Here is a 57,671-nt window from a genome sequence, read left to right on the forward strand (position 1 = left end):
TGGTAAAGTTAACCAGACTTGGATATCATCTTGGTGTAATAGTTTGGGATATCGTCTCCCAAAGGTCAAGGATTTAACTAATGCGAGGAATTCTTATTGTCCGGAGGGAAGAGATTGTCAAGGTGCAGAGCCTCGGTTCTCTGGTCGTCACTATCGTCTCATTGGTGCCGGATTTTTCTCGGAATGGGGGAATATGAACTATTACAGGGATGCTAAATTCGGCAGCGGCGTTAAAATCGACTTCGACAGATTCGCACTATATTGGACGTCGGATAACGATGGTAGGAGATTCTTTGTGGTTAGCTGGTACACTGGTTTTGTGCTTTATGATACCACTGACAATAACAGGATACTCCCCCAATACGGAGTCTGTGTCTATCCTTAGCTATTATTTTTTAGTTCTTAGGTATTGAAGCTGAGGATAAGAAAAATAACGTTAGTGCATTAAATAATCATTGCCCTGCCAAGGCAATGACGTTGATGTTTACGAAGTGGGCGATAAAAAAACGATTTTGTAGCGCGACATTCGCAATGTGCTGACAACTGAGTGAGGTTAGCATGGCAAACAGGGATGTTTGGCAAGGCTGTGTTTTGTCAGGAACAAATCACAGCCGGTGCGTTAAGAGCGAACGAAGGCGGAAGGCAGTCACATCGTGACCACTTGCGTGGTCGCCGCGGGAGATTGTAAAGAGGGTTCGCGCCAACCCTCTTAACTCGGACGTAATCGCCGTATAGAAATAACCACAAAACAACAAACGTCCGAAACTAAAACAACCAAAAAATTTTGAGGAACGGGGTTTTTGAAAGCCCAAAATCACTTTAATCACTTATATTCGATTGTTTATTTCTGATTTTCTGCTGGATTACCAGAATAAGGAAAGATACTATCTTTTAAACTGAATGAAAAATCCTTCGTACTGATCTCGCCAATGATTTTGTTGCTATCATAAAGGGCTAATAAAAATTCAGCCATTTGATCGGCAGAATGATATTTAGCAAAACTTTTATCATAATCATATTCATCAACATTATTGGCTTTTTTGCCAAATTCCGTTTGGGTTGCCGCCGGAGCAAGTACTTTTGCTCTTAATTGGGCTTTAGCTTGTATTAGTTCTTGAGCAAGCCCTTCAGTGAATGCATTAACATAAAATTTTGTTGCGCAATAGGTAACAGCATTTGGCACAATGGTATAGCCGCCGCGAGATGATATATTAATCAACTGAGTATTTGCTTGATCTTTATATTTACGTACATAAAGTGTTGATAGAATGGTTAATGCTTCAATATTTAAATGCAACATTGATTCAATTTTTGTTAAATCTTGATCGTTTACACTGCCATAATGACCAAAACCAGCATTATTAATCCAAGTTTCGATAAAATAATTCTCTAATTGATTGAATAAATGATAATTAGACTGTGTATTGGTTAAATCACAAACTTTTATAATAACTTCAACTTTGGAATTTATTTTTGCTATTTGTTGTTTTAATGATTCTAAATTTTCTTTTCTTCGAGCAATTACTATTAGATTTTTGTTTCTTTTGGCAAATGCGATTGCCGTTGCATAACCTATTCCCGAGCTAGCACCAGTGATAACGGTATATCTTTTGTTTTCCATTTTTAATCCCTTTGTTACTTAGATTGCTACCAAACTTTTAATAAGTTGATATCACTAAAATATTTAACTGACATAAAAATCGTTAGGCAAACTTAATCAACAAAATTTTGTTTAATGATGATTATATACTGATTAAATTTCCTTATTTAATTAAAGATCTATATTATATTGATTGATAAAATGACAATAAATAATATCAAAATTGATTTATTAACAACTGAGGATTGCTAATGTGGATTTAGTTAAATGTATGGAAGCATTTGTTATAACCGTAAAAACAGGCTCTTTTGCTGCGACGTCTATTTCGTTAAATACCTCCCCACAGATGATTGCTAAATATATTCTTTTTTTAGAAAATTATTTGGGTCTAAAATTACTTAATCGAACGACAAGATCACAACATTTAACAGAGTTTGGCAAACAGTATTATGAACGATGTTTGTTTATTCTCAGTGAAATTAAAAGTACAAAAACATTAGCGCAGCAATTTAGTCAAGAGCCCAAGGGAAGATTAAGGATTAGTGCCCCAATTAGTTATGGTCAATTTAATTTGATTCCTGTGATAAGTCGCTTTATGAAATGTTATCCGAAAGTGAATATTGATATGCAATTAAGTGATCGTTATGTCGATTTAGTTAAAGATGATTTTGATGTGGTATTTCGAATTGGCTCGTTAAATGATTCAAGTTTAATTGCTCGTAAACTAAGTGACTTACAGCTGATTTTTGCTGCATCACCAAGCTATTTAGCTCAAAATGGCGTACCAGCAATACCTGACGATTTGAAGAAGCATCAATGCTTAATTTATCAATATGTCAATCCGACCAAAAAGGATAATTTGTGGCCATTTACTATCAATGGCAAGTTAACTAATATCGCTATTTCAGGTGCATTTCAAAGTAATAATACCACTGCATTGGCTGCAGCCGCTATTGAGGGATTAGGCGTCACAATGTTACCTGAGTCAGTACTGAATGAGTCGATTAAACAGAGTAAATTAATTCCTATTTTGCAAGATTTTTTGCCCCCGCCCAGAGAAGCTCATCTTTTGTATACAGCAGATAAGCAAAGATTACCTAAACTTAATACTTTTATTGAGTTTATGGTTAATGCTATGTCTTGATAAATTTATAATACACTTGGTAATAGAGTTAAATTAAATAAATTAATCACCCAAAATAGAAAAAGCGATCTGATGATCGCTTTTTTATGTTTAATCAAACTATATAGTCGATTATTTTATCGTTGCAATGGTACTAACTTCTTTACCTAACATGTTGTTTAAGTAAACTAAATCACTTGCAGTTAAAGTACCAACAGCATATTTCAACTGTAATAAGCTAGTTAAATAGTTGTATTTAGCATCGGATAGATTGCGTTTTGAGCTATAAAGTTGTGTGGTGGCATTAAGTACATCAACAATAGTTCGCGTACCTACTTGATAACCAGAAGATGTGGCTTCTAATGAACTTTGTGCAGAAACCACCGCTTGTTGATAAGCTTTAATCGCACTAATTGATGATGAAATATTGTTATAAGATGAGCGAACTTGGTTAATCACACTACGATTAGTACTTTCAAGTTTTTCACTAAAACTGACAAAATTATGTTGTGCTTGTTGCACTTGTGATACGGTCGCCCCACCAGAGAAAAGTGGTAAACTTACACTCACACCAACCCTATTATCCCCTGAATATTTTTTGCCAGCGGTGTGACGTTGATAATTGGTGTTACCATAGCTATCAGATTTATTTAAGTTAGTGGAGGCATCAAGACTTGCCGTAGGCATAAAACCTGATTGTGCCATTTTTATTTGATCACGAGCAATCTCTTGATTTAACTTCATAGTTAATAAGTTAAGATTGGCGGTTTCAGATTGTTTTAACAGTGTGTTAATTTGTGTTGGTGCTTGAGTTTTAAAAGTTTTGGTATCAACACTGGCTAGCTTAGAATAAAAGCGACCACTTACTTGACGCAATGATTCAATAGCGTTATTTAAATCATTTAATGCGTTAACTTGTTGCGCTACTGTTAAATCGTAATTTGCTTGTGCGTTTTGTACATCGGTAATAGCCACTAAACCGACTTGATGTTGTTGACGAGTTTGCTCTAATTGACGACCAATTGCTTTTTTCTGAGCATCGATAAAGCTTAATGCATCAAGGCATTTAAGTACATTGAAGTAAGCAACAGAAGTGTTTAGAATTAATGTTTGGCCTTGGTATTGGTAAGAAATATCTGCAATAGTTGCTTGTTTTTTCGTGATATCTAAAGCTTTCCAATTAGAAAAATTGAAGATACTTTGCGAGACTGCGACTTGATACAAGCTACCGCTTTTAGTCTTAATTCCGCTATTGTCTCGACGTCCATGGGCTACTCCATAAGAAGCACTTAAGCCTACTTGTGGCAATAAGCTTGCACGAGAACCTGAAATTGCTGAATAAGCTTTATCTTTTTCAGCCAATGAACTGCGTAAATCTGGATTGGTTTCTTTTGCTTGTTCATAAACTTGAACTAAGTTTTCAGCAAATACAGATTGACTTAATGCTAAGCCAATTAAAAAGGTTAAAGTTTTTTTCATCAATCTTTCTCTTTAAAAGCAATAAAATAGAATAATATTTTTCAATTGCATAATTTTAACAGATAATTAGCATATAGAAAGTGTCCATATTAGTTATTCGCACTTTTTATTAAAATTTAGCTTAAAATCGAGAACTTAATATGAAATATAAACCTACTCCAGTAATTTTTAACAAAAAAGATGTGTTTAATTTAACTAAACGAATTTTATACAAAGGTTTTTTTTCGTTGTTTGAATATCGTTTTCAATATCGTAAATTTGATGGTTCAGTGAGTGAAATGGTTTCGCGTGAAATTTTAGAACGTGGTCATGCGGTGGTACTTTTAGTTTATGATGATAAACGAGATGAAGTCGTCCTTATTGAACAAATTCGTATTGCAGCGATTGATACCCAAGCTAGTCCATGGATATTAGAGTTGATTGCTGGCATGATGGATCATGAGAATGAGTCGACAGAAGAAGTTGCAAGACGAGAAGCTATGGAAGAAGCGGGTATAGTCATTGGACAATGTAAGCCGATCATAAGTTATTTAGCCTCACCAGGTGGCTTAACTGAGCAGTTGCATATTTTAGTTGGTCAAGTTGATTCTTCGACCGCAAAAGGTGTACATGGCTTGGCTGAAGAGAACGAAGATATTAAGGTTCATGTGGTGAGTCGTGAACAAGCGTATAAATGGGTTGAAGAAGGGGTAATAAATAATGCCGCCTCAATTATTGCGCTACAGTGGTTACAACTTAATCATCTGACATTAAAGAATGAATGGAAATAAGCAGTTTTTTGTTAAACTAAGCAATTATTACTTTCCTAAAAATAGAATTTATTTTACAATTTAAGTTAACATCATGATTTAAAAATAAAAATTGTGATGTTGATCACAATATCAATTCTATTGCTGACATGATTTCATATAATAAATGATAGAGGTAGATTTTGGAGTCACTTTTAAAGCTTCAAATACGTAATAAGCATTGTGCAAAAATACTGCATATTACCGATACGCATCTGTTTGCTGATGATAATGGCGCATTGCTAGGCGTTAAGTCAAACGCCAGTTTTTTATCAGTTATTGCTGAAATTGAGCGCAGCAATAAGAAGTTTGATTTGATTGTGGCAACGGGTGATTTTGTCCAAGATGGTGCTAAAAAATCATATGCACGCTTTGCTGAGCAAATTCAAAAATTTGCTACACCATGTGTTTGGTTAGCCGGTAATCATGATAACTATAGTTATATGCAAGAGGTATTTTCGAATTATCAACTTGCTGAAAATAAAAGTATATTACTCGGTGATAACTGGCTAATTGTATTACTAAATAGTCAAGTGGTGGGTAAGGCTTATGGAATGTTGCCTGAATCTGAATTGCAGTTTTTACAAAATACTTTAACTGCTCATGCCGATAAAAATGCCCTTGTATTTTTACATCATCATCCGATTCCTTCGGGTTGTGATTGGCTGGATGAACATATTTTAAAAAATAGTTATAAACTTGAAGAAATTATCAAACGTTTCCCTAATATAAAAGGAGTAGGTTGGGGACATATTCACCAACAACAAGATCATATTTGGCATAATTGCCATGCATTTTCGACGCCTTCTACATGTTTTCAATTTAAACCTAATTGTTATGATTTTCAGTTATCTAATGCAGATGCACCTGGGTGGCGAGAAATTATTCTTAATCAAGATGGAGTGATTGAATCTGACGTTTTTCGTATTGTGGATAATCAATTTTTACCTGATATATCACAAAAAGGTTATTAGGGTATTTTTTGTACATTAATTTTTTAAAATTAATTAGAGTAAAGGGGCAAAAAAGTAAAATAATCGTTCAATAACTCGTTGCCAGATCGGTCGCTTTTTCCATTTTTGGATATTAATTTCTTCTGACTGTGATAAATATTGTTTTAGTAGCTGTGATAGTGATTTGGCAAATTGAGCATCATCAATTACAGTAGTAATTTCAAAATTCAACCATAAACTGCGCATATCTAAATTAACCGTTCCAACTAGACTAAGTTGATTATCAATTAGAACACTTTTTGTATGTAATAAATTATCATTAAATTGATAAAGTTTAACGCCACTACTTAATAATTCCGAAAAGAAAGCTCGACTAGCCCATTTTACCATTAATGAGTCGTTCTTTTTCGGCGTAATGATGATGACTTCAACACCACGTTGGGCGGCAGTACATATTGCATGTAAAATATCATCACTAGGTACTAAATAAGGTGTAGTAAAAATAATTTGTTCTTGAGCAGAATAAATTGCTGTCAATAACACTTGATGGATCATGTTTTCGGTATAACCAGGGCCAGAAGGAATAAGCTGCATAATATGTTTCTTTTCTTCTGGTGGTTCGGCAAAATCAGTGATTTGTGGAAGGGCTAAATATTTACCTGTTTCAAGTTCCCAATCACTAGCGTATATAGCACCCATTAATGTGGTAACCGGTCCATTCATTCTGATCATGATATCAACCCATTCTCCAACATGCTTATTTTGTTTAAAGAATCTAGGGTCAACAATATTCATACTTCCGGTATAGGATATATAGTTATCTATAATGGCTACCTTACGGTGTTGACGCAAATCAAGTCGTCTAAACATAAATCTTAATAGATTAACTTGTAACGCCTCTATAATGATAATACCTGCATCACGCATTCTTTGGCAGGCTTTCGATCTAATAAAATGTCTACTTCCTGCTGAATCAATCATTAATCGACAGGTAACGCCTCTTTGTGTGGCTTGTATTAGTGCTTGTTCAACATCATCCGCTTTACCGCCTTCATTCCAGATATAAAATACCATTTCTATGTTGGAGTTGGCATTATTGATATCGTCAATAAGACGATTAAAAATCGTGTCGGTATCACTTAATAATTCAATATGATTACCTTTTATACCATCAAGTCCTGTTTGATGTTTACAAAGTTGAAAAATAGGCTTGCTGACTTGGCTAACTTTAGCGGTAAAAATATCTGGGAAAGCGCTTAATTGATTAATAAATTTGGTGATAGTTGGGCGCATTTTTTGCGCGCGCTTAGCTCGCTGTTGCCCTAAGTGGGTCTCGCCTAAGGCGAAGTAAAGAATAATGCCAATAATAGGTAATATATAAATGACCAACATCCATGCAATCACGTAAGTAGTTGGTCTTCTTTTGAAGACAATACGTAGCGTGGTCGATACAATAAGCAACCAGTAAACGAGAAAAATTAATGTACTTATTAATGCATGGAATGATGTAAATTGCATATTTATCAGCTATAAGTTAAGTTTAATTTGCTAATGGGATCTTTAGTACAATCATAATGTTGAAATATTTCTGGCAAAGGTTTTGGATTATTGTGTTTATCTACAGAAACATAGGTAAAAGTAGCATCAGTGATACGAAAACGCTGCGTAGCAATTTCTGAATCGGTTACTTTTTTAATCCAAACTTCAATCTCGATGGTAATCGAGGTAGTGCCAGTTTTTATACAATGAGCATAACAACATACTACGTCGCCAACCATTGCCGGTTTGTAAAAAGTAATACTACTTGCATTAACTGTCACGACTCTTCTTTTGGCAATTTCTTTAGCTAAAATACCACCAGCTAAGTCCATTTGCGACATGATCCATCCACCAAAAATATGGCCATGTGGATTAGTGTCTGCCGGCATAGCTAAGGTTCGTAATACTAATTGTCCTTTAGGGTTGTTATCATTTTGTGTCATGTTGTTAATACTCCTACCAGTATAATCTTATCTATTCTCAGTAGTCTTACTCATATTTCGGTAAATATAAATTCCCGATATTAAAGACATTATTAATGATGCTGCCGGTAAAATAAATATTTTAATAATCCAGAAGAAGTCATCTGCTACATAATATGTTGCAATTAAACTGAAAGTTCCACAGGCAATAAAAAATACAATCCACATCAGATTTAACTTATTCCAGACTGTTATATCAAGCTGTATCTCTTTAGCTAACATTTTTTGTATTAGATTTTTCTTGAAAATAAACTGACTAACAGATAAAGCAGTAGCAAATAAAAAGTTAATAATGGTCACTTTCCATTTCATAATATTTGAATCTTTTGTATAAAGTGTTATTCCACCAAAAATCATCACCATCAGATAAGATATCAGCTCAACTTTATTAACTTTTTTATAGATAATAAGGATAGTTAAAAAAGATATTGTTGCAGCAATCATTAATGCTTGGACACCGACAAAAATATTATAAATCGTTAAAAAAATAAAAAATATAAGAAGAGGGATATAATTTAAAAGCTGCTTCATGTGATTATTAACCTGACAGATAAAAGTATGTATTATTCTTAATAAGTAAAAAAAGCCTATAAAATAGGCTTATTTTTTAGTATGAAGTTCCGGATGAGCTTTACAGTTACCAGCCTTACAATGTCCGTAAAGGTATAAGCTATGAAAAGTGAGGGTAACGCCATATTGTTCTGCGATTTCTTTTTGACGTTGATTAATTATTTCGTCTCGAAATTCAAACACTTCGCCACAATCTAAACAAATTAAATGATCGTGGTGTTTTTGTGAGGCAAGTTCAAAAACAGCTCTGCCACCTTCAAAATTATGACGAGTTACAATTCCGGCATCGTCAAATTGATTCAATACTCGATAAACCGTTGCAAGGCCAATTTCTTCCCCCATATCAAGTAGTTTTTTATAAAGATCTTCTACAGTAATGTGTTGGCATGAAGGGTCTCGTAATAATTCTAAAATTTTTAATCGTGGTAAGGTAACCTTTAAGCCGGCACTTTTCAGTGCTGCATTATTATCTTTATCATGATTCGTCATATTACATTCCAGTTGAGTTGTTTAATAAAACATATTACAAAAATATGTACGGAAAATAAAATAAATCACTTTGATAGATCAAATATTCATTTCGGTTTTTACTTGTTTTACCCAATTATTAATGCGTTCTTCGGTTAATTCTGGTTGACGATCTTCATCAATGGCTAAACCAACAAAATGATTATCATCAACTAAACTTTTCGATGCTTCAAAGCTGTATCCTTCTGTTGACCAATGACCAACAATTTTAGCCCCTTTAGGTTCGATAATATCGCGAATTGTTCCCATTGCATCACAGAAATATTCAGCGTAATCTTCTTGGTCACCACAGCCAAAAATTGCTACAGTTTTACCATTAAAATTAATTTGTTCTAAATTAGGGAAAAAATCGTCCCAATCAGCTTGAGATTCACCGTAATACCAAGTTGGGATACCAAAAAACAAGCAATCATATTTTTCGATATGTTCTTTAGTAGTTTTTGCAATATCGAAAAGATCTGCTTTGTCTGTACCTAAAATTTGTTGGATTTGTTTAGCTACGTTCTCTGTATTACCGGTGTCACTACCAAAAAAGATTCCAACTTGTGTCATATTTTTACCTTTACTGTTTTTACAATATCAATATATTTTTTGAGTATATCATTGTCGGTAGTTATCAGCAATAATTCTCAATTACTATAAACATAAGTAATTATTTACTACACAATTTTTACATCTTGCATTAAAATTAGCCACTATTTTTGGCAATCAGAGCTTTGGGATTTATTTATGAACCTGCATGAGTATCAATCAAAAAACCTATTTAAACAGTATAATTTGCCAGTGCCAGAAGGTTATGTATGTAACTCTATCGATGAAATACAAGATACATTGGCTGAAATTTCCTTGCAAACACCGACTAGCGCTTGGGTGGCAAAATGCCAAGTACATGCAGGGGGACGAGGCAAATCTGGCGGGGTCATTTGTACTAAGGATTTTAATGAAATAAAGCTTTTTGCTGAAAAATGGTTAGGTCAGTATTTAGTAACTTATCAAACAACAACCAAAGGCCAACCTGTTAATCAGATTTTAATTGAGAAGGCTTCAAATATAGCTAAAGAGCTTTATTTAGGTGCAGTAATTGATCGTAGTAGCAAACGTATTGTGGTGATGGCGTCAATTGAAGGTGGCGTTGAAATTGAAAAAGTTGCTGAAACTTCACCACATTTAATTCATAAAATATCGCTAGATCCATTAACTGGGCCATGTGGCTATCAAGGTCGTGAGCTTGCTTTCAAACTCGGTCTTACTGGTAAACTCGTCAATCAATTTGCCAAATTATTTGTCAATTTTGCTAATCTTTTTATCAATAATGATGTTTCATTAGCGGAAGTAAATCCTTTAGTTATTACTGATTCCCAGGAATTAATTTGTTTAGATGCTAAAGTTGTGTTAGATGATAATGCCATGTTTAGACATCCTGATTTAGCAATATTAAGAGATACAACCCAAGAAGACGAACGTGAATCAATTGCAGCTAAACAAGGTATTAGCTATGTTTCACTGGAAGGTAATATTGGTTGTATGGTTAATGGTGCCGGCCTTGCGATGGCAACAATGGATATGATCAAACTTTATGGTGGTGAGCCAGCGAACTTTTTAGATGTAGGTGGTGGTACAACCAAAGAGCGCGTAGCGGAAGCATTCAAATTAATTTTATCAGACAAAAATGTCAAAGCTATTTTAGTCAATATTTTTGGTGGTATTGTTCGTTGTGATCTTATTGCTAATGGTATTATTGATGCTATTAAAGAGATTGGTTTGACAGTGCCTGTTGTTGTTCGTCTTGAGGGTAATAATGCTGAGCTAGCAAGAGAGATTTTGGCTAAAAGCGAATTGAATGTTATTACAGCAAAAGGTTTAGTCGATGCAGCCCAACAAATTGTTGCTGTTGCACAATAATAGTATGGGTGGAGAATAATTACTATGTCAATTTTGATTAATAAAGAAACAAAAGTGATTTGTCAGGGATTCACTGGTAGTCAGGGGACTTTCCATTGTGAGCAAGCAATTGCTTATGGAACAAAAGTCGTCGGAGGTGTAACACCGGGTAAAGGCGGTACCACGCATTTAGGTTTACCTGTATTTAACACGGTTAAAGAAGCCGTAGCAGCAACAGGTGCAACAGCAACAGTAATTTATGTCCCTGCTGCATTTGGTAAAGACTCGATTTTAGAGGCAATTGATGCAGGTATCAAACTGATAGTATGTATTACAGAAGGTATTCCAACTCTGGATATGCTTATCGTTAAACAAAAATTAGTCGAACATGATGTTGTTATGATAGGACCTAATTGTCCTGGAATTATTGTTCCTGATGAGTGTAAAATAGGTATTATGCCTGGACATATTCATTTGGCAGGAAAAGTAGGTATTGTTTCTCGTTCTGGTACTTTGACTTATGAAGCAGTCAAACAGACTACCGATATCGGATTAGGCCAATCAGTGTGTGTTGGAATTGGCGGTGATGCTATTCCGGGTAGTGATTTTATCTCCATTCTAAAATTACTTCAGCAAGATCCTAAGACTGAAGCTATTGTTATGATAGGTGAAATTGGTGGTAGTGCTGAAGAAGAAGCCGCTAATTACATCAAACAAAATGTCACCAAACCTGTTATTGCTTATATTGCTGGTGTTTCGGCACCTGCAGGTAAACGTATGGGCCATGCAGGGGCAATTATTTCTGGAAACAAAGGAACTGCTGCCGATAAAACCAAAGCACTACAGGCAGCTGGAATCATTGTTGTGAATAGTTTAGCGGAAATCGGTGAAACGGTAAAAATGCACCTTTAATTTTATTTAATTTCATTTTTTTGACATTCATCAATTTTTATTCTTAAAATAATATTGTAAAATACAATAAATAACGACAAAAAATTTGTGGGTATTTAAGGATAAAGGGAGCACGTTATGTTTGATATTGTAGAATTATCAAGACTTCAGTTTGCACTCACCGCAATGTATCATTTTATTTTTGTTCCATTAACGCTAGGTATGGCGTTTATGCTTGCAATTATGGAAACAGTATATGTGGTTAGTGGCAAGCAAGTTTGGAAAGATATGACTAAATTCTGGGGTAAACTATTCGGTATTAATTTCGCCGTTGGTGTTGCTACCGGTTTAACCATGGAGTTCCAATTTGGTACTAACTGGTCTTATTACTCGCATTATGTAGGTGATATATTTGGTGCACCTCTTGCGATTGAAGGACTAATGGCATTTTTCTTGGAATCAACTATGGTTGGTTTATTCTTTTTTGGCTGGGATAGACTAAGTCGTGGTAAACATCTAATGGTTACTTGGTGTGTAGCCTTTGGTTCCAATTTCTCTGCACTTTGGATTTTAGTTGCCAATGGTTGGATGCAATTTCCTATCGGTTCTGACTTTAACCCGATTACCTCTCGTATGGAAATGGCCAGTTTCTTTGAATTAATTACTAATACTGTAGCTCAATACAAGTTTGTTCACACTGTTGCTGCAGGGTATTTAACTGGTTCAATCTTTGTTTTAAGTATTAGTTCCTATTATCTATTAAAAAAACGAGATTTGCCTTTTGCTAAACGTTCTTTTGCTGTAGCAGCTGTGTTTGGTTTTATTATGTCAATTGTTGTTGCAATTATGGGCGATGAAGCCGGTCATGAGTTGACAACTGTACAACCAGTAAAACTAGCGGCAATTGAAGGTGAATGGGAAACTCAACCAGCGCCAGCATCATTTAATGTTATAGCGTTCCCGTCACAAGATAAGAAAGAAAATGTATTCGCTTTGGAAATCCCTTACATAATGGGAATCATGACAACTCGTTCATTCGATACTCAAGTTACTGGTTTACGAGATATTTTAACTAACAATGAATCTCGAATTCGTAATGGTATTTTAGCTTATACTAATTTGGAAAAAATTCAGAAAGGTGATCAGGACCCAGCTGTTTTAAAAGCCTTTGAAGACAATAAAGTGGACTTAGGTTACGGTTATTTAGTTAAACGCTATACCGATCGTGATAACTTAACAATTCCTGAAGCGACTGAACAACATATTAAAGCGGCAACTGAAGATTCAATCCCTACTGTATGGCCACTGTTCTGGGCATTTAGAGGTATGGTTGGTTTGGGCTTATTAATGATTTTAGGCACTGGGCTTGCTTTATGGACAACCTATAAAGGTCGAATTGGTGAAAAACGATGGTTATATCGTTTACTACTGTTATCTTTACCATTCCCATGGCTTGCATGTGAATGCGGTTGGTTTGTTGCCGAATATGGTCGTCAACCTTGGGCAATTCAAGATATTTTACCAACAGGTGTAGCTAATTCATCATTAACTCCAGGTGAAGTATTATTTACCATGGTTCTTATTTGTGGACTTTATACTTTGTTCTTGGTTGCTGAATTGTTCTTAATGTTTAAATTTGCACGATTAGGGCCAAGTTCATTAGGTACTGGCAGCTACCATTATGAAAAAACACAATCAATATCGGAATAAGGCATAGGGAGTAAATACAATGATTGATTACGAAATTGTACGCGTCATCTGGTGGGTGTTGATTAGTGTTGTTTTAATCGCTTTTGTTATCACAGATGGCTTCGATATGGGTGTCGGAATTTTATTACCTTTTATTGGTAAAACCGATACTGAACGCCGAATCATGATAAATGCAATCGCACCACACTGGGATGGTAACCAAGTTTGGTTAATTACTGGTGGTGCAGGTATTTTTGCTGCATGGCCTACGGCTTATGCGGTATCTTTTTCCGGTTTTTATATTGCGATGGTTTTAGTGCTCTGTGCGCTATTTTTTAGACCAATTGGTTTTGATTACCGTAGTAAACTGGAAAATACTAAATGGCGTAATATGTGGGATCTCGCGATCTTTTTTGGTAGTTTTGTGCCTGCTCTTGTTTTCGGTGTTGCTTTTGGAAACTTATTAGAAGGTGTGCCATTTAGATTTGATATTAGTAAACGTGCTTTTTATGATGGTTCATTCTTTGAATTACTAAACCCATTTGCAATATTAGCCGGTATTGTGAGTTTGATGTTAATCGTTGCTCATGGTGGCGCTTGGTTGCAAATGAAAACTTCTGGTGAACTTTATTTAAGAGCAAGAAAAGCAACACAAATAGCAAGCTTGGTAATGCTAATTGCTTTTGTTTTAGCTGGAGTTTGGATTGCATTTGGCATTCATGGTTATGAAATCACAAGTGCTATAGATCATAATGGAGTATCGAATCCATTAGCTAAAACTGTATCAACAGATTCTACATGGTTAAATAATTACATGAATTATCCTATTTTATGGGCGGTTCCAGCATTAGGCGTATTATTACCATTATTAACTATTTTCTTTTCTAGTGTGAATAAAAATGGATTGGTGTTTTTATCTTCTTCACTAACTATTGCTTGTGTATTACTTACCTATGGAATTGCAACATTCCCATTCATTATGCCATCAAGCATTATGCCAAACGCTAGTTTGACTATTTGGGATGCAACTTCTAGTCAGTTAACACTTAATATTATGTTTGGTGTTGTGGTAATCTTTTTACCAATTGTTCTTTTCTACACTATCTGGTCTTACATTAAAATGTTTGGACGTTTAGACAAAAACCATATAGAAAATAATAAACATTCACTTTATTAAGGATTAATTATGTATTACGTTTTATGGTTCATTGGATTAATTGCTGCATGTATGTTAGCTGTTGTTACTGGACTTTGGGTTGAAAACTCTAGTAATGAAAAAGAAACTAATAATAAATAAAATATTAAAAAACTAATATAAAGGTGGCAAATAGTCACCTTTTTACTTATTTATAAGTCTGAACAAATTTATAAGTCTGAATAAAATATAAATAATTCACAAATGATAATTGTTTTCATTTAACTATTTTTATATCATAGTGCAGCGAATTTCATATTCAGATATAATGTGGTTAATTTTTTAGTCTAAATTAGATCTAACAATATGAAACAATTCAATTGGAATGCAAGAGTCTATTATGAAGACACAGATGCTGGTGGGGTAGTTTATCACGCTCGGTATCTTGCTTTTTTTGAACGAGCTAGAACAGAAATGCTAAGGCAACTTGATATTAGTCAACAAAAGTTACTGCAAGAAGGTATTGCTTTTGTTGTTAAAAAGATGGATATTAGCTACGACTTCCCAGCACGTTTAGATGATATGTTAACTATCAGCACTAAGATTGAGCAAATTCGTAAGGCGTCTATTATTTTTAAACAGACAATTTTAAACCAGAATAAGCAAATTATCAGCAGCGCTGATGTGGTGATTGCTTGTGTCAATATGACTAAAATGAAGCCTTGTGCGCTTCCAAAGTCATTATTTTTGGAGTTAATTTAAGTGAATATTATTGATCTATTTTTACAAGCAGGACTTTTGGTACAAGGCGTTATGCTATTGTTACTTATATTTTCTGTTATGTCTTGGGCTTTCATTTTTCAACGTAGCAGCATTTTAGGCAAAGCTAAAAAACAAGTTGAACAATTTGACAATAGTTTTTGGGCCGCTGATGACTTAAATGTGCTCTTTGATAAAGCAAAATTCAATAAAGAAGAGATCTGTGGTACAGAACATATTTTCTATTCGGGATTTAAAGAGTTTTCTCGTTTATATCAAATTAATCCAAATATGCCAGAAGCAGCGTTAGATGGTGCGTCTCGTTCAATGCGTTTAGCGATGAATCGTGAATTAGATAATTTAGAATTGCATATACCTTTTTTAGGTACTGTAGGGTCAATTAGCCCATATATTGGTTTATTTGGTACGGTTTGGGGAATTATGCATGCTTTTATTTCTCTTGGAGAAGTCAAGCAAGCAACATTGCAAATGGTTGCTCCTGGTATTGCTGAAGCGTTAATTGCGACCGCTATTGGTTTATTTGCCGCGATTCCTGCTGTTTTAGCTTATAACCGATTATCATTGCGTGTAAGTCGAATGGAACAAAGTTATTTGAACTTTATTGATGAGTTTTCATCAATTTTACAACGTCAAGCAGTAGCTGTTAGGAAATAATTATGAGCAGACGTTCACGTTATTCAACTAAATCAGAGATCAATATTGTACCTTTGTTAGATGTATTATTGGTATTGGTGTTGATTTTTATGGCTACAGCCCCAATAATAAGCCAAAGTGTTGAAGTTGATCTTCCAGAAGCGACAGAATCAAAAACTGTATCTCCTTCTGATAATAAACCTATAATTATCGAAGTATCTGGAATAGGGGAGTATGCAATTATTATAGATCAGAATCGACAATCGAATATTCCTCAAGAGCAAATTGTTGCAGAAGTTAAGCAGCAAATGTCACTTAATGATAAAGCTGTTTTTTTAGTTGGTGGTGCGAAACAGGTTCCTTATGAAGAGATTATAAAGGCTTTAAATTTACTTCAATCAGCAGGTGTCAAATCTGTTGGTCTGATGACTCAACCAATTTAACTTAACAATTATTAAAAATAAAAATGTCAGCAATGTCTAATAAGTTAAACTCAAAATTAAGTTTACCGGTTATCATTTCCATTCTTTTACATGGCATATTAATTATTGCCTTGGGATATAAGTTTGTCAGTGATACTGGTGAAAACTACGGTAGTATCAATGGTAATTCGATTGATGCTATCATGATTGATCCATCGGTTATGACCGAACAATATCAAAGACAATTGCAGACACAAGTTAATCAACAAAAAGCAGATCAAAAGACCCAAGAACTGCTAGATAAGCAAATAAAAGAACTCGCTGAAAAAGCAGAAGCAGAAAAAGCCGCGGCTGAGAAAGCTGCAGCAGAAAAAGCTGCTGCTGAGAAAGCTGCAGCAGAAAAAGCCGCTGCTGAAAAGGCTGCAGCAGAAAAAGCCGCTGCTGAAAAAGCCGCAGCAGAAAAAGCTGCTGCTGAAAAGGCTGCAGCAGAAAAAGCCGCTGCTGAGAAAGCTGCAGCAGAAAAAGCCACCGCTGAAAAGGCTGCCGCAGAAAAAGCCGCTGCTGAAAAGGCTGCAGTAGAAAAAGCTGCCGCTGAAAAGGCAGCAGCAGAAAAAGCCGCTGCTGAGAAGGCTGCCGCAGAAAAAGCCGCTGCTGAGAAAGCTGCAGCAGAAAAAGCCGCTGCTGAGAAAGCTGCAGCAGAAAAAGCCGCTGCTGAGAAAGCTGCAGCAGAAAAAGCTGCCGCTGAAAAAGCCGCAGCAGAAAAAAAAGCTAAACAGAAGGCAGAGCAAGCTAAAAAAGATAAAGCCCTCAACGATCTTTTGGGTGGGCTTACCTCAGGAACACCAAGTTCTGGAGGAGCAGCCAGCCGTAAAGGTGTATCCGATGGCGAGCTAGATAAATATAAATCGTTAGTACAAAATGCAATAAGTAATAAATTTATTAACCCACCAAATGTTTATCGTGGCAAAACTTGTGAACTACAAATTCAGATAGCACCAGATGGACTATTACTTAATGTTACCTCAAAAGGTGGTGATGCTGATCTATGCAGAGAAGCGCTTGCTGCAACTAAATTAGCGGCTATACCAAAACCAGCAAGTAGTTTGTATAATGAAGTAAAAACCATGAATATTGAATTCCAACCAAAGTAAATAATTTGATAGTTATTTGATTTTTAAAATTTATTTATGTTATGTCATTTATTAATGAATAAATATTCCGCATCTTGATAATCTGATATTGAAAATTTACTAATCACCCCAATATATTTCCTATTCATTCCGAATTAAGTTTTTATGTAAAAGAAGGAGCAGAATATGACAACAATTGTCAGTGTCCGTCGTGAAGGTCAAGTTGTTATTGGTGGCGATGGGCAAGTCACATTAGGTGAACGCATTATCATGAAAGGTAATGCGCGAAAAGTTCGCCGATTATATAACAATAAGGTGATAGCTGGATTTGCTGGCGGTACAGCAGATGCTTTCACACTATTTGAATTATTTGAACGAAAATTAGAAATGCACCAAGGGCATTTAACTAAAGCAGCGGTTGAATTAGCCAAAGATTGGCGAACCGATAGAATGTTGCGTAAATTAGAAGCATTACTTGCCGTTGCTGATGAAAGCGCATCATTGATTATCACCGGTACTGGTGACGTAATTCAACCAGAAGATGATTTGATAGCGATTGGATCCGGTGGACCTTATGCTCAAGCAGCTGCAAGAGCTTTATTAGATAATACTTCATTATCTGCACATGATATTGTGCAAAAATCGCTATCAATAGCGGGTGATATTTGTGTTTACACGAATAACTTCCAAACTATTGAAGAGCTTAATTACTAATTAATCTGATTTAAGAGAAAAACTACTATGTCTGAAATGACTCCTCGCGAAATTGTAAGCGAATTAAACCAACATATCATTGGACAAGATAAAGCAAAACGTTCTGTTGCTATTGCTTTACGTAATCGCTGGCGTCGTATGCAACTTGATGAAGCATTACGTCATGAAGTTACGCCAAAAAATATTCTTATGATCGGCCCTACAGGGGTGGGTAAAACTGAAATTGCTAGACGATTAGCTAAATTAGCTCATGCACCTTTTATTAAAGTAGAAGCGACCAAATTTACTGAAGTTGGTTACGTTGGTAAAGAAGTTGACTCGATTATTCGAGATCTTACTGACTCTGCTGTGAAAATGATTCGCCAAGAAGCTATCGAAAAAAATCGTAATCGAGCTGAAGAATTGGCAGAAGATCGTATTTTAGATGTGCTTGTTCCACCAGCTAAAGATGGTTGGGGACAAGTTGAAAATAATAATGATTCAACAGCTAGACAAGCATTTAGAAAAAAATTGCGTGAAGGTGCGCTTGATGATAAAGAAATTGAAATTGAAGTAGCTGGCGTCAATATTGGTGTTGAAATTATGGCTCCTCCAGGTATGGAAGAGATGACTAACCAACTACAGTCGATGTTCCAAAATTTAGGTGGTCAAAAAACTAAAGCACGTAAAATGAAGATCAAAGATGCCTTCAAACAGCTAATAGAAGAAGAGGCTGCGAAGTTGGTTAATCCTGATGATCTTAAACACGAAGCCATTGAAGCTGTTGAGCAAAATGGGATTGTATTTATCGATGAGATCGATAAAGTGTGTAAACGAGGTAATTCATCTGGACCTGATGTTTCTCGCGAAGGTGTGCAACGTGATTTACTACCACTTGTTGAAGGTTGTACCGTTTCAACTAAACATGGTTCAGTAAAAACTGATCATATTTTATTTATTGCATCGGGTGCTTTCCAAACTGCTAATCCGTCAGATTTAATTCCTGAGTTGCAAGGACGTTTACCAATTCGAGTTGAATTACAAGCGTTAACAAGCGAAGATTTTGAACGGATTTTAACTGAACCGAATGCATCATTGACAGTCCAATATAAAGCGTTAATGGCAACCGAAGGCGTTGATATTGACTTTACACCGGATGGTATTCGTAAAATTGCTGAATCTGCTTGGCAAGTTAATGAACAAAATGAAAATATTGGTGCTCGCCGTTTGCATACAGTGCTTGAACGTTTAATGGAAGATGTCTCTTTCGAAGCCAGCGAATTGGGCGGACAAACTATCACAATTGATGCTAAGTATGTTAGCGATCATCTAGATAAGCTTGTTGCAGATGAAGATCTAAGCAAGTTCATTTTATAATAAAAGATATTGTTAAATTAAAAGGTGAGTTAAACAACTCACCTTTTTTATATCTATTATTTAGTTAATGATAAGTTTATTTTTTTAGCAATCCACCTAATATATCGGTTGCTTTAGACTTTAATTTATCTTTGTCTTTGTCTTTGTGATTTTCCAATTTATCACGGAGTTTATCTAAACGTTGTTGTAATTTATCACTTAACACATCAGACAGTATTTGTGCGATATCTAATTGATAGCGTAAATTAGAAAACTGACCATATATACGTAGTGGTATAGTAACTTTCTGTAATTTGGCAATGGTTTCACTTTTACTATTCCAGCCACCAAGTAATTTGATGTTTAAATTAACATCCAAATCATGATTAAGCATTCCTACTTTGCCAGAACCATCTAGTACATCTAAGGTTTCAGAATTGGCGTTGAGCGAATTAAGTTGTATATTACCTTGGCTTAAATTAGCATTGGTTTTGATGGTATGAAACTCTGTATATTTCTTTTGATTTCCAGATTTATCATTACCGTTGCCATATTTTGCAGCTGCATTTTCAATAATATTTTGGATATTAATATTATTTAATTTAGCATTAGTAATGACGATATTCGCATTACCTTTTAGATGTTCTAATAATTTAGCCGTTGATAATGAATTAGTTTCTAATAACCCAGAAGCATTAAATATACCATCTAGATCATACGCCATATCCATTTGTGTAAAAAATGAATTTAAATTGATATTGCTAATTTTGGTATTAAGTTTAATCTGCGGTGTTTTCTGTTTGCCGTTAGCTGTACCAGTTGCAGTTATATGACCATTAGCAAAATCAAAATTTAAATCTTTGAATGTCGCTATTCCATCCTGATTATCAACGTCTAGTTTAAAATTGTTAATTACAATTTTATTTGCCTTAACTTCTTTGATGTTTATTGTTGTTTTGCCATCAAATGTATTAAGAGCACTTAATTGATTATTATTTTTGACAACACTAGAAACAACAGGTGAAGTTTGTTGCATCGGAGTGTCTTTGGTTGATTTTGTATCTTGTTGTAAAAAAGGCGTTAAATCTAATTTTTCTGAATTCAATTGCAAATCGACGTATGGTTTTTTATCAAAACGCGCATTGATTTTACTGGTGAAATTATTGTCGTTAATAGAAAAAGCTAAGTTTTGACTATTTAATTGCATAGGACTTTGCTGATAATTAAATATACCGGTTGCACTTCCTTTGAGTGGTTTTTCGGAACTCTCTATGCCGTTATAAGTGTAATCTAACTTTTTAAGATCGATAATGGTTTTTTCAGGAAATTGAGTTAAATCGACATTGGCATTCATTGAATAAAATAGGTCTTGCTGATTTTTATCAATATTTCCTTTTAATTCGATTAAAAGATTCTTATCGTTATTTTGTTCTAATAACAAATTGATATTTCGGAAATTGATCAGATCATCATGATATTGCAACGCTACTGTACTATCAGCTATTTCAAATTTATTTAAGCTAAATTTCCAATTAGATGTATTCTTTTTATTTTCAGATATATTTGTGTTTTGCTCTGCTGAAGGAGCTAGAGTTTGGGTATATTTTTTAGCATTATCACCTTTACTTTCGTCAGTAATATTGATTAATGCTGATTTAATAAACACATTTTTAATCGCTAAATTTTTGGAAAAAAGAGGTAGAAGTTCAACATCAAGTCGCATATTGTCAGCAGTTAATAGCGGTTTTGTCGCACCCGTATCAGATAATTTAACTGCATCAGTTAATATGCTGACCTGAGGCCAGACATGCCAGCGTAAATCACCTTCGATAGTTAATTCATAACCAGTTTTATCTTTTACTGTTTGAGATATATATCCGCGAAAATGATTAGGATCAACAAATACAATAAGAGAAACAATGCCGATAACAATAACCAAAATTAAGATAAATAGAATAACCAGTATTTTTTTTATCATATGAATGTTCCTTTATTAAGGTTATAAACGTTATTAGTCTTTATCTATACGACTGGCAACAGCGCCATGTTGGTTTTTATACTTAGCATCTTGCCTTCGATTATATGGTCTTGCAGCTGGACCACTAAGCGTTTCAAAACTTAGTGCACCAATGGTCATACCAGGTCTTAGTGCTACTGGAATTTTTCCGGAATTGTAAAATTCTAAAACAATTTGACCATGCCAGCCAGGATCAATGCGATGGGCGGTAACGTGTACCATAAGTCCTAGACGCGCTAACGATGAACGCCCATCTAACCAGCCAACTAAATCATCAGGAATGGTTACAGATTCAAGCGTGACAGCTAAAGCTAGCTCTCCTGGATGTAAATAGAAAGCATCACCTTCAGATAATATCATTTCTTCGCTCATGACTCGTTCTAAAGCAGCAGAAACTTCTTCTTTGGGACCACTTAAATCAATATAGGGAGTAGTATGTTCTTTAAAAGTACGAAATTGATTACCAAGTCGAACGTCAACAGTTGCCCCATTAATACAACTTAATTCAGGTTGTGGCGTGATTTTTAATTTACCACTATCTAAATATGCTTCTATATCACGATCACATAATCTCATAAGTTATCCTTAATTCTGCTTTTTAACTTATTCTAGCAGGTTCTTTGGTTGGCGTCGATGTTGGCAAATTAAGGTTTTATAACCCAAGCTCGGCCAAAATGATTGTAGTAACCAGCTTGCTTACCAGCTTTATCGCCAATGCCTAAATAAAGATCAAAATGATGGCCTTTAATTGCACCACCAACATCAAGTGCCACCATCAACCGTACTTCTCGTCTACCTCGATACTGACCATCATCATCAAGGAGTGGTACATCGACTAATACAACAGAACCTGTTGGTATTAATGATTTATCTGATGCCACTGAAGCATTTGCAATTAAAGGTACTGCGGCAGAACCTTTCACTTCAGCATTATATTGTGGTTTGAAAAAGACAAATGATCGGTTTTGAATTAATAGTGCTTTAAGTTGTTTTTCACTTTTATTTTTAGCCCAATTTTTAATTGCTTGAATGGACATATCTTCCTTGGCAATTTCACCTTGTTCAACTAATAAACGCCCGATACTTGAGTAACCGTGACCATTTTTACCACCATAACAGAAGAAAACTAATGGTGTACCATCTTCAAAATCAATATAGGCGCTCCCTTGCACTTCCATTATAAAGTTATCCATTAATGAATTACTGTAAGCAATTTCGAGCCCTTTACCGGATAATGCTCCATTATATATTTGTTCACGACTAGGTAGACGACCTTTGGATTTAGCCGGCATTCTATAAATTGGATATTTAAATTCACCAGTTGGTTGGTGTCTAGCTTTGATTACTGGAGTATAATAACCAGTTAAATGAACATTGCCATATCCGTCTTTACCTGCCATTTCATAGCTTTTTAACCCTACTTTATGGAATTCTGCCGAACCTAATGAACGATTAATCCAAGCGTCAACCGCTTTATAAATATGTTCATTTTTCTGATACAGTGAAGGTGATGTTGTTCTTAATTTTTCAATTTGGATAGTATAGTCAGAAATATTGACCGGTACGGCTAATTGAGGATGGCTAACATTAAGAGCATTTGGTAGTTTCCCATCTCTAAATTGTTTACTTTTTGCATTTGAATCACTTTGACACCCAGTCAATAATGATAGGATCAATAAAATAGATAATAGGAAGATAGTAGATTTGTGTTTGTTTTCTTTCATTTTAAATAATTTTTTGTAATTAGTTATATGGTATAGGTAGCTATGCTACACAATTATATTATAAGAAACTATCAATAATTATTATAATGCCATAAAAAGTTTTGATAACGATTCAGCTTGCGATTTAAAGCCATTAACTTTATAGTCTTTCATTCCTCATAAAAAAACAGAAAATTGTAAAAACGACAGGTAATCAACAAGATGAACAGTACGTCTTCAAATCATGATCTTAAGCGAAATCTCTCCAGCCGACACATTCAATTAATAGCAATTAGTGGTGCAATTGGTACGGGTTTATTTATGGGCTCAGGAAAGACGATTAGTCTTGCGGGACCATCTATTATTTTTGTTTACATGATTATTGGGTTTATTTTATTTTTTGTTATGCGAGCGATGGGCGAAATTTTATTGTCCAACTTGAATTATAAATCCTTCAGTGATTTTGCTAACGATTTATTAGGTCCTTGGGCAGGCTTTTTTACTGGTTGGACCTATTGGTTTTGTTGGGTTATTACAGGAATTGCTGATGTTGTGGCTATCGCCGGATATGCCCAGCACTGGTTTCCTGACTTACAAGCGTGGATCCCGATGTTGCTTACGGTTATCGTTCTATTAACCTTGAATTTGTTGACGGTAAAAATGTTTGGTGAAACCGAGTTTTGGTTCTCGATGATTAAAATTGTCGCTATTTTAGCTTTAATTGCTATTGGCCTTGTTTTAGTCTTTACTGCCTATCATTCTGAACAAACCAATACTACCGCTGCATTTTCTAATCTTTGGCAATATGGTGGCTTCTTTCCACATGGTACTATGGGCTTTTTTGCCGGTTTCCAAATTGCAATTTTTGCTTTTGTCGGGATTGAATTAGTTGGAACAACGGCTGCTGAAACCCTCGATCCAAATAAAAATTTACCTCGAGCGATCAATTCAGTGCCAGCTCGTATTATTTTCTTCTACGTTTTTGCGTTGATTATCATTATGAGCGTAACGCCTTGGCAGTTTATTTCACCAAATAAAAGCCCATTTGTTGAGTTATTTACGTTAATTGGCTTACCTGCTGCGGCCAGTATTATTAACTTTGTGGTACTAACTTCAGCAGCCTCTTCTGCCAATAGTGGTATTTATTCAACCAGTCGAATGTTATTTGGCCTTGCTAAAAAACAAGATGCTCCTGAACCATTTGGTAAATTATCAAGACGTTCTGTTCCTGCTAATGGCTTGCTATTTTCATGTACTTGCTTGTTCGGTGGGGTAGTACTGATTTATTTAGTGCCTAATGTTATGGAAGCATTTACCATTGTAACCACTATTTCTGCAATATTATTTATGTTTATTTGGTCGATGATTTTAATTTCTTACATTGCCTATCGTCGTAAAAAAGCTAAATTACATCAAGAGTCACAATTTAAGATGCCGGGTGGCGTTTTAATGTGTTTTGTCTGCCTTGCTTTTTTTGCTTTTGTGATTGTGTTATTAACTTTTGAAACAGATACTTGCCAAGCACTTATTGCAACACCTATTTGGTTCGTTATTTTAGGTATTAGTTACTATATTCGATCATTAAAACGGGTATAACTTTTTATTCTTAATCGGCAGATTGCCTGCCGATTATCTTCTCATATCTTATTTTTTTGTTTGGTTAGGCCAAATAATACTCGCAATAATACCTAACAATAAAATACCTAATACCACATAAAGACTGATGGTTGGGCTAATAATAATTCCATAACCAAATAGATGGTCAGTTGCATTTAAAGCAAGTTTTGCAGCAATAAAAAATAATAGGCAAATTACTGCTTTACCTAAATGAACAAGATATTGTTGCATTGCCTCTAAAACAAAATACATGGTTCGTAAGCCTAAAATAGCGAATATCATCGCACTATATACAATTAATGGCTCTTGGCTAACAGCAATTACTGCAGGGACCGAATCAAATGCAAACATAACATCACTTAACTCAATCACAACAATACATAAGAAGAGTGGTGTTGCATATAATGCACTTTTGGGCATTTTGTTGATTAGTTCACTATTCTCTGGTTTGGCTAGTTCGTTATTGAGTTGCTTTTGCGTTAATAAGAAATGGTGCCCGACTATTTTAGGATAGGAAGGAAAAATACGTTTAGCAATACGATAAGCAAAATGTTCTGAATAATCTTTTATCTCATCATCATTGCCTTGGTTTTTTAGCATCATTAATCCAGTTAAGGCAACCACGACAGAGAAAACCAGCTCCATCCAAGGTCCTAAGGATAATAGACCAGTACCAATAATGACAAAAACAGCTCGGAAGATGATTGCACCAATCACTCCCCAATAAAGTAACCGATGTCGATAATTGTTAGGGATAGCAAACCAAGAAAACAGTGCCATAATAACAAATAAATTATCAACAGAGAGTGCTTTTTCAAGTACATAACCAGTGATAAACAGGCTAGCTATTTCACTACCGTGATGTATATACAGATAAAGCGCGAATCCTAAAGCCACGAAAATCCAAAAGAAAGACCACATAACTGCACTTGTTAAGCTAATGGGCTTATCATTATGATGAGCGTATAAATCAATTATAATCGCAGCTAAAGCCAAAACGATAAACATCAGCACGGTTTCAATGGGAAAGCCTAATGAATGTTGAATCATAGCTATGTTACCTATATTAAGTTATTTTTTTGAAATAAATAGAAAAATATTATGAGTATTGATATTTGGAACATATTTTTAAAAGTGATTGAGTATATATTGATAGGCTCAGCAAAAAAAGATATATTTGTTATCTTTATTTAACTAGTTTTATTCAAAACTCATGTGAGCATACGTTCATGACTAATATAAAGGTATCTTTTTTCTTCATTGTTACTTTTTTCTCATGTTTATTATCAGCACAACCAGTGGAACCATATATCTCATCCTTACCTAAAGGAAGTGATTTATCTATTTTAGTGCAAACTGTTGATGGTAATCCCAAAACCTTAGCAAAATACAAAAGTGATCAATTTAAACAACCTGCCAGTACGCAAAAAGTTATAACGGCATTAGCTGCACAACTTGAACTTGGCGATAATTTTCGGTTTATTACCGGCATGTATACCAATGGTTCTCTAAATAATAAACAGCTTAGTGGTGATCTTATTATCAAGTTGAGTGGTGATCCAACTTTTAATCGTGCTAGGTTAAAGAATATGATTACCGCTTTACGTCAAAAAGGCGTAGAAAAGATCTCAGGTAATGTTATTTTAGATACTTCTATTTTTGCTAGTCATGATAAAGCAGAAGGGTGGTCATGGAATAATTTAACTGCTTGTTACAATGCACCCGCATCGGCAGCAACAATTGATGATAACTGCTTTTATGCAACCATTACCCCAGGTAAAACCGGTTCTAAAGCTTCGATTTCAGTATCATCCAGTATACCGGTTATGGTATCAGGTGATGTCAGAACAATTGCTGCCAATAGTAAAGATTTAAATGATAAATATTGTGAACTTGATGTTAGTGCTGATAAAAATCGCTACCACTTATCTGGTTGTATCGCGTCGAATGCTGATAAAACACCATTAAAGTTTGCGGTAATGGATCCGACTGAATACTTTTCAACAATCTTAAAAAATGAACTAAAACAACAAAATATTACTTATAATGGTCGAGTTGTTGAAAGAAAACAAAAAGCAGCAGGTGGGTTAACATTACTGACTTCAAGTCAATCAGCTCCACTTTCTGAGTTATTAACCGTCATGCTCAAAAAATCAAATAATTTATATGCTGATACTATTTTTAGAACCTTAGGTGCGCATTATTATAATGTGTCAGGAACTTGGCGTAATGGTGGTGATGCGGTAAAACAAATTTTACGCAAGAAAGCCGGAATTGATTTAGAAAATTTAGTTATTGCCGATGGTTCTGGTTTGTCACGTCTAAACTTGGTTAGTGCGAATAAATTAATGGAGATTTTGCAATATATTTCTTTACATAATAATCAATTAGCTTTTATTGAAAAATTACCGATTGCAGGCGTGGATGGAACGCTACAAAATCGTAAAAGTTTTAATCAAGCTCCATTTAAAGAAGCAGTTATGGCTAAAACCGGTTATATTCAAGGTAGCTATAATTTAGCCGGATTTATTCAAAAATCAGATGGTCGTTATATCGCCTTTGTTCAGTTGTTATCAGGTTATCGAGCCGATAGTCAAGGTGAGCCAAAAAATGGTGCAATTATGCGATTTGAATCTGAATTTTATAAAAACTTTATTAATTAATATATCGATTTAGTATAAGGGCGATGTTTATATCGCCCTTATATTTTTAGTTAGAAATTATCCGCTAAGAAGCCACCACTTTGATGTTTCCAAAGTTGCGCATAAAGACCATTTTTACTGAGTAACTCTTGATGTGTTCCTTGTTCAATAATTTTACCTTGGTCTAACACGATTAATCGATCCATTGCCGCAATAGTTGATAAGCGATGGGCAATAGCAATAACTGTTTTACCTTCCATTAAGGTATATAAACTTTCTTGGATGGCTTGTTCAATTTCAGAATCCAGTGCACTTGTAGCTTCGTCTAATAACAATATTGGCGCATTTTTTAAAATAACACGAGCAATAGCAATCCGCTGACGTTGTCCGCCTGATAATTTAATTCCACGTTCACCAACAAAAGCATCATAGCCAGTTCTACCATTAGCATCAACTAAACCTTCAATAAAACTGTCTGCATGGGCTTTTTTGGCAGCGATTATCATCTCTTGTTCAGTAGCATGATTATTTCCATATAATAAATTGTCTCTTACTGAACGATGTAACAGCGATGTGTCTTGGGTTACCATGCCAATTTGTGCGCGTAAACTTTCTTGATTTACCTTAGTGATATCTTGACCATCGATAGTGATCTCACCATGTTGTAAATCATAAAATCGCAATAATAAATTGATTAACGTTGATTTGCCCGCTCCAGATCTGCCAACTAAACCAATTTTTTCACCCGGTTGAATGGTCAAATTTAGGTTATCAATAATGGCATTTTTTAATTTTTCATCGTAACTGAAATCTATCTGTTTAAATTCGATTTTGCCGTCGGTTACTTTAAGTGCTGGTGCATCAGGTTGATCGACCACGGTTTTAGCGACCGAGAAGGTATTAATACCATCTTTAACCACGCCAATATTTTCAAATAATGAAGCCATTTCCCACATAATCCAATGTGAAAACCCATTTAATCTTAGCGCTACTGCGGTTGTGGTTGCAATTGCACCGACGCCAACTAAATCATTGCTCCATAACCATAATGACAAGCCGGTGGTGCCCAATACTAGGAAAATAGACAATAAATGATTAACAATTTCAAAACTACTGACTAAACGCATTTGCTTATTCACTGTAACCATAAATTCATCCATCGATTCCTGTGCATATTTAGCCTCATTACCAGCATGAGAAAACAGTTTTACCGTCATGATATTTGTATAAGCATCTGTTACACGACCAGTCATGGTTGAACGGGCATCTGCTTGCATACTTGCTACTTTACTTAATCGTGGAATAAAGTAATACATCGCAATACCATAAAAAAAACACCAGACCATAAACGGAACTAATAACCAAAGATCTAACTGACCTATGATGGTAGCCATGGTGATAAAGGAAATCAGAACATAAATAAAGATATCAGCAACTAAAAAGCAAGTATCCCTTACGGCAAGCGCGGTTTGCATGACTTTTGCTGATATTCTGCCAGCAAATTCATCTTGAAAAAAACGCATGCTTTGGTTTAGTACTAATCTGTGCAAATTCCAACGCAAACGCATAGGAAAATTTCCAGCTAGGCATTGATGCTTAATGATGGTTTGTAAGGCAATAATAATCGTGCTAGCTAAAATAATAATGGTAAATGCGATTAAGGTTGTTTTTTCTTGTTGCCAAAATTGATTTGGTGATACAGCAGCGAGCCAATCAACAACTTTACCAAGTGCGGCATATAAAAAAGCCTCAAACGCACCTGCTAGCGCACTCAATATTATTAATAGTAATAAGAAGCAGCGAGTTCCTTTAGTGGATTGCCAAATAAAGCTAAAAAAGTCTTTAGCCATTGGTTGTGGTTCATCTTTGGGATAAGGTGATACCAATTTTTCAAAAAATCGATACATAATTGACCTAATTAGTTAAAAGGTTATTCATTAATAATTTATCAATGATATAAAAAAGTGAGGTTTGTTTTGCTATACATTTATTGCTGTAGCTGCAAAAATAAATCTGAAATTAGTAAACTAAAATCACTTGAATATATACCTATTAAACTGATGTTATGAAAAGAGTAACATTTTGAGGAAAGGGGTTTTTTATACTTTCCTCATGTAATAAATTATATATTGAAAAACTTTAGATTACTAATAAATGTCTTAAAAGACATCTTTGATAACTTGCACAACTCGACCGACAATATTGTATTTTTCAAAGTGAGCTTTAGGTACTTCAATTGTCGGATATTGGTCATTATTACAGATTAATATCCAGTTACCGAGTGTTAAGCGTATTTTTCTTAATAATGTAAAATTTTCATATTCTATTAAATAAATAGCGCCATCAATAATTTCGTTTATATCGGTGTTAATAATTAAGCCATTATTATTTTCGATATCAGGTGCCATCAAATCACCTTTAGCCCAGTAAAGAATTAATTTTTTAATATCTAAACCGCGGTGAGATGCCCAGCCCTCAATTACAGGATAATTCATGACGGGTGGTATTTCACGAACATAACGTTGATTTTGTGCTTCTTCTTTGGTTGGTAGCTGTTTTTTATAAACCGGAATACGATAGATATTTTCATTATAGACTTCATCATCGTCTTGAGGATTTAAAATTTCTAGCTTATAACCTGTAGCTAACCAGTTAAATGATACGTTACATTTCTCGGCAATAACTTCTAAACGGGTCAATGATGGATAAGTTTTTCCTGACAAATAATCACGAATAACAGTTTCCGACATATCACATTTTTTTGCAAAAGCAGATACAGATAAACCTTGCATTGAAGTATGGAGTCTGTCTTTAAAAGTTTTGACATTTTTATTTTTAATCATATTTATTTTTGTCTCGTTTTTATTTATTCATCCAGTTTTTGATTATATTGTATTTTTTATGAGTTTTATATAAGTGATTAAATGAATATTCTCAATATTGTAGTTTTTAAATATGAATATTCTTTAAAATTCGTTTTATATTTTGTTATTTTATTGAATTTTCATATAAAAACCAACATTTATTGTTTTTTTTAATAAAATTATTCCATTGCTTTTTTGTTGAGTTTCTTTGTTTTTCTGCGAGGTTGTTTTTGGGTTTATGAACTGAAAATGACTTTTTTTAGTGGTTAAGTACTGAATAAATATGCTTAAATTACATTTTTGTCATTTTTTATCTGTTATGTTAATATTTTATTAATGCTCTTTATTTTTCGTGTAAATTTAGTTATTTTTGCTGAAATCCAAATAAAAACGTTGACTAGAGCGAAAAAAAATGGATAATAAGCAGCGTAAGGATTTTTCATTGTTTTCTTTCCTTATATTCCTTATATTTCATGTTGGCCTGCATAATTTTTATGCAGGTCTTTTTTTTATTTAAAATTAACTTGTCATGAAATCCTAGTTTAAAAAGAGTATAATTAATTCCATTATTTAAAATCTATTTGCGCAGTAATAGAATCCAAATAGAGATATATTTTTAAAAGAGGTTTTAATTATGTCATTTAGCATTCCACATCTTTTGGTCTTTCTAGCTGTAGTTGTGTTAATTTTTGGAACCAAAAAATTACGCAATTTAGGTTCTGATCTTGGCTCAGCATTAAAAGGTTTCAAAAAAGCAATGAATGATGATGAAGTTGAAACCAAAAATGATAATAAGCTTGATAAGTAATAACAAAATATTGATATGAAAACGCAATTCGATGTTGCCATTGTTGGTAGTGGGTTAGTTGGTTTAGCTACTGCTTGTGCACTAAGCAGATACGATTTAACGGTAGCCATTATTGATACTAAAGTTGATGAGTGGCAACATTTTAACGTTGATGAAATAGGCATAAGAGCGTCGGCGATAAATGGTGCCAGTCAGAGATATTTATCTCAAATTGGTATTTGGCATAATCTTTGTGCTAGCAATCGAGTTCATTCTTTTAGTGAAATTGGTGTTTGGGAAAAGAATGGTTTAGCTCATTTATCGGCTTATGCTAAAGATTATGGTTATGAAAATCTTGGCTATATTATTGAAAATAATCTCATTGCTTACCATTTATATCAACTTGCTCTAGCCACAGATAATATTACTATATTCAATCAGGTGGCTATAGATAATAATTATACTGATGATTATGCCTTTTTGACCTTAGCAGATAATACGACTTTACAAGCTAAATTGATTATTGGTGCTGATGGTGCTCATTCATGGTTACGCAGACATGAGAAAATATCAGTATTTGAGCGTAATTATATTCACCACGCAGTGATTACTACTGTTGAAACACAATACCCTCATCAAGCATGTGCTAGACAGATTTTTTATCCGAATGGCATTGTTGCGTTTTTACCGCTTTGGCAAGCTAATAAAAGCTGTTTGGTATGGTCGACTAAACCTGCCCAAGCAGAAATTTTAACATCGTTGACTGAATCTGACTTTTGCCACGAACTGTTTAAATTAACCGGCGATAAAGTAGGGCAATGTCAGTTGGTTAATCCACGAATGGTCTTTCCATTAAAAGCTCGCTTTGCCAAACAATTTATTAAGCACCGATTAGCTCTAATTGGTGATGCTGCACATACTATTCATCCATTAGCAGGACAAGGCGTTAATTTAGGTTTTCAAGATTCGGCATTGTTGGTGGCTACTATCAAAAAGCTTATTGATGAGCAAAAAGATATTGGTTTAATGGAAAACTTAAAATCATTCCAATTTACTCGTCGTAAAGATGCATTAGTTATGCTAACAGCCATGCGAACGATTCAAGATATGTTTAATGGTGATAATGCCTTTAAAAAGATGGTTAGAACGGTTGGCATGAATGCTATTGATAACTTTACTCCAATCAAGAAACAGTTGATCAAATATGCCATGCAGATTTAATCTGTTTCTTAATCCTGTAGCATTCGCTACAGGACAATCATTAAATTAACTTATTTAAAGGCGATTTGATAAGACGTTGGTATAAATGATGACGATGGAATTCGTAACGGCCAATAAGGATCCTTTAATAAACCCCGACCAATCGCAACTAAATCAGCATCCCCAGTGCTTAGCACATAATCGGCAACATAAGGATCTTCAAGCATACCAACAGTGATAATCGGTAAATCGGTTACCTGTCTAATTGCTCGGGCTAAATAAACTTGGTAACCAGCATGAAAATCAGGGGTATGTTTAGGATCTAGTTTTCCATCGCCACCACCACTAACATCTAAAACATCGGCACCAGCTTGAGCTAATCGTTTGGCAATTTGGCAGCCGTAATTAACATCATAACCATTAGCGCCATATTCTTGGGCAGAAAAACGAACAATCAGTGGCATATCTTTTGGCATAACTGATTTTGCAGCTTTAATAACTTGTTCAGCGAATAATAATTTATCTTGACCATATTCATCGGTTCTTAAATTGGTTTTTGGTGAACAGAATTGGTGAATTAAATAACCATGAGCACCATGTAATTCAATGGCATCAAAACCTGCTTCAACTGCTCGTTTGGTTGATTGTCTGAACTTTTCGATGATATCGATAATTTCATCTTTGGTTAATTCTCTTGGCATTTGGTATTGCCATTTTGGATTAGCCTCGACGTTGCCATCATAACGAATAGCGGAACAGGAAACCACATCAGATTCGCCTAACGCTTTTCGACCAGCATGGGCAATTTGGATCGCAATTTTGCCATTTTGTGCGTGAACCCCCTCGACAATACGTTTTAACTGATCGCGTTGTTCATCATTCCATAATCCCAAACAATTTGGTGATATTCGACCATTTGCAGCAACATTGGTCATCTCTAAAATAATTAGGCCGACACCACCAATAGCCCTAGAAACATAATGAACAAAGTGCCAATCATTAGCTAAGCCATCTTTTGCTTGATATTGACACATAGGTGGCATCACAATGCGATTTTTGAGTGATAAATTTTTTACTTTAAATGGAGTATTAAGATAAGATATTTTTGCCATAAGTAATTCCTGTTTTAATAATGGTTCAAATATTAACTATTTATATTAGCAGATAAATAATATATGGTGTTTAATACCTAAAATTTAAATGAAATAATCGCTAAAAAACCCCGTTCCTCAAAATTTTTAGTTTAATTTAGCCTTATGTTTAGGATTGTGAACGGTTCTAAGATAATAGATCCAACAGAGTATACCAAAGAATCCTAAAAAGGTTCCGGAAATAATTATCGCTATCCAGCCATAATTGCTATACAAGTAAGTAGAAGCAATAGAGCCTAACATACCGCCAATAAAATAACTGACCATGTAACCAGTATTCATACGGCTACGTGCTTCTGGACGAATTTGATAAATAGCATTCATATTGGATACATGGGTAACTTGCACCGCAAAATCTAATAAGATTACACCAAAAATTAGGGCCACGAGTGAATACTCGGCAATAGATAGCGGTAGCCAAGCAGCAAGTAATAATGTCAAGCCAATGGATGTGGCTAACCAGCCTTTTCCTTGATCTGATAATTTGCCAACGATGGGGGAACCTAATGCGCCAGCTGCGCCAGCCAAGCCGAACAAACCGATAATAAAATCAGAATAATGATAAGGTGCATCAGTTAATAAAAAGGCTAGCGGTGTCCATAATAATGAAAATAAAGCAAAGGAAATAATCGCTAACAATGACCTGATGCGTAAAACTGCTTCTTGTTTGTACAATGAACCAATTGACAATAACAGTTGGAAATAGTTAATGTCGATGCTGTTTTTATAGGTTGGTAATGATAACCAAAGTAAGAAAGTGACTAAGGTCATAATTGATGAGGCAATCCAATAAACATAATGCCAATCGGCTATTGATGAAACAAAACCGGCAAATGTTCTACCTAGTAGAATACCTAGCAACATACCGCTCATTAGTGTGCCGACAATTTTACCTCGATGTTCGGGACGTGATAGTGTTGCTGCAAAAGGAATGAGTACTTGGGCAACAGTCGAAAATAGGCCTGTCATTGCAGTACCTAATACCAACATCCATAAATTCTTTGATATCGCACTAATTATTAGTCCACAGATTGATAATATCATTAATGTAAGTATTAGCTGTTTACGTTCAATTTTATCGCCGAGTGGGGTAATAAATAGTAAACCGACCGCATAACTAAATTGCGCTGCCATAATGATTAAACCGGCATGTTTAACTGCAATATGTAAATCATCAGTTATTGAGTGCAATAGTGGTTGAGCATAATAATTACTTGCGACGGTTATTCCAATGGCAAAAGCCATCAGGAATACTAACCATGCCGATAGACCTTGCGCTTGTTTGCTATTCATAATAAAAAGTTAACTAATAAATGATGGTTAATTATATATCAAAAGATGATTTGATACTGATAGATTGTAATGGTTAACGAGATTGATTTAATAAATTATAAACAGGCGTAGCTAAGCCAATTTTCGCATTCTCTGAATTGAGCTTATACCAATAACCGTTTGACTCATCCAAACACTTAGTGTTGTTTGTTATCTCACAGTAAATGGGCACAATATCTAAATGAAAATGGCTAAAGGTATGTCGAAATGCAATTAATTGTTTAGGTTTGCTGGTTTTAATACCATGGTTATCTAGCCAGTCTGTTAAGGCATGCTCGCTGGTAAATTGCGGTAAGCAATATAATCCACCCCAAATACCGGCTGGCGGTCTTTTCTCTAGCCAAATCATATTGTCCTGTTCAAGCATTAGAAAATAGGCGGTTTTTTCAGGAATGGTCTTTTTAGGTTTTTTGGTTGGATACTGTTGCCAACTATCAGTCTTATATGCGATACATAATTGATGCAAAGGGCATAGACTACATTTAGGCTTAGAGCGAGTACAAACCATCGCGCCAATATCCATCATGGCTTGATTAAATTTTGCAACGTTATGTTTAGGTGTCACTTGTTCACTTAATTGCCAAAGTTGATTCTCAACAATTTTATTCCCTGGCCAACCGTCAATTGCAAAAGATCGGGTTAAAACTCGCTTTACATTGCCATCAAGTATCGGGTAATGTTGATTTTGTGATAGAGATAAAATGGCACCAGCGGTTGAACGCCCAACTCCCGGCAAGGCAATCACATCTTCAAATTTAGTTGGAAATTTACCATCAAAATTCTTAGCGATAACCTGTGCTGCTTTATGTAAATTGCGTGCCCTAGCATAATAACCCAGCCCCGTCCAAAGATGTAATATGTCGTCAATTGGCGCTTTAGCTAAATCAGTAATTTTAGGGAATTGTGCAATAAAACGCTTAAAGTATGGAATAACCGTTGCTACCTGTGTCTGTTGTAACATGACTTCGGATAACCAAACATGATAGGGGCTTTTTTCAATTTGCCATGGTAGTGATTTTCTGCCGTACTGTTCATACCAATCAAGTACGGCATTTGCAAAATTTTTTGTCATGCTAGTCATTACATAATAGCGGTAATTGAATCACTAGGATAACAGCCAAGTACTTTGGTATATAAAGTGATTGCAGCTAATTCTTTAAGCGCGACTTGCATTTCATAATCATGAACATTACCTTGTAGATCAATATAAAACATCTCTTCCCATGGTGTACCATGGATAGGTCGTGATTCAAGTTTTGTCATAACAATATTATGATTACGTAAAACGGATAGGGCATCAACTAAAGCACCAGCTTGTTGACCAGTTTTCATTAAGATCGTGGTTTTAGCTGGAATTTGCTCGGAAACTTCAATTGGCTCACGCGCTAAAACAATAAAACGAGTAATATTCTCTTTTTGATTAGCAAAATTGTGCTCAAGAACCTGTAAACCGTATAATTCTCCCCCATCTTTGTTACCCATAGCCGCAATATTAGGTTGATTTAATTTAGCAACAGTTTCCATTGCTGATGAAGTGCTATCACAATAAACGATTTTCCAATCTGGATAATTTTCTAGGAAATTACTGCATTGTTGAAAAGGTTGCGGGTGGCTATAAATGGTATCTATTTGTTCAAGTTTAGCGCTAGGAATGGCTAAAACGCAGTGATCAATCGGTAATGATAGTTCACCAATAATATGTAAATTGGTTTTTTGTAACAAATCATAAACTTCATTGATAGAGCCGGAACTAGAATTTTCTATTGGTAAAATTCCATAATCAACAACTTTTGATTCGACTTTTTCAAACACATCTTTAAAGGTACTGCAGCTTGATTCTGTTAACTGATCAAAGTGAGTACTCGCATAACGGCGGGTTGCCGAATGTGAATATGATCCTTTAGGTCCTAAAAAAGCAATATTTGCAGAGGAAATAGCCCCTTGATTCAGTTTTTCTTGTAAAAGTTTCTGTTGTAATAGCACTGAATCTTCAATAATAATTTGATATAAGCGCTTAATTAAAAGATCATCAAGATTATATTGTTTACCTTGTTCGATTAATGCCTTAATGAGTGAGTGTTCACGGGCTAAATCTCGCAAAGGAATGTTAGCCGCTATTTTGGCGTGAATAACTTCGGTCGAAACTTGACGTCTTTCAGCAAGGATTTCAATTAATTTTTGATCGAGTTGGTTAATTTTTTCGCGTAAAGGCAATAAAGGATTGGCAGTCATGTTCATTAATACAATAAAAAATAGATGGACAATATTATAGCAAGCAAAAAAATAAAGGCACTATTAAAGTGCCTTTTTATTACTTTGGAACTATCAATTAATATTATTCTTCAACTACTGCATTTTTAATACTGTCAAATGCGCGACGAGATTCGCCTTTATGTTGGATTTTATTCAATTGTTTTTCCAGTTTAGCAACTAAATCATTAATTGCAGCATACATATCTAAGTGTTTAGCGGAAGCAACTAGTGGTGAACCTTTGGTTGCAATTGTTGCATCAATAATAAATCCATCTGGTTCTTTAGATAAAATAAAGTGAGGGTTAATTAACAGTGCTCTCCATTTATCTAATTTCGAAAATTTATCTTCGAGATAGCTACGAATTGCAGGGGTAATATCCATTTGTTTACTGGTAATGCTTAAAGTCATAATTGACCTCCACTATGTTTACTTACAAATTGAGCTAATATAATTATTCTATTGATTACATTGACAAATTTTTTACATTTCGTCAATAGGTTATTTCAATTTGATTAAACTTTTTGTGAACTTTGTCTAAAATAGTGAATTTCTAGTTATGATTAACCTTTGTGAAACTGCTTTTAAACTATTTTTTATTATATACTGTGGTTTATTTGTGTTAATTTTAAGTATAAGTTGTGTTATTTAATGAGGAATATGTGAATTATTTAAATAATGTTAAGATTGTTTTAGTTGAAACTTCCCATACAGGTAATATGGGTTCTGCCGCTCGTGCAATGAAAACCATGGGATTAACTAATTTATGTTTGGTTAATCCGATAATAAAGCCAGACTCTCAATCTATTTCATTGGCAGCTGGTGCCAGTGATATTATCAAACAGGCACAAATTTTTTCCTCTTTAGAAGAAGCTGTTGCTGATTGTTCTTTAGTTATTGGTACCAGTGCTCGGCCACGAAGTCTACAATGGCCAAATTTAACACCAAAAGAGTGCGGGGATAAAATAATTGCTGAAGCATCTCATCATGCTCAAGTAGCTTTAGTTTTTGGTCGTGAAAGGGTTGGGTTAACTAACGATGAATTACAAAAGTGCCACTTCCATGTCGGTATTCCTGCTAATCCTGACTATAGCTCTTTAAATTTAGCAATGTCAGTACAAGTTCTTTGTTACGAAATTAGAATGTCGTTGCTGTCTGCTCAAGACTCACCGTCACAGTTAGCTGATCAGAATATAAATGACACACAATATCCTAACGATGCGGATATTGAACGATTTTATCAGCATTTAGAGCAAACCTTATTACAAACAGGTTTTATTAATCCTAATCATCCGGGGCAAATTATGGGGCGTTTACGAAGATTATTTACTCGTGCCCGTATTGAACAACAAGAGCTGAATATATTAAGGGGAATTTTAACCTCGATAGATAAAAAATAGTTAGTCTATCCCCTAGTAATTTTTCATTAAATCTAGGGGATTTTAGGTTTATTGCATTAACTTTTTTTACGCCAAGTTGTGCCGTTAGCACCGTCTTCTAAAATAATATTCATTTGATTGAGTTTATCTCGTGCCTCATCAGCTAAAGCCCAATTTTTACTAGCACGAGCATCATTACGTTGTTTAATTAATGCTTCAATGAGTTGTGTTTCACTATCATCCTGATTACTACCTTGTAAAAACTTAACCGGATCTTGTTCAAGTAAACCAAGTACAGAAGATAAATAACGTAACTCAGCAGCAAGTTCATTGGCTAGTTGCATATCACTTTCTGCTTTAGCTTTATTTATCTCTCGAGCTAAGTCAAACAAGGTTGAATAGGCTTCTGGAGTATTGAAATCATCATTCATTGCCTGACAAAATTGTCGATAATAATCACTATCAGGTGTGTTATGTGGATAATTAGCATCGGTATCTCGTAAAGCCGTATAAAGTCTTTCTAAAGCGGTTCTAGCTTGCTTTAAATTTTCCTCGCTATAGTTAAGTTGGCTACGATAATGACCTGATAATAAAAAGTAACGCACGGTCTCGGCATCATAATGCTCTAATACATCACGAATGGTGAAAAAATTATTAAGTGATTTAGACATCTTCTCTTGGTCAATCATCACCATACCTGAATGCATCCAGTAATTTACATATTGACCATTATGGGCACAGGTAGATTGGGCTATTTCATTTTCATGATGTGGGAACATTAAGTCAGAACCGCCACCATGGATATCAAAATGATTGCCTAATTGATGACTATTCATGGCCGAGCATTCAATATGCCAACCTGGACGGCCTTTACCCCATGGCGAATCCCAACTCGGTTCGTTAGGTTTTGACATTTTCCAAAGCACAAAATCCATTGGATTGCGTTTTACATCAACGACATCAACTCGAGCGCCTGCTTGTAACTGTTCTAAATTTTGACGTGATAAAATACCGTAGTTAGGATCACTATCGACAGAAAACATGACATCACCGTTATCGGCGATATAAGCATGCTCTTTTTTGATTAACTCTTCTACAAGCTCGATAATTTGCGACATATGACGAGTAGCACGAGGCTCTACATCTGGACGTTTTATATTTAGTGCGTCAAAATCGGCATACATCTCTTTTAACATGCGATCGGTTAATTCATCACAGGTTTCGCCATTTTCAAGCGCACGTTTAATGATTTTGTCATCAACATCGGTAATATTACGCACATAAGTTAGATCGTAACCTAAAAAACGTAAATAGCGAGTAACGACATCAAATGCGACAAAAGTACGACCATGGCCAATGTGGCAAAGATCATAAATGGTAACGCCACAGACATATAGTCCAACTTTATTAGCTGTAATAGGCTGAAATATCTCTTTTTCTCGAGTTAGTGTATTAAAGATTTTTAACATTATTGATTACTGTTCATGTCAGATTATGATTAATTGTTAATATAACAAAAATCAGAGTATGGCGGAATGACTTTTGCTAATCTTAAAGATTAAAAACAGTACAAATAGTGATTGTATTAAGATTGTTTATGGTTTAATCAGTGCAGATTAAAATTGTCAGAAGAAGATTTGATTTAATTTGATATAAAATGACGAGTAAGTCTACTCGTCATTTTATGAAGCAATTTTATTTTATTAATCGATAAATATAAATCAATAAAATAGCGCCAAGAACAGAAATAAATAAACTCGGGAAGTTAAAACCAGTTACACTTCCCCAACCGAAGAATGTACTAATGTAACCACCAACTAATGCACCTGCCACGCCAAGTAGAATGGTTTTAAGCACACCAACTTGTCCTAATGGCATAAAAAACTTAGCAATCCATCCAGCAATTAATCCTAGAATAATCCAGCTTAAAATACCCATGATAGTTTCCTTCGTCTAATTAAGTTAAAAGTTACTTTTTGTATAGCTTAAAACATATTGCAGATGAAAATAATCGTTGTGAAAGATATAACTAATTAATAAAACGTAAAATTTACAGCTTTAAAAAAATTGTTATCAAAGAAAGAAGAAAAATGATTAATACTTAGAACTGTGTGTAGCCATAGATGTATGTCTAGGTCATTACCAACAACCTTTCATACAAATATTAAGTGTAGTTTACAATTATTTTTTCAAATATTCTAGAAATTTTTAGTACTGCTTAAGTGAAGATTTATATCATCATTTGCTAGGAGCGATAATATAATCGCTCCCGTTAAGTCGTTATTCAAAAATAGTTTTGTGTAAAACTTTGATCACATCTTCTGCATCATTACTTCGTGCTAGTAAGCAAAGATTATGCGTGCTAGCGCCATAACAACATAGACGAATAATGAAATCATCTAAAGCTCCGAAAACTTCTTTCGCAATACCTTTAGTTGTGGTCAGATTATTACCAATTATAGCAATCAGCGCTAAATCTTCTTCAACTTCAACATGGCAAACCGTTGATAACTCATCAAATAACGCTTTAGTTAATAAGCTATTGCCATTGGTATTTGTGCCTGTGGTATCAATGGTTAATGCAATGCTGACTTCAGAGGTTGTTACCAAATCGACCGAGATATTGTGTTTAGCCAATATAGTAAATACATTCGCTAAAAAGCCTTGTGCATGTAGCATATTTAAACTGGTTAAGGTTAATAATGTCTGTTGACGACGGAGTGCTAATGCTCTGAACGAAGGTAATGATGACTTAATACTATGAGTATTATAGACAATAGTTCCTCCGTCTTGTGGTGCTTTGCTTGAGCCGACAAATACCGGAATATTGCTACGCACAGCTGGTACTAATGTTGCTGGGTGTAAAACTTTAGCTCCAAAAGTGGCCATTTCAGCGGCTTCGGCAAATGATATTTCATCAATACGTTTTGCTCCAGAAGTGATGCGAGGATCGGTGGTATAAATACCAGCAACATCGGTCCAGATATCAATTTGGGTAGCATTTAACGCTTCGCCAAGTAAGGCTGCGGTATAATCGCTTCCACCACGCCCCAAAGTTGTGGTTTTACCTGAACTTTCACTACCAATAAAGCCTTGAGTAACCACGATAGTTTCTGGATTGAGTGATTTTAAATGGGCGCAACAAAGTTGTTTAATTTCGTCTATTTTCGGTACTGCTTTACCAAATTTATCATCAGTGCGCATTACTTTACGGACATCAAACCAAATGGCATTTTTTTGTTTTTCTTTTAATATTTCGACAAATAGTTTTGATGACATGATTTCGCCATAACTGACTAATTCATCCGTCAGCGCAGGGGAGGTAGCTAAACTTGCGGCTTCTGATAACGAAGCGATATTGGCAATTATTTGGTCAATTTCAGTGCGTAGAGCTTGATTTTCAGGTAGATTTTCTAAGATATTATATTGAATTGATTGAATTTTGGCGATGTGTTTTGCTCTGACATTGGCATCACGACCTTCAGCTAATGCTACCAATAAATTGGTTATACCTGCTGAGGCAGATAATACGACTACTTTGACATTAGGATTAGCTAGAACAATATTAGCACTGTTGACCATTGCTGGGTAATCTGCAACGCTAGTACCACCGAATTTAGCAATTATAAATGATGTTTCCATGGATTCCTCATATTAAAAATTCTTATTTTTAACAGAGATAGAGCGGGCATGTCTTACTACCGTTTAAAAAACACATACCGTGAAGCGCTCCACCTGTTAGGGTGACAACCCAAGGGATTCAGCCCTTGTAGCCGATTCAATTGCTTTCTGGAATAACAATCAAACCTCGGCATTACACCCCATTAATCATCTCTTTACGGCTCCAGTTCCTAAAATGATCTACCTGAGTAATGCGCCTCTTCTTTTTTTTGTAATATTGGTTACAAAATCAGTGTCATATAGGATTAACGATTTAACCAAGTGTGTCAATAGCCTAAATATTAAAAAAAATTATCGGTCTGGCTTAAAATAAATTGTTTTTTATAAGCTTCGCTCAAATAATTCAATAATAGTTTGATACAGTTTCTTAACCGAACAATCTTTAGTCGGAGTGCTAAAAATTGTATCATCACCTGCAATGGAGCCTAAAATCCCTTCTGATTTACCAATTGAATCTAACAATCTAGCAATCAGTTGCGCAGCTCCCGGACTGGTACGGATAACGACCATTGAACTATTGTAATCAATATCTAATACTAAATTCTTTAGTGGACTACTGGTGGTTGGTACGCTCATTTCGGCTGGTAAGCAGTAAACCATTTCAGATTTTGCATTGCGAGTTCTTACTGCGCCAAATTTGGTTAACATTCGAGATACTTTGGACTGATTTATATTATCAAATCCTTGTTCCTGTAAGGCCTGTACGATACCTATCTGAGAACTAAACTTTTCTTGTAATAACATTTCTTTAAAAGTTTTAGTGAGATCATTTTGTTTCATACTGTTCCTTTAAATTAAATTTATGACCAATTACGCCAATAGCGTTTATTAATCATATTAACTAGTTATCTAAAATTATCTAATTATAATCTTAAATAATGTCATTATTGGCCATTAAGGTAATATTGCTATTATCAATCTTACCTGCACGGTTAAAAATATTTATTTACATAATTATGCATGATGTTTGCATAAAATTAAAGGTTAGATTTGCTAGCATTTTTCGGTCGAAAAGCTTGAACAACATGATTATGAGTTTCGATATAAGGGCCATCTAATAAATCAATACAGTATGGAACACTGGCGAAGATACCTGTAACAATAGTATTTCCTTGATCATCTTTCACGCCTTCAAGGGTTTCTTTAATTGATTTAGGCCTGCCAGGTAAGTTTAAAATTAAACATTTTTTTCTAATGACACCGACTTGTCTAGATAAAATTGCTGTAGGAACAAAATGCAAACTAATTTGCCGCATTTGTTCACCAAAACCAGGCATTAATCGGTCAGCAATTGCTAAGGTTGCATTTGGTGTAACATCTCTAATTGCTGGCCCAGTACCGCCTGTGGTTAATATAAGGTGGCATTGCAACTTATCTACCAATTCGCATAAAGTTTCTTCAATGATTAGTTGTTCATCAGGAATAATACGTTGTTCAGTAATAAATGGTGTTTTTAAGGCTGTTTGTAACCATGATAACAATGCTGGAATACCCTCATCTTGATAAATACCTTGTGATGCTCTATCTGATACTGAAACCAAACCAATTTTGACCATAACCTCTAATCCTTAATCTTATATTTATCTAATAATTATATTGTTAGCCTTGAAAATTGAATTATTCTAAAAATCATAACAATATTGTCGATCGGCTAAACATGATATCATATTATATAAATAACAAATTAAGGATTTAGGATTCATTTTATGTCATCAATGCCCGCACTAGAGCTCATAGCGCTCAAGAAAAAATATAAAAATGGTGTAGAAGCATTAAAAGGAATTAATTTAACCGTACAAGCAGGGGATTTTTATGCTTTGCTCGGCCCTAATGGTGCCGGTAAATCAACCACCATTGGTATAATTAGTTCATTAGTTACCAAAACCTCTGGGCAGGTTAAAATCTTTGGATATGATTTAGACAACGATGTTGTTAATGCAAAAAGGCAATTAGGTCTGGTCCCGCAGGAGTTCAACTTTAATCAATTTGAAGAAGTACTCCAGATTGTTACCAATCAAGGTGGTTACTATGGATTGCCACGCAAATTAGCATTGCAACGAGCTGAAAAGTATTTGCGTATTTTAGATTTGTGGGATAAAAGACATAGTCGGGCAAATATGTTATCAGGCGGAATGAAAAGACGGCTAATGATCGCTAGAGCTTTGGTTCATGAACCAAAATTATTAATTCTAGATGAGCCTACCGCCGGGGTTGATATTGAAGTACGTCGTTCTATGTGGGAATTTCTCCGCGAGATTAATCAACAAGGTATTACTATTATATTAACCACCCACTATTTGGAAGAAGCAGAAATGCTCTGCCGTCATATTGGTATTATTCAGCATGGAGAATTAATCGCTAACTCATCAATGCGTGATCTGCTAGCAAAAAGTCAATCCGAAACAATCATCATTGATTATGTACCAACAGCTATACCAATCTCTCTTCAAGGCTATCATTATACCGAGGTCGAATCGGGAATGTTAGAAGTCAGTGTAGATAAACAACATGGACTTAATCAGTTGTTTGAACAACTCAATCAACAAAACATAAAAGTAATTAGTGTTCGTAATAAAGCTAATCGATTAGAAGAATTATTTGTAGATTTGGTGCGCAATGATACTAAAGGAGCTATTGATGAATAATTTATATTGGATTGCCTTAAAAAGTATTTGGCGTAAAGAAGTTAACCGATTTTTAAGAATTTGGCTGCAAACATTGATTCCTCCTGTTATTACCATGTCACTGTATTTTATTATTTTTGGTAATCTAATCGGCTCACGTGTTGGTGACATGGGTGGCTTTAGTTATATGGCATTTATTGTGCCCGGTCTAATTATGATGTCGGTTATTACCAATTCATATACTAATGTCTGCTCTTCATTTTTTAGTGCAAAATTCCAACGTAATATTGAAGAAATACTTGTTGCTCCGGTTCCTACTCATATTATTATTTGGGGATATGTAGGTGGCGGTGTCATGCGCGGTATATTGACAGGTATATTGGTCACAATTGTGTCGTTATTCTTTGTTCGATACCAAGTTTATTCATGGCCATTTGTTATTTTTACCTTATTATTAACCTCAATTTTATTTTCCTTAGCCGGCTTGCTAAATGCCGTATTTGCAAAATCCTTTGATGATATAAGTATTATTCCCACCTTTGTGCTAACTCCGTTAACTTATTTAGGTGGCGTTTTTTATTCAATCACCATGTTACCCACTTTTTGGCAATGGGTTTCTAAAGTCAATCCAATTGTTTATATGATTAATGGATTTCGATATGGTTTTTTAGGCACTAGTGATGTCTCTTTAGTGATCACTTTTGCAATGCTGTTACTTTTTGTGGCTACTTTATATTTTATCGCGTGGCGAGTTATTGAAAGTGGAAGGGGACTCAGGAGTTAGATTAATCTGGATAAAGCTAAACCGCCGATCAATGTCGGCGGTAAGGTAAAACCTATTTTGCACCGGCAACGGCTTCTTTTGCCATTTCAGTAATTTTAGCAAAATCACCTTTAGCAATCGCATCGGTAGGGATAAACCAAGTTCCACCTACACAAAGGACATTATCAAGTGCTAAATAATCACGATAGTTTTTCGGATTCACACCGCCAGTTGGGCAGAACTTCATATAACCACAAGGACCAGCAAAAGCTTTCAGTGCCGCAACACCGCCATTGATTTCTGCTGGAAAGAATTTTAATGCAGTCAAACCATATTCTTGCGCAGTTAATAATTCTGAAATTGTTGCTATTCCTGGAATAACAGGAACTGTCCCTTCAACTGCTGCTTTTAAAATAGAATCAGTAATACCCGGAGTGATGATAAATTCCACGCCTGCTTCAGTTGCTTGTTTAAGTTGTTCAACAGTGGTTACTGTTCCTGCACCAACTACAGCTTCAGGTACTTCCTTGATAATTTTTTTAATGGCATCAAGTGCACATTCAGTTCTTAGTGTAACTTCTAGAACTTTAACTCCTCCAGCAATTAATGCTTTTGCTAATGGAACAGCATCTTCTAGACGTTCAATAACAATAACTGGTACAACAGGGCCTAATGTTAAAATTTCTTCAGCAGTTTTTTTCCAACTCTTCATATGCGTTACCTATACTTTATTTACTTCTATACAGCAATAAGCCCTCAAAGTGGTGAGGGCTTATTTTTACTCATAAATACCTAATTTCTTTTCTAAATAATGAATGTTTGTGCCACCTTTCATGAAGCCTTCATCATTCATAATTTCTATATGAAGTTCGATATTGGTTTTTATTCCATCAATAACCAGTTCTGCTAATGCATTTTTCATGCGGGCAATGGCGACGTCTCGGGTCTCTCCATAAGCGATTAACTTACCAATCATTGAATCATAATAAGGCGGAACCGCATAACCAGCATAAATATGAGATTCCCAACGAATACCAAACCCACCTGGTGCATGGAAGCGAGTGATTTTACCCGGAGATGGCATAAACGTTTTTGGATCTTCAGCATTTATTCGACATTCAATGGCATGACCTTTAATTTCAATATCGTCTTGCTTGATAGATAAAGGTTGTCCTGCAGCAATAAGAATCTGCTCACGAATTAGATCAACGCCTGTCACCATTTCAGTAACTGGATGTTCTACTTGAATACGGGTATTCATTTCAATGAAATAGAATTCACCATTTTCAAATAAAAATTCAAAAGTACCTGCACCACGATAACCAATCTCAATACATGCATTTACACAACGTTCGCCGATAAATTTACGCATTTTCGGTGTGATGCCGACAGCCGGTGCTTCTTCAACGACTTTTTGATGGCGTCGTTGCATTGAACAGTCACGCTCACCTAAGTAAACGGCATGACCTTGACCATCAGATAGCACTTGAATTTCAATATGACGAGGGTTTTCAAGGAATTTTTCCATATAAACCATGTCATTATTAAACGCTGTTTTTGCTTCAAGTTTAGTCATTTTGATTGATTGTTCGAGCTCTTTTTCTTCTCGAACAATACGCATTCCGCGGCCACCACCACCGCCAGATGCTTTAATAATCACTGGATAACCAATTTTCTTTGCAATCTCTTTGTTGGTATCCATATTGCTACCAAGTGGACCATCAGAACCAGGAACACATGGTACACCGGCTTTTTTCATTGCTTCAATTGCCGATACTTTATCGCCCATTAAGCGGATAGTATCTGGTTTTGGACCAATAAATATAAAGCCAGAACGTTCGACTTGTTCAGCAAAGTCAGCATTTTCAGATAAAAAACCATATCCTGGATGAATAGCGGCTGCGCCAGTTACTTCGGCAGCAGAAATTAAGGCTGGGATATTAAGATAACTTTTTGCAGAAGCTGCTGGACCAATACAAACCGTTTCGTCTGCAAGTAAAACATGTTTTAAATCTTTATCTGCCGAAGAGTGAACAGCGACAGTTTTAATTCCAAGTTCTTTACATGCTCGTAAGATGCGAAGAGCAATTTCTCCGCGGTTAGCAATAAGAATTTTATCAAGCATATTCAATCTCTTAATCGTCTAAGTTAATAAATAATTTCTGATTATTCAATAATGAATAGCGGTTGATCGAATTCAACTGGTTGACCATTTTCAACTAAAATAGCTTTAATAGTCCCTGCTTTTTCTGATTCAATTTGGTTCATCATTTTCATCGCTTCAACAATGCAAAGTACATCACCAACATTTACCGATTGGCCGACTTCAACAAATGCTTTCGATTCCGGACTAGGGGTACGATAAAATGTACCAACCATTGGTGATTTTATTGTGGTACCATTAATTGTATTGGTATCTGCGATGACTTCTGCTTCAACAGTTGGAGCAACCACAACAGGAGCTGGTTGAGGAATTTGAATATTTTGCACTGGCGCAGAATAGTTTGCCGCAGGCATAGATCGACTAATTCGAACTGATTCTTCACCTTCAGAAATTTCAAGTTCAGAAATACCTGACTCTTCTACTAATTCAATTAACTTTTTAATTTTGCGTATATCCATGAATTACACCGTGTTTATTTGATATAAATAACAATTATTTTAATGCATACTTAATACCTTAAAAGTTACCTTTTAATACGATACTAAGTTTGTAACTCAACATTAACGCGGAAGGATACACTGTAAATCGTAATTTGTCATTATATATCTCCTTTACAAACACTTGTTATACTATTTTCTAGGTATTATTTTAGAATTGAGATACAATAGTAACCCTTAATTATTATTGAAGCTAGCTGTGGTTTTTATCTGCTAAAAAATCTCTTATTTATCGGATAAAATATAGAAATATATATATTTTGTAGATGCCTTAGTTTGCTTCTGAATACTCAAATATATTCAAACAAGATTAATTCTAGGAAGAGTTTTTATTATGTTCAAAAAAGTTCGCGGCTTGTTTTCAAATGATTTATCGATTGATTTAGGTACAGCCAATACGCTTATTTATGTTAAAGGGCAAGGCATTGTGCTTAACGAACCTTCCGTTGTTGCCATTCGTCAAGATCGCTCTGGAACACCTAAAAGTGTTGCTGCAGTTGGCCATGCTGCGAAACAGATGCTAGGACGAACACCTGGTAATATTGCAGCGATTAGACCAATGAAAGATGGTGTAATTGCAGACTTTTCCGTAACTGAAAAAATGTTACAGTACTTTATTCGCCAAGTTCATAGCCATAGTTTTTTAAGACCAAGTCCACGTGTACTAGTTTGTGTGCCTGTAGGTGCTACACAAGTTGAACGCCGGGCTATTCGTGAATCAGCATTAGGTGCTGGCGCACGTGAAGTTTATTTAATTGAAGAACCAATGGCTGCAGCTATTGGCGCTGATTTACCTGTTTCAGCACCGACTGGCTCAATGGTGGTTGATATCGGTGGTGGTACAACTGAAGTCGCCGTTATTTCGTTAAATGGTGTGGTTTATTCAGCGTCGGCACGTATTGGTGGTGACCGCTTTGATGAAGCAATTATCAATTATGTTCGTCGTAATTATGGTGCATTAATTGGTGAAGCAACCGCTGAAAAAATTAAGCACTTTATTGGTAGTGCTTATCCAGGTGATGAAGTGCTTGAAATTGAAGTGCGTGGCCGTAATTTAGCCGAAGGTGTACCACGTAGCTTTACCTTAAATTCAAATGAAATATTAGAAGCGTTGCAAGAGCCATTAAGTGGTATTGTTAGCGCGGTTAAAGTAGCACTTGAACAATGTCCTCCAGAACTTGCTTCAGATATTTCTGAGCATGGTATGGTATTAACAGGTGGCGGTGCATTATTGCGTAATATTGATAAATTGTTATCGGCTGAAACAGGTATCCATGTTGTTGTCGCTGAAGATCCACTAACTTGCGTAGCGCGTGGTGGTGGTAAAGCACTTGATATGGTTGATATGCATGGTGGTGATCTCTTTAGTGAAGAATAACGTTAAATAATTACTAATAAGTAACCAACTATTTCATTTTATCCGCCGACATTGTCGGCGGAGTCATATATTAGAATAGTTAACTACTTAGTATATAACAGGTAAATACTGAACAATGAAATTACTTTTTTCTAAACGTTCGCCTCTGAGTGTACAACTATTTATTGCGCTAACACTTGCTCTGACGCTAATGGTATTAGATATTAATTATCGTCCTTTTAAAGAGATTCGTTATTACTTAGATACCATAATTTCACCACTCTATAATGTTTCAAACGCACCAAAATCATCATTTGACTCTCTTTATGAAATGTCAAAAACACAAGAAGCGTTAGTTAATGAAAATAGCAAATTGCAAGAAACGTTAATGCAACAGAAAAGTGATCTACTACTACTTGAACATTTGAAACATGAAAATGATCGCCTAAGAGGATTATTAGGTTCTCCATTAAGACATGATGAACACAAAATGGCTGCTCAAGTTTTATTAGCTGATACTGATCCTTATGTTTACCAAGTTGTGATCAATAAAGGTGCAAATAATGGTGTTTATGTTGGTCAACCAGTCGTAGATGAGAAAGGAATTGTTGGACAAATTTATCAAACGGCGCAATCAACCAGCCGTGCGATATTAGTTTGTGATTATCAACATGCAATTCCTGTGCAAGTACTAAGAAATGATATTTCTATGGTAGCAGTTGGTAATGGATGTAGTAATGATTTAACCCTTGATTTTTTACCTAATAATGTTGATATCAAAGTTGGTGATGTTTTAGTTACTTCTGGACTTGATGGTCGCTTCCCTGAAGGCTATCCAGTGGCTGTGGTAAGCTCAGTCAAACTTGATATTAGTGATTCAACCCCAATTATTTCTGCTACACCTACAGCGGATTTAAAACGTTTACGCTATTTATTATTACTATGGGGCGAACAAGGAGTAAAACATGAGGGGGAATAGTCGATTTAGTATTTTGATTATTTGGTTAACACTGTTGATAGGCTTATGTTTACAGATTGTTCCATGGTCAGCTGATTATAATATGCTTAAACCGCATTTATTAATGTTAATCATGGCGTATTGGTTAATAGCGCTTCCTCATCGTATTGGAATGGGGATGGCCTTTATATTAGGCATAGTCTTGGATCTATTTTCCGGATCTATTCTTGGTATTCATGCGTTTATTTTTTCCTGTATAGCTTACTTGCTGCTGTTTAAATTTCAGTTGATTCGTAATTTAGCGCTCTGGCAGCAAGCAATTGTTATCTTTGTTGTATCGCTTTGTTACAATTTTTTAATATTTTTATTTCAGGTTACTATTTATCACACCATAACGATTTCGCCTTTAATTTTAATATCTAGTTGTGTTGATGGGGTATTATGGATAGTGATTTATCTATTTTTACGAATAATAAGACGGAACTTTGCTATCAATTAAAAAGGAATCATTATGTCTGTTGAATTATTAATGAATGTGACGCCTTCAGAGACTCGTGTTGCTTATATTGAAGACGGTATTTTACAAGAGATCCATGTTGATCGTGAATCGCGCCGAGGAATTGTTGGCAATATTTATAAAGGAAAAGTGATTCGTATCTTACCTGGTATGCAGGCCGCTTTTGTAGATATTGGTCTTGAAAAAGCTGCTTTTTTGCATGCTTCAGATATTATGCCACATACTGAATGTGTCTCTGATAGTGATCAAGAACAATTTCAAGTTAAAGATATTTCTGAACTGGTTCGCCAAGGTCAAGACTTAATGGTTCAGGTGGTTAAAGATCCTTTAGGAACTAAAGGAGCTAGGTTGACCACTGACATTACATTACCTTCACGGTATTTAGTTTTAATGCCGGGGCCAAATTCGACCCATGTTGCTACATCACAACGAATTGAATCTGAAGAAGAGCGAGAAAGGCTGAAAAAAATCGTTGAGCAGTATGTCTCTGATGAAGGCGGTTTTATTGTAAGAACAGCTGCAGAAGGGGCAAATGCCCATGAGCTTGAACAAGATGCTAATTTTTTAAAACGACTATGGACAAAAATTCAAGAAAGAATGGCTCGTCCGGTTAGTAAAAATTTAGTATATGGAGAGCTAGCTTTATCGCAACGAGTATTACGAGATTTTGTTGGTGATCCAATCGAACGTATATTAGTTGACTCAAAATTAACTTATGACTTGTTAGTTGAGTTTACTCAGGAATTTATGCCTGAAGTAACTAGCAAACTAACCCATTATCGTGGCAATATTCCAATTTTCGATCTGTATGATATTGAAAATGAAATTCAAAGAGCGCTAGATAGAAAAGTTAAATTAAAATCTGGTGGTTATTTGATTATTGATCAAACCGAAGCCATGACTACCATTGATATTAATACCGGTGCATTTGTCGGCCATCGTAATTTAGAAGAAACCATTTTCAACACCAATATTGAAGCAACGATTGCCATTGCCCGCCAATTAAGATTACGTAATTTAGGTGGCATTATTATTATCGATTTTATCGATATGCAAGAAGATATTCATCGTGAACGGGTATTACAATCTTTACAAGATTTTTTAGCTAAAGATCGAGCACGAACATCTGTTAATACTTTCTCCGGTTTAGGATTAGTCGAAATGACCCGTAAACGTACGCGTGAAAGTATTGGCCATATTCTTTGTGAAGAATGTCCATCTTGTAAAGGTCGAGGTATTGTTAAATCTGTCGAGACAGTATGTAATGAAATATTGCGTGAGATTGTCCGTGTTTATAAAGCTCATCGCTCTGAGTACTTCTTAGTTTATGCATCTGCCGCAGTAGCCAATGCACTGACCAATGACGAGTCTCATGCTTTAGCCGAAGTTGAAGTCTTTGTAGGCAAACGAGTTGAAGTAAAAGTTGAACCACTGTATATACAAGAACAGTATGATGTTGTACTTATGTGATTAGTTTAACTGTATTAACCATAAAAATAGGTAAAACCTAATTGATAAGTGATTGTCAGAAAAACATTTTTTATTTTTTATCAATAAATTAAGGAATTTATGAAAGTAACTCAAGTGAGTGAAAGGTTACTCCACCCAAATAACTTAAATCAACAAGATATAGCTAATTTACTTGATATGTTAAGTTCAAGAAAAATTGATTTTGGTGATTTATATTTTCTATCCGGTTATTATGAAAGTTGGTCACTTGAAGATAGTATAATCAAAAATGCTTCTTTCCATCGTGATCAAGGTGTTGGTGTGCGAGCAATTATTGGTGAAAAAACTGGATTTGCTTATACCGATCAATTGTCATTAGCTCGCTTAGAACAGAGTGTATTGGCTGCTAATTCAATTACTAAACAGCAAACACCTATAGCAGTTACACCTTTTAAAACGGCGCAAGATATCACGCTCTATCCTTCGATAAATCCAATAAACAGTTTTGCTCAGGAACAAAAGATTGCCATATTACAGCAAGTGGATAAGTTAGCCCGATCGATCGATTCAAGAGTAATTGAAGTATCGGCAAGCTTAATTGGTAGTTATGAAGATATCTTAATCGCAGCTACTGATGGTACCTTAAGTGCTGATGTTCGCCCATTAGTTCGCTTATCGGTATCTGTTCTAGTGGAACAAGATGGTAAACGTGAACGAGGTAGCAGTGGTGGTGGTGGCCGATTTGGTTATGACTATTTTTTAACAACTAACGTTAAAACTGGTGAAAGCCATATCGATAGTTATACTCGCGAAGCGGTGCGACAGGCTTTAGTATTACTTTCAGCTAAGCCAGCACCTGCAGGCACAATGCCGGTGGTGTTAGGCGCAGGTTGGCCCGGTGTATTACTACATGAAGCAGTTGGTCATGGATTAGAAGGTGACTTTAATCGTAAAAATAGCTCGGTATTTTCCGGTAAAATTGGTCAGCAAGTTACCTCAGAACTTTGTACTATAGTTGATGATGGTACTATTGCTAATCGTCGTGGTTCACTTTCTATTGATGATGAAGGCACACCTAGCCAAAAAACGGTATTAATTGAAAATGGCATTTTAAAAGGTTATATGTTTGATAAGCTCAATGCAAAATTAATGAATTGTTCTTCGACTGGCAATGGCCGTCGTGAAGGTTACGCATATTTACCAATGCCTAGAATGACAAATACCTATATGCTTGCCGGAACATCGAGTTTTGATGAGATTATTCAAAGTGTTGATTATGGTTTATATGCCCCTAACTTTGCTGGTGGTCAAGTTGATATAACTTCAGGCAAATTTGTTTTTTCAACTTCAGAAGCTTATTTAATTGAAAAAGGTAAAATTACTACGCCAGTTAAAGGTGCAACACTTATTGGTTCAGGTATTGAAACTATGCAACAAATTTCAATGGTAGGGAATGATCTAGAATTAGATTCAGGTGTTGGCGTTTGTGGTAAAGCCGGGCAAAGTGTACCGGTTGGTGTTGGACAACCGACTTTAAAAGTGAATAATTTAACGGTAGGTGGTACTATTAACCACTAACAATAATACATTAATGAGAAATTAAGCTAAATGGATACAATCATTACACTCTATCAAGCATTTGTTCATATGGATCTTGCAACACTCTCAAATCCGAATGTGTTATGGATATTATATGGCATGCTTTTTGTTATCATTTTATTAGAAAATGGTGTGTTACCAGCAGCCTTTTTACCGGGTGATAGTTTATTGTTTCTAACTGGCGTATTAATTAGTCAAAATGTTTTTCATTTTGGTTTAATAAACTTAATTCTAATTGCGGGTGCCGCATTTGGTACATGGCTTGGTTATGCGCAGGGGCGCTGGCTTGGCAATACCAAAATTGTGCAAAATTGGATGGCGCATTTACCCGAAAAATATCATCGTAAATCGGAAGTTTTATTTCATAAATACGGATTACAAGCCTTATTTATCGGACGATTTATTGCATTTGTGCGTACTTTATTACCGATGATGGCGGGATTATCCGGTTTACATAGTCGCAAATTTCATATTTATAACTGGATCAGTGCGACATTATGGATTTTCTTAATTGTTACATTAGGTTATTTATTCGGCTTATCACCGATTTTCAAAACCTATGAAAAGCAAATCATGTCATTACTTATGTTAATACCGGTAATTTTATTGCTATTAGGTTTGCTTTTTACACTTTGGCTAGCATTTAAACGTTGGTTGAATAATAAAAAGCAAGTGAAACAAGATACAACAGAAAAGTAAAAGAGCGAAATTAACCGATAAGCCGGGTTCTGTCGTGGACAATCATTCCTCTAGGCTAATACTCACGCATTAGCTCAAGCAGTCTACCCGGATTCAACGCGGGCCGCGCCAATGAATCCCTATTTGACCTTGCTCCGAGTGGAGTTTACCGTGCCACAACTGTTACCAGTTGCGCGGTGCGCTCTTACCGCACCCTTTCACCCTTACCTGATCTTATTACTAAGCCATCGGCGGTATACTCTCTGTTGCACTAGTCGTGAATTTTAGCTCGCGCCAAAACCCCCCAGGCGTTACCTGGCACTCTGCCCTATGGAGCCCGGACTTTCCTCCCCTCTGTTTGTCTCCTTTTTGCAAAGGACTACAACAAAGCAGCGATTGTCTGGTTAATTTCGGCAAAGAGTATAACCTAATCGTTATTTTTGTCCAGAACAGAATAGGGATTATGGTTGCAATCTGTGCAAAAGCATTAATTTGAGTATAAGAAAATTGACGTTTGATGAATAAGTAAGTTTAACTATTCTATGTGGTTTAGAGAACATAAACTAAAAAGCACATCAATTGATGTGCTTTACTTAATCAGTAATGAGAATTACCATTTTTTCTGTTTATTATTTTGATCATAATTAAACCAAGTAACTACACCTTGGTTAACAATGACTTCTAAAGTACCTTCGACAATATCATATTGCGTTTCACCTAATAAAACATTATTCGTTGAACTCTTTTTAAGATATTTATAAGTCCATTTAGTCTCATTGCTATTAATAACGGTTTTAGCTGTTGGTTCACCAAAAATATGTAAAAGCTGTGTTTCAGTGGTCGAACCTTCTACTATTTTATTCACTTTTTCGTGACTTAGAGGGGCTCCTTGTTCAAAATAATTTTTTTGTGAACATGCTGCTAATGCCAATATTGAAAAAAGAACGACCAAAATTTTACTAAGATTTTTCATGGATTCTTGCCTATTAATTTATGATTTATAACAAAAGATAGCTAATCATAGCATAGCTTTACTGTTGTAGAAAATGACCGAATCATAAATTTCAATAATAATAATTAACCTTAATAATTGATATAAAACGATAAAATGAATATATGGAAACATTTTTGTTTCTTTATGTTTCCATTTTTTGAAAAGTGGATAAGATGTTTATCTCTAGTTATTGTTTTATGCTTTATCGTCTCGTTTTTTTCTTAAAACTCGCTTAATTGGTTGTTTTGTCATGGAATTCATATAACGACTTGGCCAAATTTGTGAAGGTTTCAAATTAAGTGCCTTGGCTATAATAGTTTCTCCTTTGGTCCAAGGTCTCACTAATGCGTTGCTTAATGTTGATGAGCTCAAACCTGATTTACGAGATAATTCAGCCAGTGTAGTCCCTTTCTTTTTTAATGCGGCAATGATATCTGCTTTGTGCCAGTCGTTAGATTTTATTTCCATTTTTTCTTCCTTCGTAGTTTATAACATTAAATATCTATGTTATGCTTTCATGTTATTAAAACCAGTAAGTTTATAATTTAACTTTTAACATCATTAATAAGTTGTTTCTTATTATTGTAACAAAGTTTCTTTAATTTCTGTAATTTTTTTCTTGTTTCTTAAAAATAGGGTAATTAAAATGAAAGAGTGGTTCTCTCCCAAAGAACTATTAAGCGTTGCTGGAATGCCTTCAACAACGCAAGGGATTAACCGTAAAGCAAGAGCTGAAAAGTGGACTTCTCGAAAACGATCTGGTGTTCGTGGTAAAGCACTTGAATATCATATAAGTAGTTTATCGATAGATGTGAAAAAAGCTTTATGTCTTGAAGAAGAAAGTGCGACTTATGTAGTTTCGCCAATAGATCCACTACAACTTTGGATGACTGCATTTGAACAGTTATCTACTGAAGAACAAATAATTGTTAGTTCATGGCTAATGCGTAACGGCATTAAGGATTTTATTACCTTTATTAATAAACATAAAAAAGATAATTAGTGTTATTGTATAAGCTGATATATACTCTAACGTCAGAAAATTTTAGTTGCTACAATGGAATAACCAATGGAAAATAAGTTTCAATTAACGAATAGTAAAGAGATTATTATTTATTTAGCTCAACAGTTTCCGAATTGTTTTACAATTGAAGGGGAAGCCAAACCTTTAAAAATTGGCATCTTTCAAGATATCCTTTCTCATCTTGAAAATAGTGAAATACTTAGTAAAACCAAACTCCGTGTTGCATTAAGAGCTTATACAATGGGTTGGCGTTACCTATATAGTATAAAAGAAGGTGCTCATCGCGTTGATTTAAATGGTAATCCAACTGAAGTTATCACCAAAGAACAAATGGAACATGCACAACAGCAATTGAAAGAAAGCAAAGAACAAGCTAAAGAACGTGCGAAACAAAAACGCAAAGCGACCCCAAAACCAGCTAGAAAACCTCGTACTTTGAAATTAGGTGATTTTGTTAAAGTTAATGTTGGTAATAAACCAATAAAAGGACAAATCATTACAATTGAAAAGGAACATATCAAAGTTAAAGTAGGTGCTGGAATGGAGTTAATGGTTAAACCTGAGCATATTATTAATAGATAGAGAATTTATATGAATAAGCTACTGAAAGGTTTTGTTAAATTCGGTCTCATTTTATGTATAATTAGTACAACTGCTCAGGCCAAAACGCCGGCGACTGAACAAATTCCTGTTTTAAAGCAAGACGAAGTACATCAAGTGGTTGCTAAACGTGTGACCAACTTTTTTACCC

58 protein-coding genes, 1 other RNA gene and 1 riboswitch (1 of these 60 running past the window's edge) are annotated in these 57,671 nt (G+C 35.1%); of the genes, 30 read left to right on the forward strand and 29 right to left on the reverse strand.

The features are described from left to right. Positions 1 to 841: 841 nt before the first annotated feature. A complete protein-coding gene (locus B6C84_RS07515) occupies positions 842 to 1,621 on the reverse strand; it encodes an SDR family NAD(P)-dependent oxidoreductase (RefSeq protein ID WP_065578532.1) in 780 nt (259 codons plus the stop codon). Positions 1,622 to 1,853: 232 nt separating this feature from the next. Between B6C84_RS07515 and B6C84_RS07520 the strand changes: the two genes are divergently transcribed. Beyond that, a complete protein-coding gene (locus B6C84_RS07520; RefSeq protein WP_086354381.1) occupies positions 1,854 to 2,744 on the forward strand; it encodes a LysR family transcriptional regulator in 891 nt (296 codons plus the stop codon). Between the two features lie 111 nt (positions 2,745 to 2,855). Here the strand turns inward: B6C84_RS07520 and tolC are convergent, their stop codons facing one another. Then, positions 2,856 to 4,202, reverse strand: a complete 1,347-nt coding sequence (gene tolC, locus B6C84_RS07525; protein WP_065650751.1) for an outer membrane channel protein TolC — start codon at positions 4,200 to 4,202, stop codon at positions 2,856 to 2,858. A 140-nt stretch (positions 4,203 to 4,342) separates the two neighbouring features. On the opposite strand from tolC, the gene nudF reads away from it, so the two are divergent. Both nudF and cpdA read left to right on the forward strand, forming a co-directional pair. Next, positions 4,343 to 4,972 carry an ADP-ribose diphosphatase gene (nudF, locus tag B6C84_RS07530; protein WP_086354380.1) on the forward strand — a complete coding sequence of 210 codons (630 nt, stop codon included), beginning with the start codon at positions 4,343 to 4,345 and terminating at the stop codon, positions 4,970 to 4,972. Between the two features lie 161 nt (positions 4,973 to 5,133). Further along, a complete protein-coding gene (cpdA, locus tag B6C84_RS07535; protein WP_165755161.1) occupies positions 5,134 to 5,964 on the forward strand; it encodes a 3',5'-cyclic-AMP phosphodiesterase in 831 nt (276 codons plus the stop codon). A gap of 33 nt (positions 5,965 to 5,997) precedes the next feature. Here the strand turns inward: cpdA and cls are convergent, their stop codons facing one another. The 5 genes from cls to fldA all read right to left on the reverse strand — a co-directional run bounded on the left by cls (position 5,998) and on the right by fldA (position 9,614). Beyond that, the gene (gene cls / locus B6C84_RS07540) at positions 5,998 to 7,461 is read right to left on the reverse strand and encodes a cardiolipin synthase (protein WP_086354378.1); all 1,464 of its coding nucleotides are present in this window, start codon (positions 7,459 to 7,461) and stop codon (positions 5,998 to 6,000) included. 5 nt (positions 7,462 to 7,466) lie between these two features. Further along, the gene (yciA, locus tag B6C84_RS07545; RefSeq protein WP_065578536.1) at positions 7,467 to 7,925 is read right to left on the reverse strand and encodes an acyl-CoA thioester hydrolase YciA; all 459 of its coding nucleotides are present in this window, start codon (positions 7,923 to 7,925) and stop codon (positions 7,467 to 7,469) included. 27 nt (positions 7,926 to 7,952) lie between these two features. Then, on the reverse strand, positions 7,953 to 8,495 hold the full coding sequence (locus tag B6C84_RS07550) for an inner membrane-spanning protein YciB (protein WP_065650753.1): 543 nt from the start codon (positions 8,493 to 8,495) through the stop codon (positions 7,953 to 7,955). A 69-nt stretch (positions 8,496 to 8,564) separates the two neighbouring features. Then, complete coding sequence (fur, locus tag B6C84_RS07555; protein ID WP_034902110.1) at positions 8,565 to 9,023, reverse strand: ferric iron uptake transcriptional regulator; 459 nt, start codon at positions 9,021 to 9,023, stop codon at positions 8,565 to 8,567. Positions 9,024 to 9,101: 78 nt separating this feature from the next. Next, the gene (gene fldA / locus B6C84_RS07560) at positions 9,102 to 9,614 is read right to left on the reverse strand and encodes a flavodoxin FldA (RefSeq protein WP_034902105.1); all 513 of its coding nucleotides are present in this window, start codon (positions 9,612 to 9,614) and stop codon (positions 9,102 to 9,104) included. Between the two features lie 177 nt (positions 9,615 to 9,791). Between fldA and sucC the strand changes: the two genes are divergently transcribed. The 11 genes from sucC to hslU all read left to right on the forward strand — a co-directional run bounded on the left by sucC (position 9,792) and on the right by hslU (position 19,693). Beyond that, on the forward strand, positions 9,792 to 10,964 hold the full coding sequence (gene sucC, locus B6C84_RS07565; protein WP_086354377.1) for an ADP-forming succinate--CoA ligase subunit beta: 1,173 nt from the start codon (positions 9,792 to 9,794) through the stop codon (positions 10,962 to 10,964). Between the two features lie 24 nt (positions 10,965 to 10,988). Next, a complete protein-coding gene (gene sucD / locus B6C84_RS07570) occupies positions 10,989 to 11,855 on the forward strand; it encodes a succinate--CoA ligase subunit alpha (RefSeq protein ID WP_065578539.1) in 867 nt (288 codons plus the stop codon). A 117-nt stretch (positions 11,856 to 11,972) separates the two neighbouring features. Continuing rightward, the gene (locus B6C84_RS07575; protein WP_065578540.1) at positions 11,973 to 13,544 is read left to right on the forward strand and encodes a cytochrome ubiquinol oxidase subunit I; all 1,572 of its coding nucleotides are present in this window, start codon (positions 11,973 to 11,975) and stop codon (positions 13,542 to 13,544) included. 19 nt (positions 13,545 to 13,563) lie between these two features. Further along, the gene (gene cydB / locus B6C84_RS07580) at positions 13,564 to 14,700 is read left to right on the forward strand and encodes a cytochrome d ubiquinol oxidase subunit II (RefSeq protein WP_065578541.1); all 1,137 of its coding nucleotides are present in this window, start codon (positions 13,564 to 13,566) and stop codon (positions 14,698 to 14,700) included. A gap of 9 nt (positions 14,701 to 14,709) precedes the next feature. Next, complete coding sequence (locus B6C84_RS07585; protein ID WP_086320090.1) at positions 14,710 to 14,820, forward strand: cytochrome bd oxidase small subunit, CydX/CbdX family; 111 nt, start codon at positions 14,710 to 14,712, stop codon at positions 14,818 to 14,820. A 204-nt stretch (positions 14,821 to 15,024) separates the two neighbouring features. After that, complete coding sequence (ybgC, locus tag B6C84_RS07590) at positions 15,025 to 15,420, forward strand: tol-pal system-associated acyl-CoA thioesterase (RefSeq protein WP_034902095.1); 396 nt, start codon at positions 15,025 to 15,027, stop codon at positions 15,418 to 15,420. A 51-nt stretch (positions 15,421 to 15,471) separates the two neighbouring features. Beyond that, complete coding sequence (gene tolQ / locus B6C84_RS07595) at positions 15,472 to 16,092, forward strand: protein TolQ (RefSeq protein WP_065578639.1); 621 nt, start codon at positions 15,472 to 15,474, stop codon at positions 16,090 to 16,092. Then, the gene (gene tolR / locus B6C84_RS07600; RefSeq protein WP_370527996.1) at positions 16,089 to 16,514 is read left to right on the forward strand and encodes a colicin uptake protein TolR; all 426 of its coding nucleotides are present in this window, start codon (positions 16,089 to 16,091) and stop codon (positions 16,512 to 16,514) included. Before tolQ ends, tolR begins: the two co-directional genes overlap by 4 nt. A 32-nt stretch (positions 16,515 to 16,546) precedes the next feature. Continuing rightward, positions 16,547 to 17,644, forward strand: a complete 1,098-nt coding sequence (gene tolA, locus B6C84_RS07605) for a cell envelope integrity protein TolA (RefSeq protein ID WP_217332241.1) — start codon at positions 16,547 to 16,549, stop codon at positions 17,642 to 17,644. 165 nt (positions 17,645 to 17,809) lie between these two features. Next, positions 17,810 to 18,337 (forward strand): ATP-dependent protease subunit HslV, encoded by a 528-nt coding sequence (hslV, locus tag B6C84_RS07610; RefSeq protein ID WP_025316169.1) that lies wholly within the window; start codon positions 17,810 to 17,812, stop codon positions 18,335 to 18,337. A 27-nt stretch (positions 18,338 to 18,364) separates the two neighbouring features. After that, the gene (gene hslU / locus B6C84_RS07615; protein WP_034902086.1) at positions 18,365 to 19,693 is read left to right on the forward strand and encodes an ATP-dependent protease ATPase subunit HslU; all 1,329 of its coding nucleotides are present in this window, start codon (positions 18,365 to 18,367) and stop codon (positions 19,691 to 19,693) included. A gap of 76 nt (positions 19,694 to 19,769) precedes the next feature. Here the strand turns inward: hslU and asmA are convergent, their stop codons facing one another. The 3 genes from asmA to mltA form a co-directional block, all read right to left on the reverse strand. Then, positions 19,770 to 21,650, reverse strand: a complete 1,881-nt coding sequence (gene asmA, locus B6C84_RS07620; RefSeq protein WP_086354375.1) for an outer membrane assembly protein AsmA — start codon at positions 21,648 to 21,650, stop codon at positions 19,770 to 19,772. 33 nt (positions 21,651 to 21,683) lie between these two features. Further along, positions 21,684 to 22,265: a dCTP deaminase gene (dcd, locus tag B6C84_RS07625; RefSeq protein ID WP_034902082.1), complete on the reverse strand. Its 582-nt coding sequence runs from the start codon at positions 22,263 to 22,265 to the stop codon at positions 21,684 to 21,686. A 68-nt stretch (positions 22,266 to 22,333) separates the two neighbouring features. Beyond that, positions 22,334 to 23,413, reverse strand: a complete 1,080-nt coding sequence (gene mltA, locus B6C84_RS07630) for a murein transglycosylase A (RefSeq protein ID WP_086354374.1) — start codon at positions 23,411 to 23,413, stop codon at positions 22,334 to 22,336. A gap of 201 nt (positions 23,414 to 23,614) precedes the next feature. Here mltA and cycA point away from each other — a divergent pair, with 201 nt between their 5' ends. Further along, on the forward strand, positions 23,615 to 24,988 hold the full coding sequence (gene cycA / locus B6C84_RS07635) for a D-serine/D-alanine/glycine transporter (RefSeq protein ID WP_086320093.1): 1,374 nt from the start codon (positions 23,615 to 23,617) through the stop codon (positions 24,986 to 24,988). A 48-nt stretch (positions 24,989 to 25,036) separates the two neighbouring features. Here cycA and B6C84_RS07640 read toward each other — a convergent pair whose 3' ends face one another. After that, positions 25,037 to 26,059 carry a TerC/Alx family metal homeostasis membrane protein gene (locus B6C84_RS07640; RefSeq protein WP_086354373.1) on the reverse strand — a complete coding sequence of 341 codons (1,023 nt, stop codon included), beginning with the start codon at positions 26,057 to 26,059 and terminating at the stop codon, positions 25,037 to 25,039. 179 nt (positions 26,060 to 26,238) lie between these two features. Between B6C84_RS07640 and dacB the strand changes: the two genes are divergently transcribed. Continuing rightward, complete coding sequence (gene dacB, locus B6C84_RS07645; RefSeq protein ID WP_086320095.1) at positions 26,239 to 27,672, forward strand: serine-type D-Ala-D-Ala carboxypeptidase; 1,434 nt, start codon at positions 26,239 to 26,241, stop codon at positions 27,670 to 27,672. Positions 27,673 to 27,722: 50 nt separating this feature from the next. Here dacB and B6C84_RS07650 read toward each other — a convergent pair whose 3' ends face one another. Together B6C84_RS07650 and B6C84_RS07655 are read right to left on the reverse strand one after the other, a co-directional pair. Next, entirely contained in the window at positions 27,723 to 29,558 is a 1,836-nt protein-coding gene (locus B6C84_RS07650) for an ABC transporter ATP-binding protein (protein ID WP_086320096.1), read from the reverse strand. Between the two features lie 252 nt (positions 29,559 to 29,810). Beyond that, entirely contained in the window at positions 29,811 to 30,494 is a 684-nt protein-coding gene (locus B6C84_RS07655; RefSeq protein WP_034902075.1) for a LexA family transcriptional regulator, read from the reverse strand. A 652-nt stretch (positions 30,495 to 31,146) separates the two neighbouring features. On the opposite strand from B6C84_RS07655, the gene tatA reads away from it, so the two are divergent. Together tatA and B6C84_RS07665 are read left to right on the forward strand one after the other, a co-directional pair. Next, positions 31,147 to 31,323, forward strand: a complete 177-nt coding sequence (gene tatA, locus B6C84_RS07660; RefSeq protein WP_086320111.1) for a Sec-independent protein translocase subunit TatA — start codon at positions 31,147 to 31,149, stop codon at positions 31,321 to 31,323. Positions 31,324 to 31,338: 15 nt separating this feature from the next. After that, on the forward strand, positions 31,339 to 32,523 hold the full coding sequence (locus B6C84_RS07665; RefSeq protein WP_086354357.1) for an FAD-dependent monooxygenase: 1,185 nt from the start codon (positions 31,339 to 31,341) through the stop codon (positions 32,521 to 32,523). Between the two features lie 50 nt (positions 32,524 to 32,573). Here B6C84_RS07665 and B6C84_RS07670 read toward each other — a convergent pair whose 3' ends face one another. From B6C84_RS07670 to raiA, 5 genes are all read right to left on the reverse strand, one after another. After that, the gene (locus B6C84_RS07670; protein WP_086354358.1) at positions 32,574 to 33,614 is read right to left on the reverse strand and encodes an NADH:flavin oxidoreductase/NADH oxidase; all 1,041 of its coding nucleotides are present in this window, start codon (positions 33,612 to 33,614) and stop codon (positions 32,574 to 32,576) included. A 126-nt stretch (positions 33,615 to 33,740) separates the two neighbouring features. After that, a complete protein-coding gene (locus B6C84_RS07675) occupies positions 33,741 to 34,946 on the reverse strand; it encodes an MFS transporter (protein ID WP_065650762.1) in 1,206 nt (401 codons plus the stop codon). Between the two features lie 73 nt (positions 34,947 to 35,019). Beyond that, complete coding sequence (gene mutY / locus B6C84_RS07680) at positions 35,020 to 36,057, reverse strand: A/G-specific adenine glycosylase (protein WP_086354365.1); 1,038 nt, start codon at positions 36,055 to 36,057, stop codon at positions 35,020 to 35,022. 8 nt (positions 36,058 to 36,065) lie between these two features. After that, a complete protein-coding gene (gene pheA / locus B6C84_RS07685; RefSeq protein ID WP_086354359.1) occupies positions 36,066 to 37,217 on the reverse strand; it encodes a bifunctional chorismate mutase/prephenate dehydratase in 1,152 nt (383 codons plus the stop codon). Between the two features lie 103 nt (positions 37,218 to 37,320). Further along, positions 37,321 to 37,647: a ribosome-associated translation inhibitor RaiA gene (raiA, locus tag B6C84_RS07690; RefSeq protein WP_065578552.1), complete on the reverse strand. Its 327-nt coding sequence runs from the start codon at positions 37,645 to 37,647 to the stop codon at positions 37,321 to 37,323. Between the two features lie 251 nt (positions 37,648 to 37,898). Here raiA and trmJ point away from each other — a divergent pair, with 251 nt between their 5' ends. Further along, positions 37,899 to 38,636 carry a tRNA (cytosine(32)/uridine(32)-2'-O)-methyltransferase TrmJ gene (trmJ, locus tag B6C84_RS07695; RefSeq protein ID WP_086354360.1) on the forward strand — a complete coding sequence of 246 codons (738 nt, stop codon included), beginning with the start codon at positions 37,899 to 37,901 and terminating at the stop codon, positions 38,634 to 38,636. A gap of 56 nt (positions 38,637 to 38,692) precedes the next feature. On the opposite strand, the gene cysS is transcribed toward trmJ, so the two are convergent. From cysS to mog, 5 genes are all read right to left on the reverse strand, one after another. Beyond that, a complete protein-coding gene (gene cysS, locus B6C84_RS07700; protein ID WP_065650764.1) occupies positions 38,693 to 40,084 on the reverse strand; it encodes a cysteine--tRNA ligase in 1,392 nt (463 codons plus the stop codon). A 226-nt stretch (positions 40,085 to 40,310) separates the two neighbouring features. Continuing rightward, positions 40,311 to 40,553: a GlsB/YeaQ/YmgE family stress response membrane protein gene (locus B6C84_RS07705; RefSeq protein ID WP_065578554.1), complete on the reverse strand. Its 243-nt coding sequence runs from the start codon at positions 40,551 to 40,553 to the stop codon at positions 40,311 to 40,313. Between the two features lie 342 nt (positions 40,554 to 40,895). Further along, the gene (gene lysC / locus B6C84_RS07710) at positions 40,896 to 42,257 is read right to left on the reverse strand and encodes a lysine-sensitive aspartokinase 3 (RefSeq protein ID WP_086320104.1); all 1,362 of its coding nucleotides are present in this window, start codon (positions 42,255 to 42,257) and stop codon (positions 40,896 to 40,898) included. A gap of 74 nt (positions 42,258 to 42,331) precedes the next feature. Next, positions 42,332 to 42,506: riboswitch (Lysine riboswitch) on the reverse strand. Between the two features lie 111 nt (positions 42,507 to 42,617). Then, positions 42,618 to 43,076 carry a transcriptional regulator ArgR gene (gene argR / locus B6C84_RS07715; protein ID WP_034905059.1) on the reverse strand — a complete coding sequence of 153 codons (459 nt, stop codon included), beginning with the start codon at positions 43,074 to 43,076 and terminating at the stop codon, positions 42,618 to 42,620. A gap of 197 nt (positions 43,077 to 43,273) precedes the next feature. Continuing rightward, a complete protein-coding gene (gene mog / locus B6C84_RS07720; RefSeq protein WP_065614501.1) occupies positions 43,274 to 43,852 on the reverse strand; it encodes a molybdopterin adenylyltransferase in 579 nt (192 codons plus the stop codon). Positions 43,853 to 44,011: 159 nt separating this feature from the next. Here mog and B6C84_RS07725 point away from each other — a divergent pair, with 159 nt between their 5' ends. Both B6C84_RS07725 and B6C84_RS07730 read left to right on the forward strand, forming a co-directional pair. Beyond that, entirely contained in the window at positions 44,012 to 44,941 is a 930-nt protein-coding gene (locus tag B6C84_RS07725; RefSeq protein ID WP_086354366.1) for an ABC transporter ATP-binding protein, read from the forward strand. Further along, positions 44,934 to 45,704 (forward strand): ABC transporter permease, encoded by a 771-nt coding sequence (locus B6C84_RS07730; protein ID WP_065578558.1) that lies wholly within the window; start codon positions 44,934 to 44,936, stop codon positions 45,702 to 45,704. Before B6C84_RS07725 ends, B6C84_RS07730 begins: the two co-directional genes overlap by 8 nt. 52 nt (positions 45,705 to 45,756) lie before the next feature. Here the strand turns inward: B6C84_RS07730 and B6C84_RS07735 are convergent, their stop codons facing one another. From B6C84_RS07735 to accB, 3 genes are all read right to left on the reverse strand, one after another. After that, entirely contained in the window at positions 45,757 to 46,395 is a 639-nt protein-coding gene (locus tag B6C84_RS07735) for a bifunctional 4-hydroxy-2-oxoglutarate aldolase/2-dehydro-3-deoxy-phosphogluconate aldolase (protein WP_065578559.1), read from the reverse strand. Positions 46,396 to 46,461: 66 nt separating this feature from the next. Further along, entirely contained in the window at positions 46,462 to 47,808 is a 1,347-nt protein-coding gene (gene accC, locus B6C84_RS07740) for an acetyl-CoA carboxylase biotin carboxylase subunit (protein ID WP_065614505.1), read from the reverse strand. Between the two features lie 41 nt (positions 47,809 to 47,849). Beyond that, positions 47,850 to 48,305, reverse strand: coding sequence for an acetyl-CoA carboxylase biotin carboxyl carrier protein (gene accB, locus B6C84_RS07745; RefSeq protein WP_065578561.1), 456 nt, complete (start codon positions 48,303 to 48,305; stop codon positions 47,850 to 47,852). Between the two features lie 373 nt (positions 48,306 to 48,678). On the opposite strand from accB, the gene B6C84_RS07750 reads away from it, so the two are divergent. From B6C84_RS07750 to B6C84_RS07775, 6 genes are all read left to right on the forward strand, one after another. Continuing rightward, positions 48,679 to 49,722 carry a rod shape-determining protein gene (locus B6C84_RS07750; RefSeq protein ID WP_065562215.1) on the forward strand — a complete coding sequence of 348 codons (1,044 nt, stop codon included), beginning with the start codon at positions 48,679 to 48,681 and terminating at the stop codon, positions 49,720 to 49,722. Positions 49,723 to 49,837: 115 nt separating this feature from the next. Then, complete coding sequence (gene mreC, locus B6C84_RS07755) at positions 49,838 to 50,680, forward strand: rod shape-determining protein MreC (protein ID WP_065614506.1); 843 nt, start codon at positions 49,838 to 49,840, stop codon at positions 50,678 to 50,680. After that, positions 50,667 to 51,158, forward strand: a complete 492-nt coding sequence (gene mreD / locus B6C84_RS07760; RefSeq protein WP_065614507.1) for a rod shape-determining protein MreD — start codon at positions 50,667 to 50,669, stop codon at positions 51,156 to 51,158. The genes mreC and mreD overlap by 14 nt, the downstream gene beginning before the upstream one ends. A 12-nt stretch (positions 51,159 to 51,170) precedes the next feature. Further along, positions 51,171 to 52,646, forward strand: coding sequence for a ribonuclease G (rng, locus tag B6C84_RS07765; RefSeq protein WP_065578564.1), 1,476 nt, complete (start codon positions 51,171 to 51,173; stop codon positions 52,644 to 52,646). A gap of 99 nt (positions 52,647 to 52,745) precedes the next feature. Continuing rightward, positions 52,746 to 54,203 carry a metalloprotease TldD gene (gene tldD / locus B6C84_RS07770; RefSeq protein ID WP_086354361.1) on the forward strand — a complete coding sequence of 486 codons (1,458 nt, stop codon included), beginning with the start codon at positions 52,746 to 52,748 and terminating at the stop codon, positions 54,201 to 54,203. Positions 54,204 to 54,233: 30 nt separating this feature from the next. Next, entirely contained in the window at positions 54,234 to 54,923 is a 690-nt protein-coding gene (locus B6C84_RS07775) for a DedA family protein (protein ID WP_086320101.1), read from the forward strand. 2 nt (positions 54,924 to 54,925) lie between these two features. Here B6C84_RS07775 and rnpB read toward each other — a convergent pair. From rnpB to B6C84_RS07790, 3 genes are all read right to left on the reverse strand, one after another. Further along, positions 54,926 to 55,314, reverse strand: an RNA gene (gene rnpB / locus B6C84_RS07780) — RNase P RNA component class A. Positions 55,315 to 55,512: 198 nt separating this feature from the next. Further along, positions 55,513 to 55,875 carry a hypothetical protein gene (locus B6C84_RS07785; RefSeq protein ID WP_065578567.1) on the reverse strand — a complete coding sequence of 121 codons (363 nt, stop codon included), beginning with the start codon at positions 55,873 to 55,875 and terminating at the stop codon, positions 55,513 to 55,515. A 216-nt stretch (positions 55,876 to 56,091) separates the two neighbouring features. Further along, positions 56,092 to 56,364, reverse strand: a complete 273-nt coding sequence (locus B6C84_RS07790) for a helix-turn-helix domain-containing protein (protein ID WP_065614510.1) — start codon at positions 56,362 to 56,364, stop codon at positions 56,092 to 56,094. Positions 56,365 to 56,542: 178 nt separating this feature from the next. Here B6C84_RS07790 and B6C84_RS07795 point away from each other — a divergent pair, with 178 nt between their 5' ends. The 3 genes from B6C84_RS07795 to prc form a co-directional block, all read left to right on the forward strand. Continuing rightward, complete coding sequence (locus B6C84_RS07795) at positions 56,543 to 56,899, forward strand: DNA-binding protein (RefSeq protein ID WP_086354362.1); 357 nt, start codon at positions 56,543 to 56,545, stop codon at positions 56,897 to 56,899. Between the two features lie 66 nt (positions 56,900 to 56,965). After that, positions 56,966 to 57,502: an RNA chaperone ProQ gene (gene proQ, locus B6C84_RS07800; protein ID WP_065578570.1), complete on the forward strand. Its 537-nt coding sequence runs from the start codon at positions 56,966 to 56,968 to the stop codon at positions 57,500 to 57,502. A gap of 9 nt (positions 57,503 to 57,511) precedes the next feature. Further along, positions 57,512 to 57,671, forward strand: the start of a protein-coding gene (gene prc / locus B6C84_RS07805; RefSeq protein WP_086354363.1) for a carboxy terminal-processing peptidase. 1,913 nt of this gene lie beyond the right edge of the window; 160 of the gene's 2,073 nt are visible here — the first part of the coding sequence; its start codon is at positions 57,512 to 57,514; the stop codon falls past the right edge of the window.

Origin of the sequence: Gilliamella apis, from assembly GCF_002142155.1 — a bacterium.
In the GTDB taxonomy this organism is placed as follows: Bacteria; Pseudomonadota; Gammaproteobacteria; order Enterobacterales; family Orbaceae; genus Gilliamella; species Gilliamella apis.

Excerpts from the sequence above, each read along its gene's own strand:
- cls (WP_086354378.1), bottom strand. The coding sequence starts at position 7,461 with ATGCAATTTACATCATTCCATGCATTAATAAGTACATTAATTTTTCTC.
- mog (WP_065614501.1), bottom strand. The coding sequence starts at position 43,852 with ATGGTCAAAATTGGTTTGGTTTCAGTATCAGATAGAGCATCACAAGGT.
- mltA (WP_086354374.1), bottom strand. The coding sequence starts at position 23,413 with ATGAAAGAAAACAAACACAAATCTACTATCTTCCTATTATCTATTTTA.
- hslU (WP_034902086.1), top strand. The coding sequence starts at position 18,365 with ATGTCTGAAATGACTCCTCGCGAAATTGTAAGCGAATTAAACCAACAT.
- B6C84_RS07735 (WP_065578559.1), bottom strand. The coding sequence starts at position 46,395 with ATGAAGAGTTGGAAAAAAACTGCTGAAGAAATTTTAACATTAGGCCCT.
- B6C84_RS07725 (WP_086354366.1), top strand. The coding sequence starts at position 44,012 with ATGCCCGCACTAGAGCTCATAGCGCTCAAGAAAAAATATAAAAATGGT.
- cydB (WP_065578541.1), top strand. The coding sequence starts at position 13,564 with ATGATTGATTACGAAATTGTACGCGTCATCTGGTGGGTGTTGATTAGT.
- B6C84_RS07775 (WP_086320101.1), top strand. The coding sequence starts at position 54,234 with ATGGATACAATCATTACACTCTATCAAGCATTTGTTCATATGGATCTT.
- dcd (WP_034902082.1), bottom strand. The coding sequence starts at position 22,265 with ATGAGATTATGTGATCGTGATATAGAAGCATATTTAGATAGTGGTAAA.
- B6C84_RS07575 (WP_065578540.1), top strand. The coding sequence starts at position 11,973 with ATGTTTGATATTGTAGAATTATCAAGACTTCAGTTTGCACTCACCGCA.
- cycA (WP_086320093.1), top strand. The coding sequence starts at position 23,615 with ATGAACAGTACGTCTTCAAATCATGATCTTAAGCGAAATCTCTCCAGC.
- B6C84_RS07790 (WP_065614510.1), bottom strand. The coding sequence starts at position 56,364 with ATGGAAATAAAATCTAACGACTGGCACAAAGCAGATATCATTGCCGCA.
- pheA (WP_086354359.1), bottom strand. The coding sequence starts at position 37,217 with ATGACTGCCAATCCTTTATTGCCTTTACGCGAAAAAATTAACCAACTC.
- B6C84_RS07665 (WP_086354357.1), top strand. The coding sequence starts at position 31,339 with ATGAAAACGCAATTCGATGTTGCCATTGTTGGTAGTGGGTTAGTTGGT.
- argR (WP_034905059.1), bottom strand. The coding sequence starts at position 43,076 with ATGAAACAAAATGATCTCACTAAAACTTTTAAAGAAATGTTATTACAA.
- mreD (WP_065614507.1), top strand. The coding sequence starts at position 50,667 with ATGAGGGGGAATAGTCGATTTAGTATTTTGATTATTTGGTTAACACTG.
- hslV (WP_025316169.1), top strand. The coding sequence starts at position 17,810 with ATGACAACAATTGTCAGTGTCCGTCGTGAAGGTCAAGTTGTTATTGGT.
- cysS (WP_065650764.1), bottom strand. The coding sequence starts at position 40,084 with ATGTTAAAAATCTTTAATACACTAACTCGAGAAAAAGAGATATTTCAG.
- B6C84_RS07670 (WP_086354358.1), bottom strand. The coding sequence starts at position 33,614 with ATGGCAAAAATATCTTATCTTAATACTCCATTTAAAGTAAAAAATTTA.
- B6C84_RS07655 (WP_034902075.1), bottom strand. The coding sequence starts at position 30,494 with ATGATTAAAAATAAAAATGTCAAAACTTTTAAAGACAGACTCCATACT.
- accB (WP_065578561.1), bottom strand. The coding sequence starts at position 48,305 with ATGGATATACGCAAAATTAAAAAGTTAATTGAATTAGTAGAAGAGTCA.
- B6C84_RS07585 (WP_086320090.1), top strand. The coding sequence starts at position 14,710 with ATGTATTACGTTTTATGGTTCATTGGATTAATTGCTGCATGTATGTTA.
- rng (WP_065578564.1), top strand. The coding sequence starts at position 51,171 with ATGTCTGTTGAATTATTAATGAATGTGACGCCTTCAGAGACTCGTGTT.
- dacB (WP_086320095.1), top strand. The coding sequence starts at position 26,239 with ATGACTAATATAAAGGTATCTTTTTTCTTCATTGTTACTTTTTTCTCA.
- proQ (WP_065578570.1), top strand. The coding sequence starts at position 56,966 with ATGGAAAATAAGTTTCAATTAACGAATAGTAAAGAGATTATTATTTAT.
- lysC (WP_086320104.1), bottom strand. The coding sequence starts at position 42,257 with ATGGAAACATCATTTATAATTGCTAAATTCGGTGGTACTAGCGTTGCA.
- sucC (WP_086354377.1), top strand. The coding sequence starts at position 9,792 with ATGAACCTGCATGAGTATCAATCAAAAAACCTATTTAAACAGTATAAT.
- asmA (WP_086354375.1), bottom strand. The coding sequence starts at position 21,650 with ATGATAAAAAAAATACTGGTTATTCTATTTATCTTAATTTTGGTTATT.
- B6C84_RS07705 (WP_065578554.1), bottom strand. The coding sequence starts at position 40,553 with ATGGGTATTTTAAGCTGGATTATTCTAGGATTAATTGCTGGATGGATT.
- nudF (WP_086354380.1), top strand. The coding sequence starts at position 4,343 with ATGAAATATAAACCTACTCCAGTAATTTTTAACAAAAAAGATGTGTTT.
- fldA (WP_034902105.1), bottom strand. The coding sequence starts at position 9,614 with ATGACACAAGTTGGAATCTTTTTTGGTAGTGACACCGGTAATACAGAG.
- B6C84_RS07785 (WP_065578567.1), bottom strand. The coding sequence starts at position 55,875 with ATGAAAAATCTTAGTAAAATTTTGGTCGTTCTTTTTTCAATATTGGCA.
- B6C84_RS07675 (WP_065650762.1), bottom strand. The coding sequence starts at position 34,946 with ATGAATAGCAAACAAGCGCAAGGTCTATCGGCATGGTTAGTATTCCTG.
- tolC (WP_065650751.1), bottom strand. The coding sequence starts at position 4,202 with ATGAAAAAAACTTTAACCTTTTTAATTGGCTTAGCATTAAGTCAATCT.
- tldD (WP_086354361.1), top strand. The coding sequence starts at position 52,746 with ATGAAAGTAACTCAAGTGAGTGAAAGGTTACTCCACCCAAATAACTTA.
- B6C84_RS07640 (WP_086354373.1), bottom strand. The coding sequence starts at position 26,059 with ATGATTCAACATTCATTAGGCTTTCCCATTGAAACCGTGCTGATGTTT.
- accC (WP_065614505.1), bottom strand. The coding sequence starts at position 47,808 with ATGCTTGATAAAATTCTTATTGCTAACCGCGGAGAAATTGCTCTTCGC.
- tolA (WP_217332241.1), top strand. The coding sequence starts at position 16,547 with ATGTCTAATAAGTTAAACTCAAAATTAAGTTTACCGGTTATCATTTCC.
- mutY (WP_086354365.1), bottom strand. The coding sequence starts at position 36,057 with ATGACAAAAAATTTTGCAAATGCCGTACTTGATTGGTATGAACAGTAC.
- B6C84_RS07515 (WP_065578532.1), bottom strand. The coding sequence starts at position 1,621 with ATGGAAAACAAAAGATATACCGTTATCACTGGTGCTAGCTCGGGAATA.
- fur (WP_034902110.1), bottom strand. The coding sequence starts at position 9,023 with ATGACGAATCATGATAAAGATAATAATGCAGCACTGAAAAGTGCCGGC.
- sucD (WP_065578539.1), top strand. The coding sequence starts at position 10,989 with ATGTCAATTTTGATTAATAAAGAAACAAAAGTGATTTGTCAGGGATTC.
- tolQ (WP_065578639.1), top strand. The coding sequence starts at position 15,472 with ATGCTATTGTTACTTATATTTTCTGTTATGTCTTGGGCTTTCATTTTT.
- B6C84_RS07795 (WP_086354362.1), top strand. The coding sequence starts at position 56,543 with ATGAAAGAGTGGTTCTCTCCCAAAGAACTATTAAGCGTTGCTGGAATG.
- raiA (WP_065578552.1), bottom strand. The coding sequence starts at position 37,647 with ATGACTTTAAGCATTACCAGTAAACAAATGGATATTACCCCTGCAATT.
- B6C84_RS07550 (WP_065650753.1), bottom strand. The coding sequence starts at position 8,495 with ATGAAGCAGCTTTTAAATTATATCCCTCTTCTTATATTTTTTATTTTT.
- B6C84_RS07750 (WP_065562215.1), top strand. The coding sequence starts at position 48,679 with ATGTTCAAAAAAGTTCGCGGCTTGTTTTCAAATGATTTATCGATTGAT.
- yciA (WP_065578536.1), bottom strand. The coding sequence starts at position 7,925 with ATGACACAAAATGATAACAACCCTAAAGGACAATTAGTATTACGAACC.
- mreC (WP_065614506.1), top strand. The coding sequence starts at position 49,838 with ATGAAATTACTTTTTTCTAAACGTTCGCCTCTGAGTGTACAACTATTT.
- B6C84_RS07730 (WP_065578558.1), top strand. The coding sequence starts at position 44,934 with ATGAATAATTTATATTGGATTGCCTTAAAAAGTATTTGGCGTAAAGAA.
- ybgC (WP_034902095.1), top strand. The coding sequence starts at position 15,025 with ATGAAACAATTCAATTGGAATGCAAGAGTCTATTATGAAGACACAGAT.
- B6C84_RS07650 (WP_086320096.1), bottom strand. The coding sequence starts at position 29,558 with ATGTATCGATTTTTTGAAAAATTGGTATCACCTTATCCCAAAGATGAA.